The organism is Lutibacter sp., from assembly GCF_021647475.1.
In the GTDB taxonomy this organism is placed as follows: Bacteria; Bacteroidota; Bacteroidia; order Flavobacteriales; family Flavobacteriaceae; genus Lutibacter.
Window position 1 is genome coordinate 1 of sequence record NZ_JAKIUR010000022.1, and the last position, 45,371, is coordinate 45,371.

Annotated in this window: 37 protein-coding genes, 1 tRNA gene and 1 pseudogene; 29 read left to right on the forward strand and 10 right to left on the reverse strand. The window is 29.6% G+C overall.

The window, feature by feature from the left end; genetic code table 11:
* The first annotated feature begins 382 nt into the window (after positions 1–382).
* From L3J60_RS06870 to L3J60_RS06885, 4 genes are read left to right on the forward strand one after another with little or no spacing between them, the layout of a single operon-like run.
* On the forward strand, positions 383–1,084 hold the full coding sequence (locus L3J60_RS06870) for a DUF542 domain-containing protein (RefSeq protein WP_291974753.1): 702 nt from the start codon (positions 383–385) through the stop codon (positions 1,082–1,084).
* Positions 1,085–1,113: 29 nt separating this feature from the next.
* Complete coding sequence (locus tag L3J60_RS06875) at positions 1,114–2,091, forward strand: PAS domain-containing protein (RefSeq protein ID WP_291974754.1); 978 nt, start codon at positions 1,114–1,116, stop codon at positions 2,089–2,091.
* An 8-nt stretch (positions 2,092–2,099) separates the two neighbouring features.
* On the forward strand, positions 2,100–2,684 hold the full coding sequence (locus tag L3J60_RS06880) for a cytochrome c oxidase subunit 3 (protein WP_291974755.1): 585 nt from the start codon (positions 2,100–2,102) through the stop codon (positions 2,682–2,684).
* Between the two features lie 2 nt (positions 2,685–2,686).
* Positions 2,687–2,932 carry a cytochrome C oxidase subunit IV family protein gene (locus L3J60_RS06885; protein WP_291974756.1) on the forward strand — a complete coding sequence of 82 codons (246 nt, stop codon included), beginning with the start codon at positions 2,687–2,689 and terminating at the stop codon, positions 2,930–2,932.
* A 276-nt stretch (positions 2,933–3,208) separates the two neighbouring features.
* Here the strand turns inward: L3J60_RS06885 and L3J60_RS06890 are convergent, their stop codons facing one another.
* A complete protein-coding gene (locus L3J60_RS06890) occupies positions 3,209–5,125 on the reverse strand; it encodes a CocE/NonD family hydrolase (RefSeq protein ID WP_291974757.1) in 1,917 nt (638 codons plus the stop codon).
* Positions 5,126–5,709: 584 nt separating this feature from the next.
* On the opposite strand from L3J60_RS06890, the gene L3J60_RS06895 reads away from it, so the two are divergent.
* The 6 genes from L3J60_RS06895 to L3J60_RS06920 all read left to right on the forward strand — a co-directional run bounded on the left by L3J60_RS06895 (position 5,710) and on the right by L3J60_RS06920 (position 15,049).
* On the forward strand, positions 5,710–5,937 hold the full coding sequence (locus L3J60_RS06895) for a hypothetical protein (protein ID WP_291974758.1): 228 nt from the start codon (positions 5,710–5,712) through the stop codon (positions 5,935–5,937).
* Between the two features lie 107 nt (positions 5,938–6,044).
* Complete coding sequence (locus L3J60_RS06900) at positions 6,045–6,788, forward strand: GLPGLI family protein (protein ID WP_291974759.1); 744 nt, start codon at positions 6,045–6,047, stop codon at positions 6,786–6,788.
* 162 nt (positions 6,789–6,950) lie between these two features.
* Entirely contained in the window at positions 6,951–9,605 is a 2,655-nt protein-coding gene (locus L3J60_RS06905) for a carboxypeptidase-like regulatory domain-containing protein (protein ID WP_291974760.1), read from the forward strand.
* Positions 9,606–9,771: 166 nt separating this feature from the next.
* Positions 9,772–11,442: an asparagine synthase B gene (gene asnB / locus L3J60_RS06910; protein WP_291974761.1), complete on the forward strand. Its 1,671-nt coding sequence runs from the start codon at positions 9,772–9,774 to the stop codon at positions 11,440–11,442.
* 547 nt (positions 11,443–11,989) lie between these two features.
* Complete coding sequence (gene recQ / locus L3J60_RS06915; protein ID WP_291974762.1) at positions 11,990–14,104, forward strand: DNA helicase RecQ; 2,115 nt, start codon at positions 11,990–11,992, stop codon at positions 14,102–14,104.
* 327 nt (positions 14,105–14,431) lie between these two features.
* Complete coding sequence (locus L3J60_RS06920) at positions 14,432–15,049, forward strand: VTT domain-containing protein (RefSeq protein ID WP_291974763.1); 618 nt, start codon at positions 14,432–14,434, stop codon at positions 15,047–15,049.
* Positions 15,050–15,069: 20 nt separating this feature from the next.
* Here the strand turns inward: L3J60_RS06920 and L3J60_RS06925 are convergent, their stop codons facing one another.
* Positions 15,070–15,519, reverse strand: coding sequence for an Lrp/AsnC family transcriptional regulator (locus tag L3J60_RS06925; RefSeq protein WP_291974764.1), 450 nt, complete (start codon positions 15,517–15,519; stop codon positions 15,070–15,072).
* 118 nt (positions 15,520–15,637) lie between these two features.
* On the opposite strand from L3J60_RS06925, the gene L3J60_RS06930 reads away from it, so the two are divergent.
* The gene (locus L3J60_RS06930) at positions 15,638–16,033 is read left to right on the forward strand and encodes a hypothetical protein (protein ID WP_291974765.1); all 396 of its coding nucleotides are present in this window, start codon (positions 15,638–15,640) and stop codon (positions 16,031–16,033) included.
* 3 nt (positions 16,034–16,036) lie between these two features.
* Here the strand turns inward: L3J60_RS06930 and L3J60_RS06935 are convergent, their stop codons facing one another.
* Positions 16,037–19,510 carry a methylmalonyl-CoA mutase family protein gene (locus L3J60_RS06935; RefSeq protein WP_291974766.1) on the reverse strand — a complete coding sequence of 1,158 codons (3,474 nt, stop codon included), beginning with the start codon at positions 19,508–19,510 and terminating at the stop codon, positions 16,037–16,039.
* 313 nt (positions 19,511–19,823) lie between these two features.
* On the opposite strand from L3J60_RS06935, the gene L3J60_RS06940 reads away from it, so the two are divergent.
* The 6 genes and pseudogenes from L3J60_RS06940 to L3J60_RS06965 form a co-directional block, all read left to right on the forward strand.
* Positions 19,824–21,824 carry a urocanate hydratase gene (locus L3J60_RS06940; RefSeq protein WP_291974767.1) on the forward strand — a complete coding sequence of 667 codons (2,001 nt, stop codon included), beginning with the start codon at positions 19,824–19,826 and terminating at the stop codon, positions 21,822–21,824.
* An 18-nt stretch (positions 21,825–21,842) separates the two neighbouring features.
* Positions 21,843–22,370, forward strand: coding sequence for a DUF4136 domain-containing protein (locus L3J60_RS06945; protein ID WP_291974768.1), 528 nt, complete (start codon positions 21,843–21,845; stop codon positions 22,368–22,370).
* A 190-nt stretch (positions 22,371–22,560) separates the two neighbouring features.
* Complete coding sequence (locus tag L3J60_RS06950) at positions 22,561–22,731, forward strand: DUF5522 domain-containing protein (protein WP_291974769.1); 171 nt, start codon at positions 22,561–22,563, stop codon at positions 22,729–22,731.
* 10 nt (positions 22,732–22,741) lie between these two features.
* Positions 22,742–23,446, forward strand: a complete 705-nt coding sequence (locus tag L3J60_RS06955) for a DUF4197 domain-containing protein (RefSeq protein WP_291974770.1) — start codon at positions 22,742–22,744, stop codon at positions 23,444–23,446.
* Between the two features lie 121 nt (positions 23,447–23,567).
* Positions 23,568–24,590 carry a hypothetical protein gene (locus tag L3J60_RS06960; protein WP_291974771.1) on the forward strand — a complete coding sequence of 341 codons (1,023 nt, stop codon included), beginning with the start codon at positions 23,568–23,570 and terminating at the stop codon, positions 24,588–24,590.
* Between the two features lie 130 nt (positions 24,591–24,720).
* Positions 24,721–24,978 (forward strand): annotated as a pseudogene (locus L3J60_RS06965) (DUF4197 family protein); the annotation flags it as partial.
* Here the strand turns inward: L3J60_RS06965 and pyrF are convergent.
* Complete coding sequence (gene pyrF, locus L3J60_RS06970; RefSeq protein ID WP_291974772.1) at positions 24,979–25,794, reverse strand: orotidine-5'-phosphate decarboxylase; 816 nt, start codon at positions 25,792–25,794, stop codon at positions 24,979–24,981.
* Positions 25,795–25,869: 75 nt separating this feature from the next.
* Between pyrF and L3J60_RS06975 the strand changes: the two genes are divergently transcribed.
* From L3J60_RS06975 to L3J60_RS07005, 7 genes are all read left to right on the forward strand, one after another.
* Entirely contained in the window at positions 25,870–26,946 is a 1,077-nt protein-coding gene (locus L3J60_RS06975) for an ABC transporter permease (protein WP_291974773.1), read from the forward strand.
* Between the two features lie 94 nt (positions 26,947–27,040).
* Positions 27,041–27,799 (forward strand): triose-phosphate isomerase, encoded by a 759-nt coding sequence (tpiA, locus tag L3J60_RS06980; RefSeq protein WP_291974774.1) that lies wholly within the window; start codon positions 27,041–27,043, stop codon positions 27,797–27,799.
* Complete coding sequence (gene prmA, locus L3J60_RS06985) at positions 27,799–28,632, forward strand: 50S ribosomal protein L11 methyltransferase (RefSeq protein WP_291974775.1); 834 nt, start codon at positions 27,799–27,801, stop codon at positions 28,630–28,632. The genes tpiA and prmA overlap by 1 nt, the downstream gene beginning before the upstream one ends.
* A 16-nt stretch (positions 28,633–28,648) precedes the next feature.
* Complete coding sequence (locus L3J60_RS06990) at positions 28,649–28,924, forward strand: ATP-dependent Clp protease adaptor ClpS (RefSeq protein WP_291974776.1); 276 nt, start codon at positions 28,649–28,651, stop codon at positions 28,922–28,924.
* A gap of 192 nt (positions 28,925–29,116) precedes the next feature.
* A complete protein-coding gene (locus L3J60_RS06995) occupies positions 29,117–29,362 on the forward strand; it encodes an AbrB/MazE/SpoVT family DNA-binding domain-containing protein (RefSeq protein WP_291974777.1) in 246 nt (81 codons plus the stop codon).
* Positions 29,353–29,676 carry a type II toxin-antitoxin system PemK/MazF family toxin gene (locus tag L3J60_RS07000; protein WP_291974778.1) on the forward strand — a complete coding sequence of 108 codons (324 nt, stop codon included), beginning with the start codon at positions 29,353–29,355 and terminating at the stop codon, positions 29,674–29,676. The genes L3J60_RS06995 and L3J60_RS07000 overlap by 10 nt, the downstream gene beginning before the upstream one ends.
* 148 nt (positions 29,677–29,824) lie before the next feature.
* Complete coding sequence (locus L3J60_RS07005) at positions 29,825–30,655, forward strand: endo alpha-1,4 polygalactosaminidase (RefSeq protein WP_291974779.1); 831 nt, start codon at positions 29,825–29,827, stop codon at positions 30,653–30,655.
* 207 nt (positions 30,656–30,862) lie between these two features.
* On the opposite strand, the gene katG is transcribed toward L3J60_RS07005, so the two are convergent.
* The gene (gene katG, locus L3J60_RS07010; RefSeq protein WP_291974780.1) at positions 30,863–33,127 is read right to left on the reverse strand and encodes a catalase/peroxidase HPI; all 2,265 of its coding nucleotides are present in this window, start codon (positions 33,125–33,127) and stop codon (positions 30,863–30,865) included.
* Positions 33,128–33,306: 179 nt separating this feature from the next.
* Between katG and tnpA the strand changes: the two genes are divergently transcribed.
* Positions 33,307–33,753, forward strand: a complete 447-nt coding sequence (gene tnpA, locus L3J60_RS07015; RefSeq protein WP_291974781.1) for an IS200/IS605 family transposase — start codon at positions 33,307–33,309, stop codon at positions 33,751–33,753.
* Positions 33,754–34,136: 383 nt separating this feature from the next.
* Here tnpA and L3J60_RS07020 read toward each other — a convergent pair whose 3' ends face one another.
* The 3 genes from L3J60_RS07020 to L3J60_RS07030 are packed head-to-tail and all read right to left on the reverse strand — an operon-like array spanning position 34,137 to position 37,633.
* Complete coding sequence (locus tag L3J60_RS07020) at positions 34,137–35,678, reverse strand: acyl-CoA carboxylase subunit beta (protein ID WP_291974782.1); 1,542 nt, start codon at positions 35,676–35,678, stop codon at positions 34,137–34,139.
* 16 nt (positions 35,679–35,694) lie between these two features.
* Complete coding sequence (gene accC / locus L3J60_RS07025; RefSeq protein ID WP_291974783.1) at positions 35,695–37,140, reverse strand: acetyl-CoA carboxylase biotin carboxylase subunit; 1,446 nt, start codon at positions 37,138–37,140, stop codon at positions 35,695–35,697.
* A gap of 16 nt (positions 37,141–37,156) precedes the next feature.
* Entirely contained in the window at positions 37,157–37,633 is a 477-nt protein-coding gene (locus L3J60_RS07030; RefSeq protein WP_291974784.1) for an acetyl-CoA carboxylase biotin carboxyl carrier protein subunit, read from the reverse strand.
* Positions 37,634–37,841: 208 nt separating this feature from the next.
* Between L3J60_RS07030 and L3J60_RS07035 the strand changes: the two genes are divergently transcribed.
* Complete coding sequence (locus tag L3J60_RS07035) at positions 37,842–38,675, forward strand: hypothetical protein (RefSeq protein WP_291974785.1); 834 nt, start codon at positions 37,842–37,844, stop codon at positions 38,673–38,675.
* A gap of 40 nt (positions 38,676–38,715) precedes the next feature.
* On the opposite strand, the gene L3J60_RS07040 is transcribed toward L3J60_RS07035, so the two are convergent.
* Together L3J60_RS07040 and L3J60_RS07045 are read right to left on the reverse strand one after the other, a co-directional pair.
* Positions 38,716–38,789, reverse strand: a tRNA-Arg gene (locus tag L3J60_RS07040).
* Between the two features lie 35 nt (positions 38,790–38,824).
* Positions 38,825–38,974: an SsrA-binding protein gene (locus L3J60_RS07045; RefSeq protein ID WP_291974786.1), complete on the reverse strand. Its 150-nt coding sequence runs from the start codon at positions 38,972–38,974 to the stop codon at positions 38,825–38,827.
* Positions 38,975–39,504: 530 nt separating this feature from the next.
* Here L3J60_RS07045 and L3J60_RS07050 point away from each other — a divergent pair.
* From L3J60_RS07050 to L3J60_RS07060, 3 genes are all read left to right on the forward strand, one after another.
* Positions 39,505–40,446, forward strand: a complete 942-nt coding sequence (locus L3J60_RS07050; RefSeq protein ID WP_291974787.1) for a calcium/sodium antiporter — start codon at positions 39,505–39,507, stop codon at positions 40,444–40,446.
* A 139-nt stretch (positions 40,447–40,585) separates the two neighbouring features.
* Complete coding sequence (locus L3J60_RS07055; protein WP_291974788.1) at positions 40,586–42,772, forward strand: glutamine synthetase III; 2,187 nt, start codon at positions 40,586–40,588, stop codon at positions 42,770–42,772.
* Positions 42,773–43,305: 533 nt separating this feature from the next.
* Positions 43,306–44,709: a hypothetical protein gene (locus L3J60_RS07060; protein ID WP_291974789.1), complete on the forward strand. Its 1,404-nt coding sequence runs from the start codon at positions 43,306–43,308 to the stop codon at positions 44,707–44,709.
* The last annotated feature ends 662 nt before the right edge of the window (positions 44,710–45,371 follow it).

The window sequence follows — 45,371 nt, forward strand, 5'->3', positions numbered from 1 at the left end:
TGTAATCGGTTAATTAAGAATGGGGACTAATACAGGCAATAGACCTAAAATCTAGCGGCAGGCTAAGTTCACCCCATTCTTTTTTTGTAAAGTAAAAATACTTAATAAATAAGAAAATCTTTACTTTACAAATCTAAAGGTCGGCAAGGCAGGCTCGTTTCAGCATCTCATTTCTGTTTGATAACCCGTGTTTTATTGAATATGAGACTGAAACGAGTTCAGGGTGGAGGACGTTATGTAAGGTTACGAATAATCAGTTTTAAGTTTATAATTGTAATATTGGTAACTAATGATACGTTAATATCTCCTTAAAAATTCAATAATAAAGGATAAATAAGTCTTAATATATTATCTTTGCAAGATAAAAAAAACAGACAAAATAATGGAGATAACCAAACAAAATACCGTAGCAGAAATTGTAGCTAAAAATATGGGATCTGATCGTGTTTTTAGTAAATATAAAATAGATTTTTGTTGTGGTGGCGGAGTTACAATGGAAGTAGCTTGTAAAGAAAGTGGAGTAGCGTTTGAAGTTTTAAAAAATGAAATAGAAACAATAGCAACCAAAATATCAAGTGAAGTTAACCCAATAAATTTAGATTTAAATAATTTAACACACGAAGTAGAAAAGGTATATTATAATTATTTCAATGAAAATATTCAACAATTATTACCATTAGCAAAAAAGGTTGCAGAAGTTCATGGAAATCAGCATCAAGAAGTTATTGAAATAAATACTTTATTTAAAGAAATTGCTTTTGCTTTTACCAAAATGATTGAAGCCTCAAAATTAAATTTACTTCCTTTAATTGAGAAAATAGATAAATCAAACAATAAAATTAATTCTAAACTAAAAAAAGATTTTAGTAATATAATTTATCAAAATGATATTGCCCAAAATTTAATGATTAATTCCTTTAAAGAAATCGTAAAATTATCATCTAATTATACGGTGCCAGAAAGTGCTTGTAGTTCATATAAACTTTTATATCAAAAGCTACATGAATTTGAATTTAAGTTGCATAAATATATTCATTTTGAAAAAAATATATTATTTCCAAAAGTTTTAAAAATTATAGCATAACTCAATTATTACAACTAAAAAAATAAAAAATGAACTCATTTTTATCCGAAGTAGAAAAATTACCAGCAGGTCATCCTGTAAAAGTATATTATAAAGAAAGTGCTTTAATTCAAAAATTATTAGTTGAGTTAGACAAAGTAAATCCTGTTGAAGATTTTCAGAAATATTATAATATATTCAATCAATTAGCTACCATTGAAAAGCGATTTGTACGTAAAGAAAATCAGTTATTTCCTTATTTAGAAAAACATGGATGGGAAGGTCCAAGCCAAGGAATGTGGTCTTTTCATGATAATTTACGAGACCAAATACGATTATTAAAAACCTATAATGAAGAGAAAAATACTTCAAAAATAATTGAAAATCTTCCCTATTTAATTGAAGGAATTAAACGCTTATTAAGCATAGAAGATGCTCGTTTATTTCCTAATTCAATGGATTTGTTAACCGAAGATGAATGGAAAGAGTTTTATGTGGGAGATGAAGAAATTGGGTGGATGTTAGCTAAAAAACCAGCACCTTATCCTGCAATAATAGAAGAAAAATATATTCACCCTAGTGAAGATTTTACGGAGCGAGATTTATCTTTTTCCCTAGATAATACCTTTCATTACGACGAAGGCTATATGACACCCGAACAAGTAAATTTATTATTGCGATTTTTACCTATTGATATTACTTATGTTGATGAAAATGATAAGGTAATATTTTACAATAGAGGCGATGACCGAGTTTTTTCTCGTAGCAAGGGAATTATTGGGCGTGAAGTAAAATTTTGCCATCCACCAAAAAGTGTAAATATGGTATTAAAAATTGTTGCAGAGTTTAAAGCTGGCACTAAAGATGTAGCTGAATTTTGGTTTAATTTTAAAGGGAGAATTATTCATATTCGCTATTTTGCAATTCGTGATAATAATAAAAAATACAGAGGTGTAATTGAAATGTCACAAGATATAACAGAAATACAAAAATTAGAAGGTCAAAAACGATTGCTAGACTGGGATTAAAAATAATAATGGCAAGTACTCAACAAATAAATTATAAAAACATTTATTATCCGCCAGGAGGTATTTTACTGTGGATTCTTATTTTTTTAGAATTGGTAACTTTTGGAGCAGCCTTAATTGCAATGATAGTTTATGGTAAACATGAACCAGAAATGTTTCATATTTCTAGAATGCATTTAAATACAACTATTGGTACAATAAACACTATAATATTAATTAGTAGCGGATTTTTTATGGCACTTTCCGTTGAGTATTTTAAAGAGAATAATCTGAAAAAATCTTCTTTATTTTTAAAATTAACCATGTTAGGTGGCGTGTTATTTTTAGCTTTAAAAGGATTTGAATATTATGGAAAAATTGAAGTAGGCTTAACCATTGGGTACAATACATTTTTTACATTTTATTGGTTGCTTACGTTGTTTCATGTTATTCACTTATTGGTTGGATTGGTAATTTTGTTATTTATGCAGCACGATTTAACTAAAAATAAAACCAACGCTAAAATAGAAGATGTTGAAGCAAGTGCTGCCTTTTGGCATATGTGCGATTTAATTTGGTTATTAATTTTTCCTGTAATTTATTTAATCTTTTAACTATGGAAAAATCACAATTATTAAAAGTTTGGATGTTGTTAGTGCTGTTAACAATTTCATCGGCATTAGTAAGTACTAATTTTTCGCATTATAAATACATAATTGCTATAATTATTGGATTTACTACGGTTAAGTTTTTAGGAATTTCTTTCTTTTTTATGGGACTTAGAAAGGCAAATTCCTTTTGGAAAACAGCTATTATTATTTATTTAGTATTATTTTCAACAATAACAATAATTTTGGTTTAGTTAATTGAAAACCTGAGTTTTATATAAGAAAATAATTGCAGGGCTGAAAATCAATAGTCTGCGTCATTGCGATGATTGAAGTGCAACGGAAAGAAGAAGCAATCTTACTAAAAACATTGAGATTGCTTCAAATTATGCACTGCCGTTTATAATTTTGGCAATGACACTATGATTTTCCGTTGTTTATCGTGAACCTTATGTCAAGCTTAGGTTGAAAGATAAATATAACCTTAGTAACCTAGAACTGTTAATTTTAAATAAACAGTTTTAGATTTTTTAATTTAAAACTGAAAACTCAATATTAGAATCGGTAAAAACAGTGTGAGTTTGTGTTTTAAAATCTTCTTTTTTTGCTTTGAAAATATTAGGAACAAAAGTTTGCGGATTCAAATCAATTAAAGGAAACCACGTACTTTGTACTTGTATTTGTAACCTATGTCCTTTTTTAAAGGTGTGATTAATGTCTTGTAGCACAAAGTTAACGGCTGTTTTTTTATTAGGAATAAAAGGTTCAGGATACGTAAAACTATTTCTGAATTTTCCTCGCATTACTTCACTACGAACCATTAAAAAATAATTACTCATTTTTAAATGATCTTGCATTCCTTCTTGGTCTTGTGTATCTGCCGGAAAAACATCAATTACTTTTACAATCCAATCGGCATCGGTACCTGTAGTTGCTACTTTTAAATGAGCTTTAATTTCGCCAATTAATGTTAAATCATTTTCTAAAACGGGTGTTTCAAAAACTAAAACATCACTTCGTCTGGCAGCAAAACGTTGGTCATCCGTCATATATTTTCGCGGAGTAAATACCGTTTTAATATCTTCAGAATACGGAACAGGTTTTTTAATATCACTAATAAATTTAATTCCTTTTTCTAGTGGTTTTTTAACTGCTAATAATTGATTATCAGCTAAATAGTATTTTATTTTTTTAGTATTTTTAGGTGGCCAAGTTGTAAAAGATTCCCATTTTTTTGATCCAGAATCATATACATAAGCTTCAGGTAAACCAGAATTTTTATCGCCATTTTCTTTTAAAAAGTGATTAAAAAATTTAGTTTCCACATTTTTCTGAAAATTTAAAGAAATGGAATCTCCAAAGTAGAAGTTTCCAACACTATTTCTAACTTTTGTTCTTGCCCATTGTCCGTGACTCCACGGGCCAAAAACCAAAGTATTATAATTATTTGGATTGTATTTTTCAATAGTTTTATAAGTTTCTAAAGCACCGTATAAATCTTCAGCATCAAATTCGCCACCAACTATCATTGTAGCCACGTGAGACTTGATGTTTTTTAAATGCGGAATAATTGCTTTTTTCTGCCAGTTTTCATCATAATTTGGATGATTGGTTAATTCCTTCCAGAAGAAATCTTCAACTTTATTTTGTTTGTTTAGCGATGACTTATCTAATGTTTCGTATTCAAAATAATGATTTAAATTACTTAATGGTCCGGCATCTAAAAAAAATTGATATTGGTCTTTGGTATTTAGTTTGGGAAGTTTGTACCACGCCGTATCTGTTGGTTTATCTTTTGGTGTACCAAATAAGGAAGTTGCTCTAAAATAACTCAATAAATACGCTCCGTTATGGTGAAAATCATCAAAAAAGAAATCGCCAATACAAGCTTGAGGCGAAGAAGCCTTTAAAGCCGGGTGAGCATCAATAGTTGAGCAAGTAGCATAAAAACCAGGATACGAAATTCCCCAAGTTCCAACGTTCCCATTATTATTTTTAACGTTTTTTACCAACCAATCAATAGTGTCATAGGTGTCGGAACTTTCATCAATATCAGTACTATCTTTTTTGTTTGGAATATAAGCACGCATATTAACATACGTTCCTTCACTCATCCAACGCCCACGAACATCTTGATACACGATAATATTACCTTCTTTCATTAAAATAGAATTTGGACCAATACGCCGTCTAAATTTAGTTTTGCCGTAAGGTCTGCAACTATAAGGAGTTCGCTGTAATAAAATAGGATACTTTTTACTAGTATCTTTTGGTGCATAAATAACGGTAAACAACTTTACACCATCACGCATAGTAATGGTGGTTCCTGTTTTGGTATAATGTTGTGGTACGTAATTATTATTATTTTGTTTTTTCGATTTTGAGCAACTAAGTATTGAAAATGTTAGAAATAGGACAATTAGTACTTTAAAAGGAAAGATTTTCATTGAAATAGGATTGATATCCGATAAAACTACAAAAAAATAACTTTAATGTATAAATTTAATCACAAATGAAGAAAAAGGGTTAATTATAAAAAGATGTTAATTATTTTAAAAAACATGTAAGTTATTAATAAAAAAATACTGTTTATTTTGCCAAGTCTTTTTTTTTTTATACATTTAACCAGAAAAAAGATACAAACCCCAAAAAAAATTGTAAAAATGAAAGGAATAATTGCTATAAATTTCCATTTAAATATTTTAAATAATTGTTATTCCTGTGAAGATATTGTCATTCCTGCGAACCTGCCTGTCGGCAGACAGGGGCAGGAATCTCATTCTTATTAATAGGAATATGTTTAATGAGCCTTTCGGAAAAGCTCAAGCCAAACGGAGTCGATGTAAAAAATCCTCTGTTTGTAAAATTTTAAGAACACAATACGCTAATAAAATGTTTAACCTAAAACCACTAACTATGACATAGCTAATATAACAAACAGAGGAAGTGTTGCAAAAGTAATACACCTCGCAGTTTTAACAAAATAAAAAGGAGTTTAAAACTCCAAAAAATTAATTTAAAATTTAAAAAAATGAAAAAAATAATTTTAGGAATAGTATTTGTTTTTGCAACAGTAAGTTTTACTAATGCAAAAGTAGTTGAAAACAGTTTAAATAATAATTCTAGTAAAATGGATAGTGTTGAAACCTATCCTATGACTTGTATGGAAGCTGCATTCAAATTTGGAAATGAAATGGATGGGGTCGCTGGAGGAGATGCATATTATTGGACAGAAAATTATTATTCTAATTTTTGTTAATAAGTTAAACTCTAATTAAAAAGATACCTTAATTGTTTAGGAGATGATGTTTGAATAACAATTAAGGTATTCAAAAAACTTAAATCAAGTAATATAATATGAAGAAAATGAAAATATTTTTTATTTTAATGCTAATGGCAAATCTTGGCTTTGCTCAAAATAAAAAAGGAGAAATAGTTTATAGAAAGGAAACAACAAAATTTATTTCAGAGAGTAGGGGTTTTCAAAAGAATAAGGAAAATCAATCTAAATATTACAACACTGTTTTAATGATAGATAAAAACACTAAAAGTTTGTTAAAGACGATAAGTTTTAAATTGAGGTTTAATAATTATGAAAGTATTTTTATGGTGGATAATTTTCTAAACCTTGAAACAAACCGGTTTACTGGAATTGCAGTTGGTCCTGAAGGTAGTGGTATTTATTATTCAAATCAAAATAATAATGAAAATTTGAAGCAAGTTGATGCCTATGGAGAAAAATTTTTAATTAAGGAAAAAACTATACATTGGACTTTAATCAATGAAACAAAAAAAATTGGGGAATACAATTGCTATAAAGCGATAACCACCAAAATATCTAATAGCTCTAAAGGAAAAGTTGAACAAACTGTTACCGTTTGGTATACGCCAGAAATCAACATACCTTTTGGACCAATAGGTTATGGAGGACTTCCAGGACTTGTTATGGAATTATCAATGTATAATTATAGATATTATGTAATTAAAATAGAACTAAACCCTAAAAATGAAGTAATTGTTAAAAAACCAACCCAAGGTAAAAAGGTTACAGAGGAAGAATTCAGAGAAATTGGCAAAAAAGCTATGGAGAGTTTAAAAAAAGGTTTTTAAATTTGTATGTCCGTAATTAGTAATAATAAAAAACAACGTCATGCTGAACTCGTTTCAGCATCTCATTTCCGTTTGATAACCAGTGTTTTATTGAATACGACCCTGAAACAAGTTCAGGGTGACGGACGTTATGTAAGATTACGGACAATCAGTTTTAAATTTATGCTAAAGAAAAAAATTGCTATTATTTTTTATGTTTTTGTAAGTACACTTACGTTTTCTCAAACTGTTGAAATAAAAGGAGTGGTAAAAGATAGTTTACAAAATGTTTTAGCTTATGGCAATGTAATTGCTAAACCTATAGATACTGCTAAAAACTTAAAATTTGCCATTACAGATGATGATGGAAATTATAGAATAGAACTTATTAAAAATGAAGCTTATACTATTTTGGTTAGTTATTTAGGATATAAAACAGCTAGTTTTAAATTTACTGCAACAATTAATGCTATTAAAAATTTTAAGCTTTCAGAAGCTCCAAACCAATTAAAAGAAATAACTATTGAATTACCGGTAATGGTAAAAGAAGATACCATAACCTATAATACCAGTAAATTTGTTACTGGAGACGAACGGAAATTAAAACAAGTTTTAAAAAAACTACCAGGTGTTGAAGTTGATAAAAATGGAAATGTTACGGTTCAAGGAAAAAAAGTAACTACTTTATTGGTAGAAGGCAAAAAGTTTTTTGGAGGAGGTACAAAATTGGCAGTAGATAATATTCCTGCAAACGCTATAGATAAAGTACAGGTTATTGATAATTATAGCGAAGTTGCTTTCTTAAAAAATTTAACGGATACGGATGAAATGGCAATGAATATTTTGTTAAAAGAAGATAAAAAACAATTTGTTTTTGGTGATATTGAAGTAGGTAAAGGAAATCAGGATTTTTATAAAACCAGTAGCAATCTTTTTTATTACAGCCCAAAAACCAATGTAAATTTTATTGGAAACTTAAATAATATAGGCGAAAAATCGTTTACGTTTAGAGATTATTTTAACTTTCAAGGTGGTGTAAGTGCTATTTTAAAAGGGAATAGCAATATTTATACTCCTTCTAGCGATTTTTCGCAATTCATAGAAACACAAGATTTGGTAAGTAGCCAAAATAGATTTGGAGCATTAAATATTACCAAAACTACTTCTAGTAAACTAGATATTTCAGGTTATGCTATTTTTTCACATACAAATACACAAAACTTTATAAAAACGTTTAATCAATATACAGCATTTAATGAAGATAAAGAAAATAAATCGGAGGCTAGAAACCTACTTGGCATTGCTAAATTAAATATTGATTATGCTCCAAACTCAAATGAACAATGGTATTTTAAAACTCAATATAAAAAAGCAAATAACCTAAATAACAATAATTTTATCTCTATAATTAACACAAATACTTCAAAAATTAATACTCAAAAAGAGGCAATAACTAGTCATATAAACCAAGTAGTTGAATGGCATAAAAAAGTAAACACAAAACATACTTTTTCTTTTGCATCTGATATTACTTTTGACAAAAATAATCCAACTAATTTTTGGGAAACTAATCAGCCCATATTACAAGGCTTAATTCCAATTGTTACTGCTAATGTTTATAATATTCAACAGCAAAAAGAGGTGAAAACAAGTAGCATTAATAATCTTTTTAAACATTATTGGATATTGGATAACACTCATCATATTTACACTACAATTGGCAATAATTTTTTAAATGAAAAATTTTATACTAATGAGTTCCAATTTTTAGACAATGGATCAGAAAATAATTTTAATACTGCTAATTTTGGAAATGATACTAATTTTAAATTAAACGATTTATTTTTAGGTATTGAGTATAAATTTAAAACAGGTATTTTCACGTTTAAACAAGGTGCTTTTTTACATCATTATAATTGGAAAGTTCAACAATTAGATAAATTCAGGAAATCTAAATTAGTACTATTACCTAGTTTCTTAGCTAAAATTGAATTTACAAAATCAAAAATTCTACAAATTAATTACAATTTAAAAACTTCTTTTTCTGATGTTTCTAAATTAGCCAATCGTTTTTATTTACAATCGTATAATTCTGTATTCAAAGGAAATGAACAATTACAAAATGAATTATATCACTCAGCACGAATTTATTTTAGCAGATTTAGTTTGTATAGAGGTTTAATGCTTTTTAGCGGAGTTAGTTATATTAAAAAAATTAAGGGCGTTCAAAATGCAGTGCAGTTTCAAGGAATAAATCAATACGTTTCACCAATATTAGTTACAAATCCATCAGAAAATTGGAATTTTAATGCAGATATAAGTAAAAAAATAAAACAATTTAAATACCATTTAAAAGGTAATTTAAGTTTAGCAACCTATTTGCAAAACATCAACAATTTGTATGTTACTAATAAAAATAAAAATTGGTTATACGAGGTTTCCACAAAAACATTATTTGATAATTTTCCAACAATTGAATTGGGTTTTAAGCAAAGTTTTGGAAACTATACTTCAAGCAATACAACTTCAAAATTTGTAACCACAGAACCATTTTTAAATATTGATTATGATTTTTTAAAAGGATTTATTTTTTCTTTTGACTATACAAATTATAAGTATGTTAATAAAACATTTAATCAAAATAACACCTATCAAATAGCTAACACAACGTTATCTTATAAAAAAGAAGATAGTGCATGGAGCTTTAAAATAAAATCTCAGAATTTATTTAATGTGCAATTTAAACAGCAAAATAGCTTTTCTTCTTATATAATTTCTGATTCTAAAACGTATATTTTGCCAAGAGTTGTGTTATTTTCAATCGGATATAATTTATAAATATTTCAAATAACAAGGTTGTTACATAAATTTCAATTTTAAACTTTCAAATAGTTGTAAAAAAACAATATAAAGTATCAAATAGTAACTAAAAATACAAAACTACTTTTCATATAGAAACTAATATCTCACATTTGCATTGTAATTAACAATAAATAAAAAAGTTATGTGTGGTATAGTATGTGCATTTGATTTAAAACAAAAAGCGGGAGTATTGCGTCCTCAATTATTGGAGATGTCAAAAAAAGTGCGTCATCGTGGTCCGGATTGGAGTGGGATTTTCGCTAATAATAAAGCTATTTTAGCTCATGAGCGTTTGGCAATTGTTGATCCAGCTTCAGGAAAACAACCGTTGTTTAGTGAAGATAAAAATTTAGTATTAGCAGCAAATGGCGAAATTTATAATCATAAAGAATTGCGTAAACAATTTGAAGGAAGATATAACTTTCAAACAGCATCGGATTGTGAAGTAATTTTAGCATTGTACCAAGAAAAAGGAACTAGCTTTATTGATGAATTAAACGGAATTTTTGGTTTCGCTTTATATGATGTTGATAAAGATGAGTATTTTATAGCACGTGACCATATGGGAATTATTCCTTTATATATGGGCTGGGATGAACACGGAACATTTTATGTAGCTTCAGAATTAAAAGCCTTGGAAGGCGTTTGTGGGAAAATAGAATTATTTCCTCCTGGGCATTTTTTGTCAAGTAGAGATGGTGTATTAACTAAGTGGTATTCAAGAGATTGGATGGAATATAAAGCGGTAAAAGAAAACCAAACAAGTATTGATGAATTACACGATGCGTTGGAGGCCGCGGTTCATCGTCAATTAATGTCAGATGTACCTTATGGTGTGTTATTATCTGGCGGATTAGATTCTTCAGTAACTTCTGCTATCGCTAAAAAATATGCCGAAAAAAGGATAGAAAGTGGTGATACACAAGATGCTTGGTGGCCACAATTACATTCATTTTCTGTGGGATTAGAAGGTTCGCCAGATTTGGCTGCTGCACAATTGGTAGCTGACCATATTGGTACGGTTCATCACGAAATTAAGTTTACCATTCAAGAAGGTTTAGATGCTATTAAAGATGTTATTTATAATTTAGAAACATACGATATTACAACCATTCGTGCTTCAACTCCCATGTATTTAATGGCACGTGTTATAAAATCTATGGGTGTTAAAATGGTGTTATCTGGTGAAGGAGCTGATGAATTATTTGGAGGCTATTTATATTTTCATAAAGCACCAAATGCTGAGGAATTTCATAAAGAAACAGTACGGAAATTAAGTAAATTGCATATGTACGATTGTTTACGAGCGAACAAAAGTTTAGCTGCTTGGGGAATTGAAGGTCGTGTGCCCTTTTTAGATAAAGAATTTATAGATGTTGCTATGCGAATTAATCCTCAAGATAAAATGATTAATGGGGAACGTATGGAAAAATGGGTAATTAGAAAAGCATTTGAAAAATATTTACCTAAAAGTGTTGCTTGGAGACAAAAAGAACAATTTTCGGATGGCGTGGGTTACAGCTGGATTGATACTTTGAAAGAAGTAGTAGCCCAAAAAGTATCTGATGAACAATTAGCAAATGCTAAATTTAAGTTTCCAATTCAGACTCCAATAAGTAAAGAAGAATACTATTATAGATCAATATTTGCAAAGCATTTTCCTTCTGATACGGCAGCTTGGAGTGTGCCACAAGAAGCTTCCGTAGCGTGTAGTACAAAAATTGCTTTAGAATGGGATGAAAGTTTTAAAAATATGAATGATCCTTCTGGTAGAGCGGTAGCTTTTGTTCACGAAGATGCTTATAAAAAATAAATGATATACCCGTTGTGCATTCTAATTCTTTAAACATACTATTACGTCAGTTCCTTTAGATTAGCAAACTGATAAAAACATTTAAATTTGTTAAAAGAAAAAGAATGGGGTGAACTAGGTCAGTTCGTAGTTTTTGATAAAAAATTGTATCGAGAACGATTATTTTTAAATAAAAAACCTATTCTCGATACTAATTTTAAGCCTAAAAAGGTTAAAATTCACTCGAATTGACGAAATTTTATCATAATGCACAATAGGTAATGATATTTTAATTTCTTCTAATTGTTAGGAATTAGTCATAATAAAGAACAATGTCATGCCGAAGATGTCATACTGAGCGGAGTCGAAGTATTGTTTCAGCATCTTATTATCATATGAAAATCAGTATTTTATTGTGATTTAGACCTTGAAACAAGCCCGCCTGCTGCTGGCAGGTCCAGGGTGACTAACGTTGTGTTAGTTTACGGATATACATTAATTTTTAAAATACAATGTTAAAACCGTTTCAATTGAGGAACGGTTTTCTATTTTTGTGAAAAATATTGGCATGCTATTAAAAGAAACTCAAGAAAAATTACTTCCAACTTTAAAAAAATATTTTGGTTACGATAGCTTTCGTAATCAGCAATTAGAAATAATAGAAGCTGTACTCTCTAAAAAAGATAATTTAGTAATTATGCCAACTGGTGGAGGTAAATCTATTTGTTTTCAATTACCGGCTATACTTTTTGAAGGATTAACATTGGTAATTTCTCCATTAATAGCATTAATGAAGGATCAAGTGGATGGATTAAATGCAAACGGAATTGCTGCCGAATTTTTTAATAGTAGTCAAAAAAGCAAGGAACATAACACTATTTTTGAGAAGATTTTACAACATAAAATTAAATTATTATATGTTGCTCCAGAAAGTTTGTCCCTGTTAGGAAATATTTTAACCGAAGAAATTATTAGTTGTGTTGCTATTGATGAAGCACATTGTATTTCATCTTGGGGACACGATTTTCGCCCATCCTATCAACAACTTGGTTTTTTAAAAAGCACTTTGCCAAACACTCCCATTATTGCATTGACCGCTACTGCTGATAAAGCAACCAGACAAGATATTGTACAACAGTTAAGCATTTCAAAGGCAACTCAATTTATTGCTTCTTTTGATAGAAAAAATATAGAATTGGAGGTTCGTCCAGCAAATGATCGAGTTTCACAAATTATTAAGTTCATCAATAAAAAACCTTCTGAATCTGGAATTATTTATTGTTTAAGCAGAAAAACCACCGAATTACTAACATCGAAATTAAAGCAAAATGGAATTAAAGCAGCTGCCTACCATGCGGGTTTAAGTTTTGAAGAACGTACCAAAACACAAGAAAATTTTATTTACGATAAAATCCAAATAGTTTGTGCAACCATTGCCTTTGGAATGGGAATTGACAAATCAAATGTTCGTTGGGTAATTCATTATAATATGCCTAAAAATATAGAAGGCTATTATCAAGAAATAGGACGCTGTGGACGAGATGGATTGAAAGCAAATGCCTTATTATTTCATAGTTATTCTGATGTTATTCAGCTTCGAAAATTTATGACAGGTGCTAGTAATGAAGAGGTTCAAATTGCTAAACTGGAACGAATGAAACAGTTTTCGGAAGCTACCACTTGCCGAAGAAAAATATTATTAAGCTATTTTGGAGAATTACTTGCTGATAATTGTGGGAATTGTGATGTTTGTAAAAATCCACCTCAAAATTTTGACGGAACTATTATTGCCCAAAAAGTACTTTCAGTAATTACCAGATTAAATGAATCCGAAGCTATTGGAACAGTGATAGACGTGTTAAGAGGAGCTCATAATGCCACTATTTTAGAAAAACAATATGATAAATTAAAATCGCACGGAGTTGGTAAAGAAATTTCTTGGAGAGATTGGCAACAATATATCATTCAATTAATTAACCAAGGATTTTGTGAAATAGCCTTTCATAAAAATAATGCATTACGATTGACTAATTTTTCAAAAAAAGTATTATTTGAAAATGCAAAAGTGAATTTAACGCGTCCAATTGCTGTTAAAGAATTCTTGGAAACCAAAAAAGAAATAACATCTAAAAAAACTAAAAAAGACACGTTGTTTGAACGCTTGCGAAAATTACGTCATCAAATTTCTTTAGAGGGGAATATTCCTGCGTATTTGGTTTTTAGTGATGCTACTTTAAAAGAGATGGAAAAAGTGCGGCCTATGTGCAAAACCGATTTTTTGGAAATTAGTGGCGTTGGACAACGAAAATTAGAAGTTTACGGAGAAGATTTTATTGCTGAAATTATTTCTTTTATGGGTGAAAAGATAAACAAACCTAAAAAGATGGATACTTATAACATAACTTATAATTTGTATAAAGAAGGTTTATCTATTGACGAAATTGCTAAAAAACGAAATTTAAAATCCACTACTATTTTCTCTCATTTAGCAAAAGCATATACAGATGGAAAAGAGATTGATATTTATGAATTTGTAAGTAAAGATGAAGTTGAAAAAGTTAGAAAAGCAAAAAGTGATTTAAAAAGTCCACCTGCTTTAAAACCTTATTTTGAATATTTTAATTCGGAATTGGAGTATTTTAAAATTCGTTTGGCATTAACTATAATAGATAAAGAATACTAATTATTCTGATTGTTCGTAATTAGTAATAATTAAGAACAACAACGTCATGCTGAACTCGTTTCAGCATCTCATTACCATTGATAACCAGCGTTTTATTGAATGCGACTCTGAAACAAGCCCGCCTGCAGCTGGCAGGTTCAGGGTGACGGACATTATGTTAGATTATTGACAATCAGACTAATTATTATATTTTTTTTTGAAATAATCTATTTTATGTTAAACTTTTGTAAATAAAGAGTGTATTAATTATATTAATAGCTTCTTATTATAAAAAATAATTATTTTAGCGTTTCAAAATAAATTATTTAGAATAATTATAAATAATACATGAGCAGAATAAAGAATCGAAAAAAATCTAAAATACAATTACTTCATCAATATTATAATTATACAGGTTTTTATAAATTTTTAATTGATAGTGCTAAAAAGGCAATACCTCCCATTCTTTTTTTGGTAGCAGTTTTATGGGTATTTCATAATTACGTTTATAATATTAATGATGGGTTAGAACTAATAACTGCTTCATTTTCAAGAATAGCCATTTTATTTATGTTTTTTTTATCCGAAACGTTGTTGGGTTTAATTCCACCGGAAATTTTTATTGCCTGGTCTAAAAAAACAACCGATCCAATACTAAATTTAGCTTTATTAGCAACGCTATCCTACTTAGGAGGAATTCTTTCCTATTTTATTGGGAAAGCCGTATTAAAAATTAAAATTGTTAAAGATTATTTTGAAAATAAAATGGTTAAACATTTGAAAAACACAACTAAATGGGGTGGATTTTTAATTGCGGTTGGAGCATTACTACCTATTCCGTTTTCTATTACGTGCTTGGCTGCCGGAATGATTAAATATCCGCTTAAAGGTGTTTTAATTTTTGGAACTTTGCGATTTGTTAGGTTTGCAATTTATGGAGCTGCAATTTATAATATGGTTAGTTAATAATATCGAATTACTAAATCCTAAAGATGAACCTCTTTTATAATAGGGTTGTTTTTAATGATATTTGATAGAACAATATGAGTGGTGGTTTCTCCATAATTAATTAAACTATCAATAAATTGTTGTAAGTGTTTTTGGTTTTTTAAAACCACTTCCATAAAAATGTTTTCGTTTCCAGTTATTCTGTAGCAGTTAAGAACTTCATTAAATTCTTTAACTTTTTCCATAAAGGGTTTTAAGCGTCCCATAAAAACTCTCAAAGTTATAATAGCCTTTAATTGATGATCTGTTTCAAAATAAGAAACTTTAGCATGATAGCCTTCTATAATTCCTAAATCTTCTAATTTATGAATTCTTTCGGCAACAGCTGGTGAAGAAATTCCAACTTCTCTTGCAATTTGAGTATTAGTTTGACGTGCATTTTGTTGTAAACATTGTAATATATTCCAGTTTATATCGTCTAATTTCATAATTAAAGATTTAATCCATAAAAATATAAAATTTAAAGTAATTTAACACTATTGATTTAAAATATTAATTAAAAGTTACAAAATACAAAGTAATTTTATGATGAAATTATAATTAACAATGAATACATATTCATCAGATTTAAAAAAATCTATTTTTTATCAAAAGTCATTAACTATTTTTGAATTGGCTAGGCGAGTTGCGTCTTATATTACCGATGATAAGGATATGATTTCTATGTACAGATCAGGTTCTAAAACAGATAATTATGCTGATAATTTGGTGATGAATGCTTATCGATTAGTTCCTAAAGTTGCGGAAGTTGAAATACAAGAAAATCCGGATAAAAAATTGAAATATGCCCAAGCTCTTCGATATTTTATTGATCGAATTTACCAAGATTGCATTACCTTGGAAAATACTAGAATACAAGGGAAAGATTTTGTTCAATTACTTAGAAATGAATTAAAACACCTTAGAAAAATTCATAAAAAATATGTAAATTCATTGTTGTAAAAATTACATATTTCTACGATATTGTCCACCAACTTTAAACAACGCTTCTGTAATTTCACCAATAGAACAAACTTTACAAGCTTCCATTAATTGTTCAAAAATATTTTCGTTATTAATAGCTTTTTGTTTTAATAAAGTAAGTTGTTCTTCCACTTTTTTTACATTTCCTATATTTAAGTTTTTAACAACCGTAATTTGATATTTCTTTTCTTCTTCTGTTGCTCTAATTACTTCCTGTGGTAAAATGGTTGGTGAGCCTTTACTGCTCAAAAATGTATTAACACCAATTATCGGAAACTCTCCAGTATGTTTTAAAGTTTCATAATACAAACTCTCTTCTTGTATTTTACTGCGTTGATACATGGTTTCCATAGCGCCTAAAACACCACCACGTTCTGTAATTCTATCAAATTCAACATAAATGGCTTCTTCAACTAAATCGGTTAATTCTTCAATAATAAAAGCACCTTGAATTGGATTTTCATTTTTTGTCAAGCCTAATTCTTTATTAATAATTAATTGAATTGCCATAGCTCTTCGTACACTTTCTTCGGTTGGAGTTGTAATGGCTTCATCGTACGCATTGGTATGCAAACTATTACAATTATCATAAATGGCATACAACGCTTGTAATGTAGTGCGAATATCATTAAAATCTATTTCCTGTGCATGTAAACTTCTACCGGAAGTTTGAATATGATATTTTAGCATTTGAGATCGCGGGTTAGCTCCGTATTTATTTTTCATTGCTTTGGCCCAAATTTTGCGTGCAACTCTACCAATTACTGCATACTCAGGGTCAATTCCATTTGAGAAGAAGAACGATAAATTTGGACCGAATTTGTTAATATCCATTCCTCTTGATAAATAATATTCCACATAGGTAAATCCGTTAGCCAGTGTAAATGCTAATTGCGAAATAGGGTTTGCACCGGCTTCTGCAATATGATATCCTGAAATAGAAACAGAATAAAAATTACGAATTTTGTTCTCAATAAAATATTCTTGAACATCACCCATTAAACGTAAGGCAAACTCCGTTGAAAAAATACACGTGTTTTGTGCCTGATCTTCTTTTAAAATATCTGCCTGAACCGTTCCGCGAACTTTTGCAATGGTTTCGGCTTTAATTTTTTGATACACTTCTTTTGGTAAAATTTCATCACCAGTTACACCAAGTAACATAAGTCCTAAACCATTATTTCCTTCGGGAAGTTCTCCCTGATATTTAGGTCGTTCAACTCCTTTATTTTTAAAGATGGTTTTTATTTTTGCTTCTGTTTCTTTTTCTAGGTTATTTTTAACAATGTATTTTTCACATTTCTGATCAATAGCAGCATTCATAAAATAGCCAAGCATCATAGGTGCAGGACCGTTAATAGTCATTGAAACTGAAGTCATAGGATTAGTTAACTCAAATCCTGAATACAATTTTTTAGCATCGTCTAAACAACAAATAGAAACTCCTGCATTTCCAATTTTTCCATAGATATCTGGTCTAATATCAGGGTCATTTCCATACAATGTTACCGAATCAAAAGCTGTAGATAATCTTTTGGCAGGCATTCCTAAACTTACATAATGAAATCGTCTGTTGGTGCGTTCCGGTCCGCCTTCACCGGCAAACATTCGAGTTGGATCTTCGCCTGTCCGTTTAAAAGGATAAATTCCTGCTGTGTAAGGAAATCCCCCAGGAACATTTTCTTCTAAAGTCCAAAGTAAAATATCGCCCCAAGCTTCATATTTTGGCAAAGCTATTTTTGGAATTTGTAAATGAGATAAAGATTCGGTATGTGTTTTTATATTGATTTCTTTATTGCGAACTTTAAAGGAATATATTTCGTTTTTGTAAGCTTGTTTTTTCGTTTCCCAATTTAAAATTGTATTCCAGTTGTGTGGATTTAAATCCATTTTAACTTTTGAAAATTCTTTGAATAGAAGCAATAAGAAGTCTTTAGATTCGTCATTCTGAACCTGCCTCGCCGGCAGGCAGGCTTGTTTCAGAATCTCATCCTCATTCAATCCAATTTCTGAAAGGAAAGATTGCTTTGTTTTACTCTCAATGACGTTCCCAACCGAACAGATAGTTTTATAAATTCCATATAATTTTTGAGCAATTTCTTTTTGGGTAATTGCAGTTTTGGTATAATTTCTATTGTTTTCGGTAATTTCAGATAAATAACGAGTTCTATTTGGAGGTATAATGTGTTGCTTTTCTTGAATTTTGTAAAGTTCGTGAAAATTACTTTTAAAATTAGCAGTTGTTTTTTCGTTTAATTTTTTGATTAAAATGCTATATAGTTCATTGATTCCTGGATCGTTAAATTGTGAAGCGGTAGTGCCATAAACTGGCATATCTTCAACATTTTTATCAAATAAATTATGATTGCGTTGATATTGTTTTTTAACATCCCGCAAAGCATCTAAAGCACCACGTTTATCAAATTTATTGAGTGCAATTATATCGGCAAAATCAATCATGTCAATTTTTTCCAATTGAGTTGCAGCACCGTATTCCGGAGTCATTACATACAACGAAACATCAGAATGATCTAAAATTTCAGTATCACTTTGTCCAATTCCTGAAGTTTCCAACAAAATTAAATCGTAGCCAGCAACTTTTAAAATAGCAATAGCATCACTTACGTGTTTTGATAAAGCTACATTTGATGCTCTTGTAGCCAAAGAACGCATATAAACTCGGTTATTGTTTATGGCATTCATTCTAATTCGATCTCCTAATAATGCACCACCAGTTTTACGTTTTGATGGATCAACAGAAATAATCCCCAATGTTTTTGTTGGAAAATCTACTAAAAATCTTCGAACAATTTCATCTACGGTAGATGATTTACCTGAGCCCCCAGTTCCTGTAATTCCTAAAACCGGAATTTTAGAATTACTTGCTTTGTGTCTAATTTCATCAAGAAAATCTTTGTGTTTCGATGTGAAATTTTCCGCAGCAGAAATAGTTTGTGCTATTTGAGTTGTGTTTTTATTTTTTAAATTGGAAAGTTTAAAGTTTATGGATTTACCTGTTGGAAAATCACATTTTTCAATCATGTCATTAATCATTCCTTGCAATCCCATTGCTCTACCATCATCAGGAGTATAAATTTTTGTAATTCCATACGCCATTAAATCTTTAATTTCTTCAGGAAGAATTACGCCACCACCGCCGCCAAATATTTTAATTTGTGAAGCTCCTTTTTCTTGTAGTAAATCATACATGTATTTAAAATACTCATTATGTCCACCTTGGTATGATGTTAATGCTATTGCATTTGCATCTTCTTGTATCGCACAATTCACGACCTCTTCCACACTTCTATCATGCCCTAAATGAATCACTTCAACGCCTGTTGCCTGAATAATTCTTCGCATAATATTAATGGCTGCATCATGACCATCAAAAAGAGATGCAGCAGTTACAATTCGTATTTTATTTTTAGGTTGATATGGTGTTATTTTTTCCATGAGATAAGCTAGATTTCTAGACTTGCAATTTAGCCAAAATTTATAAGTATCACGTTGTTTAATTTTGTGTAACTTTTAATAAAAATTAAAAAACAACTCTAAAAATAGAGTAAATTGATTCGTTTGACAAAATATGTTTAAATAAAATTAAAAAATAGCATACATCTGTTAAAAAATAATTTCAATAAGGATGTGTGTTTTAGATTTTATTTAAAGTTTGTTGTTTTTTAAAAGCCATTATAATCTAGTATATTTGTAGTACTAAAAATAAATAAATTTTTTACCTAAGGGTACATTGTAAAATTTGATTAAAATGACATTTAAAGAAGAAATAAAACAAGGAATTCCAACTGAATTGCCTTCAAAAAAAGCATACGATTTAGATATAAATCACGCTCCTAAAAGAAAAGAAATTTTAGATACTGAAGAAAAAAGTTTAGCAGTTGCAAATGCCTTGAGATATTTTGATAAAAAATATCATTCAATACTAGCAAAAGAATTTGCTGAAGAATTAAAAGAATACGGTAGAATTTACATGTATCGTTTTCGTCCTTCTTATAAAATGTATGCTCGTCCTATTCAAGAATATCCTGGAAAATGCAATCAAGCAAAAGCTATTATGCATATGATTCAAAATAATTTGAATGAAGTAGTAGCACAACATCCTCATGAATTAATTACTTATGGCGGTAACGGAGCAGTTTTTCAAAATTGGGCTCAATATTTAGTAACTATGCAATATTTAAGTGAGATGACTGAAGAGCAAACTTTAGTGATGTATTCTGGACATCCAATGGGTTTGTTTCCATCACATAAAAATGCTCCAAGAGTGGTGGTAACTAACGGAATGATGATTCCAAATTACAGTAAGCAAGATGATTGGGAAAAATATAATGCACTTGGCGTTACGCAATACGGACAAATGACCGCTGGTAGTTATATGTATATTGGTCCACAAGGAATTGTACACGGAACCACAATTACCGTTTTAAATGCCGGTAGAAAAATTGCTAAACATGGAGAAGGTTTAGCGGGTAAACTCTTTGTAACTTCCGGTTTAGGAGGAATGAGTGGGGCACAACCAAAAGCAGGGAATATTGCAGGTTGTATAACGGTTTGTGCCGAGGTAAATCCGAAAGCAGTACACACGCGTCATTCGCAACATTGGGTAGATGAGGTTTTTACCGATTTAGATGAATTAGCGACAAGAATTAAAAAAGCAAAAGCTAATAAAGAAATTGTTTCCATTGCTTATCAAGGTAATGTAGTTGAGGTTTGGGAAAAATTTGATGAAGAAGATGTATATATCGATTTAGGTTCTGACCAAACATCACTACACAATCCTTGGGCTGGTGGCTATTATCCTGTTGGACTTTCGTTTGAAGAATCCAATACATTAATGGTTGAAAATTCGGTATTATTTAAAGAAAAAGTACAAGAAAGTTTAAGAAGACAAGTAGCGGCAATTAATAAACATACCGCAAAAGGAACGTACTTTTTTGATTATGGAAATGCATTTTTATTAGAATCAAGCAGAGCTGGAGCAGCTATTTTTGCTGAGAATGGAAAAGATTTTAGATACCATTCGTATGTGCAAGATATTATGGGACCTATGTGTTTTGATTATGGTTTTGGACCGTTCCGTTGGGTTTGTACCAGTGCAAATCCTACAGATTTAGAAAAAACAGATACCATTGCTTGCGAAGTGTTAGAAGAAATTAAAAAACATGTTCCTTCAGAAATTCAACAACAAATGGCTGATAATATTCATTGGATAAAAGGAGCACAAGAAAATAAATTAGTAGTGGGCTCTCAAGCAAGGATATTATACGCAGATGCGGAAGGAAGAATGAAAATTGCCAAAGCTTTTAACGATGCCATTAAAAAAGGAAAAATTTCAGCACCAATTGTTATAGGTAGAGATCATCATGATGTTTCAGGTACAGATTCTCCTTTTCGTGAAACTTCAAATATTTATGATGGTTCTCAGTTTACCGCAGATATGGCTATTCAAAATGTAATAGGTGATAGTTTTAGAGGAGCTACTTGGGTATCCATTCATAATGGAGGTGGAGTAGGTTGGGGAGAAGTAATAAATGGTGGCTTTGGTATGGTTCTTGATGGTAGTATAGAAGCAGAAAAGCGTTTAAAAAGCATGCTTTTTTGGGATGTAAATAATGGTATTTCCAGACGAAATTGGGCAAGAAATGAAGGATCAACCTTTGCAATTAAAAGAGCAATGAAAAATAATCCAGAATTGAAAGTAACCATGCCAAATTTAGTGGACGATTCATTATTACAAAATTTATTTTAATATTAAATATTCTTTACCATGAAACTCATAAAATTAATTCCAATTGCTATTCTTTTTTTAATGGCTTCTTGTAGCTCTGTTAGGGTTACTGCTGATTATGATACACACACCAATTTTGCAAAATATAAAACTTTTGCATTTTATAAAAAAGGTATTGATAAAGTTAAAATTTCAGATTTAGATAAACGAAGAATTTTAAGAGCAATAGAACATGAATTGGAAGCAAAAGGATTAACCAAATCTGATCATCCAGATTTATTAGTGAATATTTTTACAAAATCTCGTCAAAAAGTAAACGTATATAATAACTCTATGTATTTTGGTTGGCATCCTTGGTATTATGGACCTGATTTTGGAATGCAAATTTCAAAATATACTGAAGGCACTTTGTTTATCGATTTAATTGATACTCAAAAAAAAGAGTTAGCATGGCAAGGAATAGGAAGTGGAGCATTAAATACTTCAGGCAACGTAGCTAAAAAAGAAGAACGAATTAAAAATTTTGTAGCTGAGGTTATGGCAAAATATCCACCAGCTGTAAATTAGAAAAACATAAATAGAGAAATAAAGAGGCTGTCTAAAAAGTTTTGAGTCGTCATTCTGAATTTAATTCAGAATCTCATTCTGGAAATTTCCAGTTGTTATAAGAACCTGAAACAAGCTCGCCTGCTGTTGGTAGGTTTAGGTTGACGATTTTTTTACTTTTTAGACGGTCTTTTTTTGTTAGTTTTGTAATATGCAATTTAAAAAGCTAATTCCTTTAGAAGAAGGAGATTATTATATGAATGAAGAAGGTTACCGGGTTTTTACGGAACAATATCATTTAAAAAGAGGGTATTGTTGTAAAAGTGGCTGTAAACATTGTCCGTATGGTTATGATAAAAAAACAGATAGTTTCAAAAAATAAATTAAGAATTATGTTTAAAAGATTAATTTTAATAGTAATTGTATTTCAATTTACAGCTTGTGCTGAATTGCAACAAGTGGTTAATCAGTTACCAAATGGTGGAATTACAAATAGCCAAATAGCGAGTGGATTAAAAGAAGCATTAGATAAAGGAATTACGGATAAAGTAAGTTTGTTAGCGGTGAAAGATGGTTTTTATAAAAATAAATTGGTAAAAATAGTTTTACCTTCAGAATTGCAAAAAGTTGATAATACGTTACGGAAAATAGGATTATCAAAAGTTGCAGACGAAGGATTAAAAGTTTTAAATAGGGCAGCAGAAAACGCTGTTGGTGAAGCTATTCCTATTTTTGTAAATGCTATAAAAGGAATGACTTTTACAGATGCTAGAAATATTTTATTAGGAAATAAAAATGCTGCAACTACCTATTTAAAAAATAAAACTAACTCAGCTTTATATCAAAAATTTAAACCAATAATAAGTGCTTCTTTTAAAAAAGTAGGTGCAGATAAAATTTGGAATAATTTAATAACCAAATACAATAATTTACCATTAACTAATAATGTAAATCCAGATTTAACGGATTATGTTACAGGTCAAGCTTTGAAAGGTGTTTATACTATGGTTGAAGTTGAAGAAAATGAAATTAGAACCAAAGTAAGTAGTAGAAATACTGATTTATTACGAAAAGTTTTTGCATTGCAAGATAAGTAATATCAAGTATTTGTTTAATTTTCAAGTTTTTACAAAATTATTTTTTATTTAATTTAGGTTAAAAGGGTAACAAAATATTGTATAATTGTATATACAGATATAAATATAAAATATATTAATTATGAAAACTTTAAAAAACACAATCATATTATTTTTATTATCATTAATACTAATTAATTGTAGCTCCAATCCAACCGATCCAACCGATCCTTGTACCAATAAAAAAATTGTTGGATTTTCTTTAAGCGACTATCCCACTACAAATACAATTAGGCAAGCAGATTTAACTTTTGGTGAATTTAACGGTAATGGTTTTATAAATACTGTCCCTCCAACTCAATCAGTAACAATAGGTAGAATGTCACCTAATGATGCCAACGCATTTAATCCTAATACAAATATTTATAGTTTTTTAATGACTTCATCTCATAAAATAACCAATTTTGATAAAAGTAACAATACAATTTCTGAGGTAGATTTGCCAGTAGGGTTTGATGGATGCAAAGGGTTAACATATTCTCAAATAACCGACAAATATTATACTGTACAAACCACTTCCAATGCAACTACTTTATATGAATTTTCAATACCCAATCTAACTTCACCTATAGTATTTTCAAATAGTATTACTCTTTATACAGGAACGGAAGCTTCTGATGCTGTACTTTATCAATCTTATTTTGGTTTAACTACTAATAACGCTGGAAATTTATACATATTAACTAACAAAGATATTATAGTAGTTGATTTAACTAACTTTACAACTACTACGCCTATTTTTAAAACTTTTAGTAATCCATTTAGTAGTCCTGATAAATTTTCAGGAATTGAATATGATGACGTAAATAATAGACTTTTATATTTATCTAGTTCTCCAAATAATAATTTTTTAGAATTAAGAGAAACAAGTTTACCTATTGGAACTGCTTATGGTAATTCAGTTGTAAATTTAAATGCTTATGCTTCGGATTTTAATTATGAATTTCATAGTACAGTATTAGCTTGTGATGGTTCTTATATTATTTCAAACCATATAGATAATCAACCACAAATAGAAACTCGATTTATTAAAGTTGATGCAAATAATACAGTTAATATGGTTACCATACCAAACCATATATTTGGATTTCAAAAAATAAACTAAAAATAGTTGAAAAGACTAAAAATGAGCTGAGTAAAATAATAGTCATTTTAATTTGGACGATAAAAGTTTAAAATAATGAATAGAGCTGCGGAAGACACTGGTAAAAAAGTGATTCCAAGGCTTTTTTTTATTTAATTCAATTATCAAAAACTCTTTTCATAAAGTAGGTGCGGATAAAATTTGGAATAATTTAATAACCAAATACAATAATTTACCATTAACTAATAATGTAAATCCAGATTTAACGGATTATGTAACAAACCAAGCATTAAAGGGTGTTTATACTATGGTTGAAGTTGAAGAAAATGAAATTAGAACCAAAGTAAGTAGCAGAAATACTGATTTATTACGAAATTTTTTTGCATTGCAAGATAGAAATAAACCCTAATCAATATTCTAAAATAGTTTCCATTTCCTGTTGAATTTTCAAAGCTTCTTGCTGTGCTTTTTTTGCAAAGTCAACGCTATTTTCAGCATAAATAATACTTCTGGAAGAGTTTACTAATAAACCACAATCTTTAGTTAATCCATATTTACAAACTCCTTTTAAATCGCCACCTTGAGCTCCAATGCCAGGAACTAATAAAAAGTGATTTGGTACTATTGCTCTAATTTCTTTAAAATGTTCAGGTCGTGTAGCACCCACAACAAACATTAAATTATCAGCATTTTTCCAAGTTAACGAAGTCTTTAAAACCGATTTGTACAATTCTTCTTTGGGAGTTTTTAAGGTCTGAAAATCCATTCCGCCTTCATTTGAGGTTAAGGTTAGTAAAATGGTATTTTTATTTTCAAAAGCTAAAAAAGGTTCTACCGAATCTTTTCCCATATATGGAGCAACAGTAATAGCATCAAAATTTAAATCTTCAAAAAAGGCTTTAGCATACCGAGTTGAAGTATTCCCAATATCGCCACGTTTAGCATCGGCAATGGTAAAAATTTCAGGATAATTGGTGTTAATATAATTAATTGTTTTCTCCAAAGCCATCCAACCTTTAATTCCGTAGGCTTCATAAAAAGCGATATTAGGTTTGTAGGCAACCGCTAAATGGTGAGTTGCATCAATCAATTGTTTGTTAAATTCAAAAATAGGATCTTTTTCAGCTAATAAATGAATTGGAATTTTAGTTAAATCAACGTCTAGTCCAATACATAAAAACGATTTTTTTTGTTGAATTTGATTAATTAGTTCTTGTCGGTTCATAAATTTGAATAAAGAATTACACAAAAGTAATAATTTTAATACTTTAAGTTATATTTGTGAATCAAATTAAATTTCTTGCTACACTATATTTTACATAAAATTGGCTATGCTTTACTCACTTTATTCGGTGTAGTAACGGTGATTTTCTTTTTATTTAATGTGTTGCCAGGTGATCCTTCCAGAATGATGTTAGACCAGCAAGAAGATAGTGCGCAACTTCAAAATATTAGAAAAAAATATGGATTTGATCAGCCAATTTCAAAACAATATCTTTATTATGTAAACGATTTATCTCCTATATCAATTCATAGTAAAAACACCAAAGATTTTACTTTTTTAACTCCGGGTAAATATAATTATCAAACGTTATTAAACTTCAAAAACTATTCGCTAGTATTAAAATATCCGTATTTGAGAAAATCTTTTCAAAAAACAGATAAAAAAGTATCAGAAATTATTGCTGAAACTTTGCCTAATACAGCAGTTTTAGCAGTTTCTGCAATTGTAATTGCAATACTTTTAGGAATACTATTTGGAATTTTATCTGCCATTTATAAGGATACTTTTTTTGATAGAATTATTTCAGTTTTAAGTACTTTAGGAATGAGTGTTCCTTCCTTTTTTTCAGCCATACTTTTTGCATGGTTTTTTGGATTTGTATTACACAAATACACTCATTTGAATATGACAGGAAGTTTATATGAAGTTGGTGATTTTGGTGAAAAAATAGCAATTCAATGGAAAAATTTACTATTACCAGCTATAGTTTTAGGAATAAGGCCTTTGGCGGTTATTATCCAATTAATGCGAAATTCGTTATTAGAAGTTTTAAATCAAGATTATATTAGAACTGCTAGAGCAAAAGGGCTTTCCACGTATAAAATCATAAAAACGCACGCGTTAAAAAATGCATTAAATCCTGTGGTAACAGCGGTTTCTGGATGGTTTGCTTCTATGTTGGCAGGTGCCGTTTTTGTAGAGTATATTTTTAATTGGAATGGGTTGGGAAAAGAAATTGTTAATGCGTTAAACACGTTAGATTTACCAGTAATTATGGGAAGTGTATTGGTTATTGCCTTTATGTTTATCATTATCAATATTTTGGTAGATGTTGTATATGGATTGTTAGACCCAAAAGTAAGATTAACATAATTAATTTAATACGAAAACGAATTCGTACTATCAGAAGTAGAACAATTAAAAGGTAGCTTTATTTGCCTAATTTTGTAAATTAAAATATAGTAAAATGAGAACTAAAATAGTAGCAGGAAACTGGAAAATGAATAACGATTTAAAAGCTTCTAAATCGTTAGCAAAAAAAATAGTAAAAAGCATTAAAAAAACAGCTTTAAAAAATATAAGAGTTATTATTGCTCCAACTTTTGTTAATTTAGAACGCGTAGCTAAAAAAACAAAAGGAACTAAAGTTGAAGTAGCGGCTCAAAATATGCATTTTGAAAAAAGTGGAGCTTTTACAGGTGAAGTTTCAGCGGAAATGATAAAGGCGGTGGGTTCTAAAATTGTAATTTTAGGTCATTCTGAAAGAAGGCAATATTTTGGCGAAACTGATGAAATTTTAGTAAAAAAAGTAAATGCTGCTTTGGCTAATAAAATGGAAGTAATTTTCTGTTTTGGTGAAATTTTAGAAGATAGAAAAGAAAATAATCATTTTAAAGTAGTAGAAAGTCAATTAAAAAATGGATTATTTCATTTAAAAGCAAAAGATTTCAAAAATATTATTTTGGCTTATGAACCTGTTTGGGCAATTGGTACTGGTGAAACAGCATCACCAGAACAAGCTCAGGAAATGCATGCATTTATCCGAAAAATTTTAACTGATAATTATGACGAGTATACTGCTGAAAGTATTTCTATTTTATACGGAGGAAGTGTTAAACCAGCAAATGCTAAAGAAATATTTTCTAAACAAGATGTTGATGGAGGCTTAATTGGTGGAGCAGCTCTAAATAAAGATGCTTTTAAAGCAATTATTGATGCAATTTAATGGATGCCGTTTATATAGGATACAATTTTATTATTCAACCAAAAGAACCAGCTTCTGAAATTTTAATTGCTGAATTAGGAGCTATTGGTTTTGAAAGTTTTGTAGAAACCGATGAAGGCATAACTGCTTACATTCAACAAAAAGATTGGTCTGAATCTATTTTAGATGAAATTTATGTGTTACAGTCCAAAGAATTTGAAATTTCGTATTCCAAAGAAATTATTAAACAGGTAAATTGGAATAGCGAGTGGGAAAAGAATTTCAATCCAATTCAAGTAGCTAATTTGGTAAGTGTTAGAGCACCTTTTCATGAAAATCCAAATTTAAAATATGATATTGTAATTGAACCAAAAATGAGTTTTGGTACAGGTCATCATGAAACTACGCATATGATGATTCAACATTTATTGGCTTTAAATTTAAACAATAAAAAAGTGTTGGATATGGGTTGTAGAACAGGTGTTTTAGCCATTTTAGCTGAAATGAAAGGAGCTAAACCCATTGATGCTATTGATAATGATAATTGGTGTTATTTAAAATCTATTGAAAATATTGAGCGTAATAGCTGCAAGTATATTTCAATTTTTGAAGGTGATGCTTCTTTGCTAAAGGATAAAAATTATGACGTTATTATTGCAAATATCAATCGTAATATTTTGCTAAATGATATCCGTTCTTATACAAATTGTTTAACTAAAAATGGAATTTTATTATTAAGTGGATTTTATAAAGAAGATATTCCAATAATTGATAAAGAAGTTTCAAAATATGGTTTAAAATTAAATAAAACTATTGAACGAAATAATTGGGTAGCTTTGAAGTATGTAAAATAAGTTATAATTTTGTTGTATGAGCACAAAGAAAAAAATACAAGAAGAGGTTGATGTACTTGAAGAAGAAACTCAACAACACGAAATTGTATTGTTTAATGATGATGTAAATACGTTTGATTTTGTTATCGATTCATTAATTGAAGTTTGTGATCACACTTTAGAGCAAGCGGAGCAATGCACACTGTTAGTACATTACAAAGGAAAATGTACCGTTAAAACAGGTGAATATAACGATTTAAAACCGCGTTGTTCACTATTACTTACCAAAGGATTATCTGCAGAAATTATATAAAAAAAAGTCAGTATTTAATACGAAACACTGACTTTTCAAAAAGTTACTCTTAACCAAAAGAACATCATCAATTTTTAGCATGGAAAATATTAAAACAATCGTAACTTTTGATTGTTAGTTGTTGGCATTAGTACGGTACAAATTTTGATTATTGAATAAAATGTAATAACTTTGTAATTACAAAATAAAATTATGGAAATATCTATTATCAAAATCGGAAATTCAAAAGGGCTTCGCTTAAATAAGACTATTTTGGAGAAATACAATATTAAGGAAAAAGTTGAATTGATTCTTGAAAAGGGACAGATTATTCTTCGACCTATTGAAAAACCTAGAAAAGACTGGGAAATCGAGTTTAAAAAAATGAGATTAAATAATGATGACAGATTGTTAATGAACGATGTGTTTGACGATGAAGATCTTGACGAATGGAATTAAAACAGTACGTTATTGTTCTTGTAAATCTTGACCCAACAGTTGGAAGTGAAATAAAAAAGACTAGACCTTGTGTGATTATTTCACCAGATGAAATGAATAAATATCTGAATACAATTGTTGTTGCTCCAATGACAACCAATATGAAAAAATATCCTACAAGAGTTTCTGTAGAACATAATGGGAAAAAAGGAATGATTACGATTGACCAAATTCGGAGTATTGATAAAAAAAGAATTGTCAGAGTATTTAATAAACTGACTAAATTGGAAATAAAAAAATGTAAAGAGATCATTAAAGAAACTTTTGTTGATTAAAAGCATTAAATGCCAACAATGCATATCAAAAATTACTTGAACTGACGTAAATAGTATGTTTAAAGAATCAAAATGACAACGGGTTTAATAATAATAAGTTTAACCATTCGTTAAATATTTAAATCTTTAATTTAATAAATTGATTTCTGTGAAAAATATTTCATCTATTGTTCTCGTATTCTTTGTTATTCTATCTTGTAATAAAAATAATAATATTAAAGAAGATATTTCTCAACCTAGCAAAGCAATTGCAGTTTACAACGAAGCCTACCAAGAAAATTTTGAAGCAGACAAAATAGCTGACATTATTAAAAATGCTAAAAATGCGTATGTTTTGGTAGATCCATTTCAGGATGGTGTTGCTGCTTCAATTTCAGAAATTAAATCTAAAGGAAATCAAGTAGGAGCTTACATAAGTATTGGTACAGGCGAAACCTACAGAGACGATTATTCTGCTATGAAACCTTATTTGATTAACACACCTTGGGGACAATGGCCCAATGAATACTTTGTTAATGCTACTAACTCAGGAATAATAGATATTATGAAAGCTAGAATTGATAAAATAGCAAATTGGGGTTGTGATTGGGTTGAATTTGATAATATGGATTGGATTTATGATGATAATTTAAGAGCAACGTATAATTTTCAAGTTACTCAAGCAGAGGGAGTTGCTTATTATCAAGAATTATGTGATTATGTTCATCAAAAAGGAATGAAATGTATGGCAAAAAATACGGTTGAAAATGCTTCAAATTTTGATGGAGTTTTGTATGAATCGTATAATGATGATAAAAATTGGTGGAATCAATCTGGAGCACAAAGTTTTTTGGATGCTGGTAAACTGGTTATCATAAACCATTACAATGAAACAAATTGTGGAAAAGTGTATTCTGAATATAAAAAAATTTATAATGATGATCTTTCTTTTATTTGTGAAGATGCTAATTTAAAAAAATATGTACATTTTAATCAATAACTTTTAAGTCAAATATTTACTGTTTTTTAGTTTATTTTTTGCACTATTTCAGATTAGACAAAGTATAAATATAAAAGAGGCTACTTTTATTAGTAGCCTCTTTATTTTTATAATTGATACTAATGAACTCTCTTATTGAAAAATTAGGTTTTCATTAGTTTTTTTAAACTAAAAATACTTTAATCATATGATTGGTTACATTGAACCTTATTTATAAATTAAGTCAAATCTATCAAGGTTCATTACTTTTGTCCAAGCATTAATAAAGTCTTTTACAAATTTTTCTTTTGAATCATTACTTGCATAAAATTCTGCTAATGCTCTAAGTTCTGAGTTTGAGCCAAATATTAAATCTGCTCTAGTTGCTGTCCATTTTTTTTCTCCAGTCTTTCTGTCTTTACCTACAAACTCTTCTTTAGAATCTGAAGTAGCTTCCCACTCTGTATTCATCTCCAATAATTTAACAAAAAAATCATTGGTAAGTTTATCTTTATTTGTTGTAAAAATACCTTTTTTACTACCATCAAAATTTGCATTTAATGCTCGCATGCCACCAACTAACACTGTCATTTCAGGTGCTGTAAGTGTAAGTAATTGAGCTTTATCAACCAATAATTCTTCTGTAGATAACGTGTATTTTGTTTTTAAATAATTACGAAAACCATCTGCCATTGGTTCAAGAAGATTAAATGAATTAATATCTGTTTGTTCTTGAATGGCATCTGTACGTCCTGAAGTGAATGGTACTTTGAAATTATATCCGGCATTACTAACTGCTTTTTCTACCCCAGCAGTACCTGCTAATACAATTAAATCTGCCATTGATACTTTCTTTGTGGTTGATTTAGCGTTGAATTCTTTTTGTATTTTCTCTAAAACTGCCAATACTTTTTTCAATTGTTTAGGATTATTCACCTCCCAGTTTACCTGTGGTTCTAAGCGTATTCTTGCTCCATTTGCTCCACCTCTTCTATCAGAATTACGATACGTTGAAGCAGAAGCCCAAGCAGTAGTTACCATTTCACTAATGGTTAAACCTGAGTTTAATATTTCCTTCTTTAAACTCTTAATATCGTTATCAGAAATTGTTTTATAGTTAGCAATTGGAATTGGATCTTGCCAAATCAAATCTTCTGTTGGAGCTTCTGGCCCTAGATAGGTGGATTTTGGTCCCATATCTCTATGCGTTAATTTGAACCAAGCTCTTGCAAAAGCCTCATCAAAAGTATCTGGATTTTTATAAAATTTTCTTGCTATTTTTTCATAGATAGGGTCGAATTTTAATGCTAAATCCGTAGTGAACATTCCTGGTTTAACCATTTTATCTGAATCAAAAGCATCTGGAACCATCATTTTTGGGTTTTTAGGCTCCCATTGATGTGCACCTGCTGGACTTTTAGTTAATTCCCATTCATTTTCAAATAAATTAAAAAAGAATAAATGACTCCATTTTGTAGGGGTAGATGTCCAAACTACTTCTAAACCAGATGTAATGGCATCAGCTCCTTTACCAGATTTATAATCACTTTTCCATCCTAAACCTTGTGCTTCTATATCAGCTGCTTCTGGTGCTGGTCCAACATGAGACGCACTAGCTGCTCCGTGTGCTTTACCAAGTGTATGACCACCAGCAATTAATGCAACTGTTTCTTCATCATTCATTCCCATTCTTCCAAAAGTTTCACGAATATCTTTTGCAGCTAGAAGTGGATCAGGATTACCGTTTGGTCCTTCAGGATTTACATAGATTAATCCCATTTGAACTGCTGCTAAAGGATTTTCAAGTTTTCTATCTCCTTTATAACGCTTACTGTCATCTAGCCATTTTTCTTCAGCTCCCCAATAAACATCGTCATTTGGCTCCCAAACATCAGTTCTTCCTCCTGCAAAACCAAAGGTTTTAAATCCTGTAGATTCCAAAGCTACATTTCCTGTAAGAATCATTAAATCTGCCCAAGAAATTTTATTTCCATATTTTTTCTTAATCGGCCAAAGTAATCTTCTTGCTTTATCTAAATTGGCATTATCTGGCCAACTATTTTGCGGTGCAAAACGTTGTTGTGCAGACCTAGAACCACCACGACCATCAGCTGAACGATATGTACCTGAATCATGCCAAGCCATTCTAATAAATAAACCTGCGTAACTTCCGTAATCTGCTGGCCACCAATCTTGAGAATCTGACATAAGTGCACGTATATCTTTTTTTAATGCCAAGTAATCTAAGCTTTTAAACTCTTTAACATAATCAAATTTTTCATTCATTGGGCTTGTTAGAGAAGAATGTTTGCGAAGTAGATCTAAATTTAATCGATTTGGCCACCAATCACTATTGGCTGCGGATCTTTTATTTAAATCACTTTTTTTAGTAACAGTTGCTCCCGAAAGAGCATCTGTTGCTTTTTTTTGCTGACAAGCCGTAAAAAATAGGCTTATCATTAACAATCCGATAAATAATATTATTTTCTTCATAATTATAATTTAAGTATTAAACGTTTTTACAAACATATCTAACTAAATACATTTTTTGCCACAATATGCATTCATTATTCTTATATCAACATAGGTGTTTTCTATTATTGTTATTTTAATCGCTAGAATTCCCCGACGCTTGCGTCGGGTGTTGCGTAAAGATATGTAATTTTGGCATTATGAGTGAGCATATTTTAAAGAGTTATAATAAAAGTTTATTGTTGTATCATTTAGTTTGTCCTATAAAATATAGGAGAAAGGTATTGACACCAGAAGTTTCTCAAACGTTACGAAATATATGTTTAGAAATATCGGTACGTTTTGAAATACATTTTTTAGAAATAGGATGTGATGACGACCATGTTCATTTCTTGATTCAAAGCATTCCTATGATGTCTGCTAAGAAAATAGCAAATACGATTAAGAGTTTGACAGCAAGAGAAATTTTCAGGCTACATCCAGAAGTAAAAAGGTTTTTATGGGGAGGGAAGTTTTGGACAAGTGGCTATTATATTAACACAGTTGGTCAATATGCAAATGAAGAAGTTATTAAGAAATATGTTCAAGGACAAGGAAATAATCAAAACTATGAAAAGATACATACTTCACAGTTGAAGTTGTTTTGATACCTCGTACCCTTGGGTCGAGGTTGTTCATTTATAGATAATTTCTATTTTAATAAAATTTATTCTCTGTAGTAGAATAAGTATTATTTTTATTTAAAAACACCTAAAGAATTTGTGAAAAATAATTGGAGATAAGTCCTGAATAGATATCAATTAGATGGAGCTAAAATCTACAACTGAAATGATGCCACTTTTATTGGTCCTTTTACGGTAAGTGCAATGGTTGATTTAACAAATCGAAATTGGTTAAATAATTTATATTTTGAACTAGTAAATAATAACGATTTACAAAATGGTGATTACTATTCGAATACTATAAAATTAATATCTTTAATAACAATTTCAAGAAATTATTGGAATCCAAATAGTTAAAATCAATTAAATTATAAAGGAATATTTCCGTGTTTTCTAATTGGTTTTGTTACTTCTTTATTTTCAAGTATTTGAAAAGTCTTAATTAATTTTCTTCTGGTTTCTTTTGGATAAATTATTTCATCAATAAATCCGCGTTGTGTAGCCATATAAGGATCTGCAAACTTGGAGGCATACTCATATTCTTTTTCTTTTAAGGTTTTTTCAGGGTTTTTGGAATTTTTTATTTCATTTTTAAATATAATTTCAGCAGCACCTTTAGCTCCCATAACAGCAATTTCAGCAGAAGGCCAAGCATAATTCATATCGGCACCAATGTGTTTAGAATTCATTACATCATAAGCTCCGCCATAAGCCTTACGTGTAATTACTGTAATTCTTGGGACGGTTGCTTCGCTTAAAGCGTATAATAATTTGGCTCCATTGGTAATTATGCCATTCCATTCTTGATTCGTTCCGGGTAAAAACCCTGGAACATCAACTAAAACTAACAGAGGAATATTGAAACAATCACAAAAACGAGTAAATCTTGCTCCTTTTTTAGAGCTATCCACATCTAGGCAACCAGCTAAAACCATTGGTTGATTTGCGACAATACCAATACTTTTGCCAGCAATTCTAGCAAAACCAACGATAATATTTTCAGCAAAATTTTTATGAATTTCAAAAAAAGAATCTTTGTCTATAATACCGTCAATTACCTGATGCATATCATATGGCTTATTAGCATTTTCTGGAATAATATGTTCTAATTCTTCTCTATATTCATCTTCTAATATATAAGGAAGTTTTAAAGATTTAATTTTGTTGTTTTGAGGAATATAACTTAATAATGTTTTAATATCTTCTAAACATACCATATCATTTGCAGAGGTAATGTGGGTAACGCCAGATTTTACTGCATGTGTTGTTGCACCTCCTAATTCTTCAGCGGTAACATCTTCGTTTGTAACCGTTTTTACCACATTTGGTCCTGTTACAAACATATAACTTGTGTTTTCTACCATTAAAGTAAAATCAGTCATTGCAGGAGAATAAACTGCACCGCCAGCACATGGTCCCATAATGGCTGAAATTTGAGGAATTACTCCTGATGCTTGCACGTTTCTGTAAAAAATATCGGCATAACCACCTAAGGAACGAACTCCTTCTTGAATACGTGCACCACCTGAATCATTCAAGCCAATTAAAGGAACTCCAATTTTAACCGCATGATCCATAATTTTGCATATTTTTTCAGCGTGAGTTTCAGATAAAGCACCTCCAAACACGGTAAAATCTTGAGCGAATACAAATACCAATCTTCCATTTATTGTCCCCGATCCAGTGATAACGCCATCTCCAAAATATACTTCTTTTTCCATTCCAAAATCGGTAGTTCTGTGCGTAACTAACATTCCGTATTCTTCAAAAGAGCCTTCATCTAATAAGTAGGTAACGCGTTCCCTCGCTGTTAATTTTTTTTTGGAGTGTTGTTTTTCAATTCGTTTTTTGCCACCACCTAATTTTGCTAAGTCTTGTCTTTGTTTTAATTTTTGATATTTTGATTCCATAAGTAAGATTTAACGTTTAATTGATTTTGGCAATTTTTAATGTTTTTTGTTCCTTTAAAAAAAGTTTTATGGCAACTATTGAGGCAATTGTAGATTCTTCTTCAATAATTTTTTGAATGATATCTTCAGTGAAATAATTTTTAACGAAATGAGTATTAAAATTTCCAGAGATAAAAGCTTTGTGCTCAAAAACAAATTTCCCAAAAGGTAACGTTGTTTTAATTCCATTAATTTGGTAATTTTTAATTGCGGTTAGCATCGTTTGAATTGCCTCGTTTCTGGTTTTTCCATAAGTAATTAATTTAGAAAGCATTGGATCATAATAAATAGGAATTTCCATCCCTTCTTCAAATCCATTATCTACTCTAACATTATTGCCAACTGGTAATTTGTATGTTGTTAAGGTACCCATACTTGGCATAAAATTTTGAAAAGAATCTTCAGCATAAACACGTAATTCTATAGCGTGACCTTTTATTTTTAAGTCGTTTTGATGGAATGAAATAGCTTTTCCTTGTGCAATATTAATTTGTTCTTCTACTAAGTCAATTCCTGTAATAAATTCTGTTACCGGATGTTCAACTTGTAAGCGAGTATTCATTTCTAAAAAATAGTAATTTAAGTTTTTATCCACCAAAAATTCTACAGTTCCTGCACCCAAATAATTACAAGATTTTGCTACTTTAGAGGCATCTTCTCCCATTCTTTTTCTTAATTCTGGAGTTAAAATGGAGGAAGGAGCTTCTTCAATAACTTTTTGATGACGACGTTGCACGCTACATTCTCGTTCAAATAAATGAACTGTATTTCCAAAGCTATCTGCTAAAATTTGAATTTCAATATGACGAGGAGATTCAATATATTTTTCAATAAAAACTGAACCATCTCCAAAAGCAGAGGTTGCTTCACTTATGGCACGTTTTAATTGTTCTAAAATTTCACTTTCTTTATAAACTACTCGCATTCCTTTTCCACCACCACCTGCAGCTGCTTTAATAAGAATTGGAAATCCAATTTTCTTTGCAATTTCAGTGGCTTTCTCTGGTGATTTAATAGCTGAGTCTTCTCCAGGAACCATAGGAATATTATAATTTTTAACGGCATCTTTTGCAGCTAATTTATTTCCCATAATGGCAATTGAGGATGATTTTGGTCCAATAAAAATAAGATTATTGTTTTCTACTTCTTTGGCAAAATCAGCATTTTCACTCAAAAAACCGTATCCGGGATGTATGGCATCTGCATTTAATTTTTTTGCGACTTCAATAATTTTATTTCCTAAAAGATACGATTTATTAGAAGGTGATTCTCCGATATAAACCGCTTCATCTGCAAATTTGGTATGTGGAGCATTTTTATCTGCATCAGAATAAACGGCAACTGTTTTTATTCCCATTTTTTTTGCAGTTTTCATAACTCTTATAGCTATTTCACCACGGTTTGCTATTAATATTTTTTTCATTGTGTTGTAAATTGAGTTAGGAAAGTTCTATTAAATGTTGTCCTTTTTCAACAGTAGTTCCTTTTTTTGCTGAAATTAATTTTATAATACCATCTTTTGGAGCTGTGATACTATTTTCCATTTTCATTGCTTCTAACACTAACAAAACATCTCCATTTTTAACTTTCTGACCTTCTTTAACGTTTATGTTTAAAATTAATCCTGGCATTGGAGCTATTATGCTATTCAATTTTTTAGAATTGTTTTTCTCAAATCCCATTTTACCAATTTTAATGGCTAATTCATCAGCTAGATTAACATTGTAGTTATTTCCATTAATTTTTATCTGATAAGTTTTAGCATTGAAATTGCTTTCTACTATTTCTAATTCATAGTTTTTAGATTGATAGCGAAGTTGTAATTTGCTGTTGGAAATGTGGTTTAATTCTAGTTCTTTTAAGTCTGAAAGATCAATTTTTTTTGTAAAACTTTTATTTACAGTTGCTTTAAACATAGTTAAAAATAAAATAATTAAGTAAAAAAATAACAATAAATAAAGTAGTTATATTACAATAAGTACTTTAAAGCAGAAAGTTACAAATTTTTAACGAAATTATTGATAATAATCAATTTTCTGATTGATATAGATCATTTGAATTTATAATTAGAATGCTTAAATTATAAAAACTGATTAGGCTAAATAATTAATTAAATAAAACGACATGAAAACTAAGTATAATTTTTGGTTAATTGTTCTGTTAATTAGTTTTGGGTTTTTATTGCAGGATTGCAAAAAAGATGATTTACTAGAAACAGAAGAAGGTAGGCTCACTACAGATTTGATTTCTAAATCTGATACAAGTATTAATTTTTTAGATATTAATAAAAATATACCCGATGGAAATTTAAATAAGGAAGCACATAAGAGGTTATCGCTGGTTGAAGGGACTTATGTGCCTGATGATAATTTTGAACTGGCGTTGATTAATTTGGGCTATGATAAACTTCCTTTAGATAATTATGTTCCAACTAAAAATATTGATAAAATCATTAGACTTTCAGTTTCGAAAAATAAAATTTCAGATTTAACTGGAATTGAAGGGTTTGTCGCATTACAGTTTTTAGAATGTTCTTTTAATAATTTAACTTCATTGGATTTAAGTAAAAACAAGAACTTAACCCATATGTGTTGTCATAATAATTACCTAGAAAATTTAAATGTTAGTGAAAACTACAATTTATTGTATTTAAATTGTGATTGTAATAGACTAAAGTATATTAATGTGAAAAATAACAATTTATTAGCTCACCTTTCTTGTAATGATAATGATATTAAAAATATTGATGTTAGTAGAAATAAATCTTTAACTTGTTTATACTGTAATAGAAATAACTTGATAAACCTAGATTTAAGTAATAATATTAATTTAACGCACATGCATTGTCTATATAATCTTAAATTAAAATGTATTAAGGTTAGTAGGGAGCAGTTAGATAATGTTCCTTCAGATTGGGATGAAAATGTTTATACCGAGTTTAAAATATTTTGTTCTTAAAAATTAAAAAAGCGAACTGATAAAGTTCGCTTTTTTGTTGTGACCTCGGCAGGATTCAAACCTGCAACCTCTTGAGCCGTAATCAAGTGCACTATTCAGTTATGCTACGAGGCCTTTTTGCGGGTGCAAATATACTATATTAAAATTATTTACAAACTATTTTTAGTTACAAAATATCGCCAACCTATAATTGCTAGTTGCCATTTTTTAGCATGCTGCATTTCTAAACCCATTTTAGAGAAACTTGGAAATACCATTTTGTTTAATTTAGCAACTGTTTTAAATAATTTTTTTCTCATTTTGTAAAATTACAGAAATAAAAAAATCCCACAAAATATGGGATATTTTTATTTAAAGTTTTAAGAGATAAAAAAATAACTGATAATACTTAAAACTAATGTTGTAAGTAATGTGAAAATAGTAATCATTTTAAATAGGTTTTAGTGATTAATAAATAAGAATTTTTAAATTCTTTATTTAAGATATTGCTATTCCCTTTTTAACTCCAAATTTTTTTAAATGAATTTGTGATATTGAGTTTAAATTGTTAATTAATAAACAATTTATGTTTGTTGATTTACTTAAATTACTACAAAAAAGTTATAAATAGAAATGTAAAACACCTAACATTAGATAAACTGTAAGGTTGTAATGCGGTATTTAGTTGCTATTTTATAAAGTAAAGGGAATACTGTTGTTAAAATGATATAATTTATCCATTTTGATTTTTAGCCTCAGTTATTTTTAAAAATTTATAAGCGTTTTATTTGATGATATAATTAAAGTATAATTTGGAATTTATTCTTTTATATTTGTCAAAAAAAAATAGATGAATTTAGTTTATGTGATTGTTGGATTTGTGTTGTTAATTTTTGGTGGACATTGGTTATTGAAATCTGCAATCGGATTTTCGTTGCGATTAAACATTCCTAAAATAATAATTGGGATGACGGTGGTTTCATTTGCAACATCTGCTCCTGAACTAATTGTCAGTATAAAAGCAGCTCTTGAAAACCATGCAGATATTGCTTTTGGAAATGTAATAGGCTCTAATATTGCTAACCTAGGATTAGTTTTAGGCATTACAGTAATTTTATCAACTATTAGTGTTGAAAAGAGTTTTTACAGAACCGATTGGCCTGTTATGATGTTCGCATCTATATTATTATATGGTTTTATAGCTTATGATGGTGTTTTACAAAGCTATGAAGGAATTATTTTAGTTAGTTTTCTAATAATATTTTTAGTCTATTTATTAAAATTTCAAAAAATAGCAGTGGTAGATGAAATTGATGAGGAAGCCATACATATGCCACTTCCTAAAATTTTCTTGTATTTTATAATTGGAGCTGTAGCACTTTGGGGTGGTTCAGAGTTTTTAATTAATGGAGCTGTAGGTATGGCAAAATTTTATCATGTAAGTGAACGTATTATTGGTGTTACCATTGTCTCTATTGGCACTAGTATCCCTGAACTTGCGGCTTCAGTTATTGCGGTGATAAAGAAAGAAAAAGCCATATCCTTAGGCAACTTAATAGGCTCAAATATTTTTAATATTTTAGCTGTTTTAGGGATTACTTCCATAATAACGCCTATAAAAGTTGTTGATACAGGATTATTAACCAATGATATTTATTGGATGCTTGGGATAGCATTTATCATTTTACCACTAACCTTTATTCCTGTTAAAATGAAATTATCTTGGAAAAAGGGTATAATTTTATTATGCATATATGCAGCATTTATATTTACAACTATTTTTGTTAAGTAATATTCAATAATAGGGGTTTAATTTTATTAATTATGAAATAAATAAATTTTACCCTTAAAAAAATAGGGGTTTAATTTTTTTGTTTAGAAAAACAATTTAGATTTGTACTATTAAAATTAGTTAACTTAATAGTATTATTATGTCTAAAATTCGATTTAAAGCACTTTCTGAAACCTTAAATAGAAAGCCAATAGAAGTGAATGAAAACACCAAACGATCTTTATTATTTGGTGAAAATGTATTTAATGAAACTTCAATGCGCCAATATTTAACAAAAGACGCCTATGTTGGTGTTATGAGTGCCATTAGTAAAGGAACAAAAATTGATCGCAAAATTGCAAACCAAGTTTCATCTGCAATGAAAGAGTGGGCTTTATCGAAAGGCGTTACTCATTATACACATTGGTTTCAACCTTTAACAGGTGCAACAGCTGAAAAGCATGATGCTTTTTTTGAAACTATTGGTGGTGGTTTGGCAATTGAAAAATTTGAAGGCGGACAATTAGTACAACAAGAGCCAGATGCTTCTAGTTTTCCTAATGGAGGAATTAGAAATACTTTTGAAGCTCGTGGTTATACCGCTTGGGATCCAACTTCACCGGCATTTATTTATGGTACTACATTATGTATTCCTACTATTTTTATTTCTTATACTGGCGAAGCTTTGGATTATAAAACACCATTATTAAGAGCGTTACATGCGGTGGACAAGGCAGCAACTAATGTTTGTAAATATTTCGATAAAAATGTTAGAAAAGTAACTTCTTCTTTAGGTTGGGAACAAGAATATTTTTTAATTGATAAAGCATTGGCTGCTAGCCGCCCAGATATTATTTTAACTGGAAGAACTTTGGTAGGGCATTCTCCTGCAAAAGGACAGCAATTAGATGATCATTATTTTGGTTCTATTCCTACAAGAGCTTTAAATTTTATGCGTGAGTTAGAAACCGAATGTATGTTATTAGGTATTCCTGTAAAAACACGTCATAATGAAGTCGCTCCAAATCAGTTTGAGTTGGCACCTATTTATGAAGAATCAAATTTAGCGGTTGACCATAACTCATTACTTATGGATGTTATGGGTAAAGTTGCTTCTCGTCATAATTTTAAAGTGTTGTTTCACGAAAAGCCATTTGCTGGTATTAATGGTTCAGGAAAGCATAATAACTGGTCTTTAGCAACAGATACTGGCATAAATTTATTAGGTCCTGGAAAAACACCAATGAGTAATTTACAGTTTTTAACTTTTTTTATAAATACCATAAAAGCGGTAAATGATAATGAAGAATTACTTAGAGCCTCAATTGCTTCAGCAAGTAATGATCACCGGTTAGGAGCTAATGAAGCACCACCTGCAATTATTTCTGTATTTATTGGAGCACAATTAACAAAAGTTTTAAAAGAACTTGAAGGTGTCACTAACGGTAAATTATCTCCTGAAGAAAAAACAGATTTAAAATTAAATGTTGTTGGTAAAATTCCAGATGTATTGTTAGATAATACCGATAGAAACAGAACTTCTCCTTTTGCTTTTACAGGAAATAAGTTTGAATTTAGAGCGGTAGGTTCCACGGCAAATTGTGCCAATCCAATGACTATTTTAAACACTATTGTAGCTAAACAGTTAAAAGATTTTAAAGTAGAAGTAGATGCTTTAATTGAAAATAATGACCTCAAAAAAGATGAAGCCATTTTTAATGTATTAAGAGAATATATTAAAAAGTCTAAAACTATTTTATTTGAAGGTAATGGTTATGGCGAAGCTTGGGAAAAAGAAGCTAAAAAAAGAGGCTTAAGCAATAATAAAACAACACCTGAAGCCTTAAAAGTAAAAGTTGCGGATAAAACAATTCAGCTTTTTGAAGAGATGAAAATTATGAGCAAAGTTGAAACTGAAGCTCGTTACGAAATTGAAATTGAAGAATATACCTTACGTCTTCAAATTGAATCTAGAGCGTTAGGCGATATTGCTGGTAATCATATTGTGCCAACAGCTATAAGGTATCAAAACTTGTTAATTAAAAATGTAAAAGGCTTAAAAGAAATTTTTGGTAAAGATTTTAAAAAGCACGCTGATGAACAATTGAAGTTAATTACTAAAATTTCAGAACATATTGAAGGCTTGCATGCTAAAATAGATGATATGTTAGCCGAACGTAAAAAAGCCAATAAAATTGAAAATATTGAAAAGAAGGCAGTCGCTTATTGCAATAAAGTAAAACCTTATTTTGAAGAAATTAGATACCATTGTGATAAACTTGAATTAATGGTTGATGATGAGCTTTGGCCATTAACAAAATATCGAGAAATTTTATTTACTAGATAATGCAATTATTACCTATTAAATTAACACCCGCTTTTTGCGGGTTTTTTAATATAAAATGGTTTAACTTTAATTGAAAATATAAATTTTTAGTAGAAATTTTATTTCACATTAACCAAAAACTTAAACTAATAATTTAAAAATAATAATAATTTAAAACATTAAGAAGCAAGGTTTTATACCATTTGTTTGTCAAAATAATCCAATTATAAATAATACTCTACCAACCCGCTAGACTATGTAACAAATGTTACTAAGTAGAACTATTCTAAACTGCTTAAAAACAAGTAATTATCTTTTGAAAATACTAAAATGATAGTTACTTTCGTTCAGCTATAATTTAAAATTTTGGTCTTCCCCAAATAAAAATTACCCCACGTTTAAACCTCAAAAAAATGTTTATCCCCGTTTTATAAGTTCTTAGAACTCTTATAAAATATATGTAATTATATAGTTTATAGCAGTTCATTTTCCTTAATAATTTATAGTAAGTTTTATTAAATATTTTATTTAACATTAATCAACAAATTTTTATTATGAAAAAAATTATTTTAAGCGTGGCACTTATTTTTGCTACAAGTATGTTGTTTGCACAAAGTACTGCAACTACAACACAATCAGGTGATTTACAATTGTCAGAAGTAAACCAAACAGGTTCAAATACTGCTACAGTTACTCAAAACCAAACAGGAACACCATCAAATAATCCTGCCTATATGAATAATGCAGTGGTAAATCAAAGCGGTGGAGATGGTAATACGGCTACCATTTTACAAGATGAATTAGGTAATGGAAATAAAGGATACAATGATGCTATAATTGATCAAATTGGGTCAGGTAATACTTCTACTCAAACTACTTATGCTCCTAATTCTAATAGCGGACAGGATGTTGAAGCTTGGCAAGAAGGAATTGGAAACACCGTTACACAAAACATTCAAGGTGGTTATACAGATTATTTTTATGTAAAACAAACAGGAAATGACAATACAGCCACTCAAACAGGTACAGGTATTACAACTAATACAGCTAGAATATTTCAAGATGGTACAAATAATACTGCCACCCAAACCTTAGCAGGTTCAAATAATGGTTATTATGGTGGTATTTATAGTAATGAAAGAATTCTTATTGAACAAAATGGAGATGATAATATGGCTACCCAAACTTTTACAGGTCATGGATCTAGTCATGGTAACTCAGCTGATATTAATCAATTTGGAAATAACAATACGGCAACTCAAGAAGGAAACGGTCGTAATCTTTATGCTGATTTTAATCAAATAGGCAATAACAATACAGCAAGTAGTAAACAAACCGGAGAGGCACAACAAGTTTTTGTTGATCAAATGGGCGATAAAAATCAAGCAACTGTATGGCAAGATCATGAAGGAAATTTTGCTGATGTAAATCAAAATGGATATTCAGATAAAGCATTTGTAAATCAAAAATATGGCTCAAATAATTCTGCAACCATTACGCAAAATGGTGCAACAGGAGGTACAACAACCCTTTATCCAGGTGTAAATAATTATGCAGTAGTTTTCCAATCAGGCTCAAACAATCAAACTACAGGAACTCAAACTGGTTACAATAATTTTTTAGGAACTTCACAAACTGTAGGATCAAATAATAATATCACGGCTACTCAAATAGGAAATGATAGTAGTTTTGATTCAAGTTATGTTTTTGATACTACTGGATGGGGTTATAACAATTATGCTAGTTTATCTCAAATAGGAAATGGTAATAACTTAACTCTTTATCAAAATGGTACAGATAATTATGCTGCAAGTATTCAAACAGGTAACTCAAATTTTGGCTCAATTTCACAAACAGGAAATAATAATTTTGGAACTTTATCCTCTACAGGAAATGGTCATTCAGGAACCATTACCCAAACAGGTAACATGAACCAATCTTTAATTACACAAAATTAATATTAAAAAATAGTTAAGTAATAAAAAAACCCGCTTTTTACGGGTTTTTTTATTGCTATTTAAATTTTAATATAACTATAGTTCTTGTTTACATAATTATTAACCTAAGTTTGATGTAAAACTTAAATATCGGGTTGAAAATCAACAAGCTACGTCATTGTGATGAATGAAGCAAAGTGAAATGAGGAAGCAATCTCATTTTTATAAAAAGATTACTTCAAATTATGTCACTACATTTATAATTTTCGCAATGACATTTTGATTTTCAGTTATTTAAAGTAAATCCTTAGCTCGAACTCAGGTTACTAGATAATTAAAATACTGCTATCCTAAATTTAAAATCCGCTTTTTGCGGGTTTTTTGTTTTTTAATGATATTATTTTTGATTATCCGTAATTAGTAATAATAAAGAACAACGTTATGCTCTGCCTAACTATAAATCTTATAACCTGAGTTCGATGTAAGCAAATTACTTGATTTCGATACAAAATTCTTTCAGAATTTCACTCAATCTGACGTAATTTGCAAACAAAACACGTCAATTCCTTTAGATTAGCAAACTGATAAAAACATTTAAATTTGTTAAAAGAAAAAGAATGGGGTGAACTAGGTCAGTTCGTAGTTTTTGATAACTAACACTCGTATTAGTCCCCATTCTTTTA

Bases quoted from the DNA above. Each gene is read 5' to 3' on its own strand.
- L3J60_RS06870 (WP_291974753.1), top strand. From the start codon at position 383: ATGGAGATAACCAAACAAAATACCGTAGCAGAAATTGTAGCTAAAAAT.
- L3J60_RS06875 (WP_291974754.1), top strand. From the start codon at position 1,114: ATGAACTCATTTTTATCCGAAGTAGAAAAATTACCAGCAGGTCATCCT.
- L3J60_RS06880 (WP_291974755.1), top strand. From the start codon at position 2,100: ATGGCAAGTACTCAACAAATAAATTATAAAAACATTTATTATCCGCCA.
- L3J60_RS06885 (WP_291974756.1), top strand. From the start codon at position 2,687: ATGGAAAAATCACAATTATTAAAAGTTTGGATGTTGTTAGTGCTGTTA.
- L3J60_RS06890 (WP_291974757.1), bottom strand. From the start codon at position 5,125: ATGAAAATCTTTCCTTTTAAAGTACTAATTGTCCTATTTCTAACATTT.
- L3J60_RS06895 (WP_291974758.1), top strand. From the start codon at position 5,710: ATGAAAAAAATAATTTTAGGAATAGTATTTGTTTTTGCAACAGTAAGT.
- L3J60_RS06900 (WP_291974759.1), top strand. From the start codon at position 6,045: ATGAAAATATTTTTTATTTTAATGCTAATGGCAAATCTTGGCTTTGCT.
- L3J60_RS06905 (WP_291974760.1), top strand. From the start codon at position 6,951: ATGCTAAAGAAAAAAATTGCTATTATTTTTTATGTTTTTGTAAGTACA.
- asnB (WP_291974761.1), top strand. From the start codon at position 9,772: ATGTGTGGTATAGTATGTGCATTTGATTTAAAACAAAAAGCGGGAGTA.
- recQ (WP_291974762.1), top strand. From the start codon at position 11,990: ATGCTATTAAAAGAAACTCAAGAAAAATTACTTCCAACTTTAAAAAAA.
- L3J60_RS06920 (WP_291974763.1), top strand. From the start codon at position 14,432: ATGAGCAGAATAAAGAATCGAAAAAAATCTAAAATACAATTACTTCAT.
- L3J60_RS06925 (WP_291974764.1), bottom strand. From the start codon at position 15,519: ATGAAATTAGACGATATAAACTGGAATATATTACAATGTTTACAACAA.
- L3J60_RS06930 (WP_291974765.1), top strand. From the start codon at position 15,638: ATGAATACATATTCATCAGATTTAAAAAAATCTATTTTTTATCAAAAG.
- L3J60_RS06935 (WP_291974766.1), bottom strand. From the start codon at position 19,510: ATGGAAAAAATAACACCATATCAACCTAAAAATAAAATACGAATTGTA.
- L3J60_RS06940 (WP_291974767.1), top strand. From the start codon at position 19,824: ATGACATTTAAAGAAGAAATAAAACAAGGAATTCCAACTGAATTGCCT.
- L3J60_RS06945 (WP_291974768.1), top strand. From the start codon at position 21,843: ATGAAACTCATAAAATTAATTCCAATTGCTATTCTTTTTTTAATGGCT.
- L3J60_RS06950 (WP_291974769.1), top strand. From the start codon at position 22,561: ATGCAATTTAAAAAGCTAATTCCTTTAGAAGAAGGAGATTATTATATG.
- L3J60_RS06955 (WP_291974770.1), top strand. From the start codon at position 22,742: ATGTTTAAAAGATTAATTTTAATAGTAATTGTATTTCAATTTACAGCT.
- L3J60_RS06960 (WP_291974771.1), top strand. From the start codon at position 23,568: ATGAAAACTTTAAAAAACACAATCATATTATTTTTATTATCATTAATA.
- pyrF (WP_291974772.1), bottom strand. From the start codon at position 25,794: ATGAACCGACAAGAACTAATTAATCAAATTCAACAAAAAAAATCGTTT.
- tpiA (WP_291974774.1), top strand. From the start codon at position 27,041: ATGAGAACTAAAATAGTAGCAGGAAACTGGAAAATGAATAACGATTTA.
- prmA (WP_291974775.1), top strand. From the start codon at position 27,799: ATGGATGCCGTTTATATAGGATACAATTTTATTATTCAACCAAAAGAA.
- L3J60_RS06990 (WP_291974776.1), top strand. From the start codon at position 28,649: ATGAGCACAAAGAAAAAAATACAAGAAGAGGTTGATGTACTTGAAGAA.
- L3J60_RS06995 (WP_291974777.1), top strand. From the start codon at position 29,117: ATGGAAATATCTATTATCAAAATCGGAAATTCAAAAGGGCTTCGCTTA.
- L3J60_RS07000 (WP_291974778.1), top strand. From the start codon at position 29,353: ATGGAATTAAAACAGTACGTTATTGTTCTTGTAAATCTTGACCCAACA.
- katG (WP_291974780.1), bottom strand. From the start codon at position 33,127: ATGAAGAAAATAATATTATTTATCGGATTGTTAATGATAAGCCTATTT.
- tnpA (WP_291974781.1), top strand. From the start codon at position 33,307: ATGAGTGAGCATATTTTAAAGAGTTATAATAAAAGTTTATTGTTGTAT.
- L3J60_RS07020 (WP_291974782.1), bottom strand. From the start codon at position 35,678: ATGGAATCAAAATATCAAAAATTAAAACAAAGACAAGACTTAGCAAAA.
- accC (WP_291974783.1), bottom strand. From the start codon at position 37,140: ATGAAAAAAATATTAATAGCAAACCGTGGTGAAATAGCTATAAGAGTT.
- L3J60_RS07030 (WP_291974784.1), bottom strand. From the start codon at position 37,633: ATGTTTAAAGCAACTGTAAATAAAAGTTTTACAAAAAAAATTGATCTT.
- L3J60_RS07035 (WP_291974785.1), top strand. From the start codon at position 37,842: ATGAAAACTAAGTATAATTTTTGGTTAATTGTTCTGTTAATTAGTTTT.
- L3J60_RS07045 (WP_291974786.1), bottom strand. From the start codon at position 38,974: ATGAGAAAAAAATTATTTAAAACAGTTGCTAAATTAAACAAAATGGTA.
- L3J60_RS07050 (WP_291974787.1), top strand. From the start codon at position 39,505: ATGAATTTAGTTTATGTGATTGTTGGATTTGTGTTGTTAATTTTTGGT.
- L3J60_RS07055 (WP_291974788.1), top strand. From the start codon at position 40,586: ATGTCTAAAATTCGATTTAAAGCACTTTCTGAAACCTTAAATAGAAAG.
- L3J60_RS07060 (WP_291974789.1), top strand. From the start codon at position 43,306: ATGAAAAAAATTATTTTAAGCGTGGCACTTATTTTTGCTACAAGTATG.